Origin of the sequence: Sphingomonas sp. NPDC092440, from assembly GCF_044754985.1 — a bacterium.
GTDB lineage: Bacteria > Pseudomonadota > Alphaproteobacteria > Sphingomonadales > Sphingomonadaceae > Sphingomonas.
Map to the genome: position 1 here is coordinate 1 of NZ_JBIVQA010000007.1, position 57671 is coordinate 57671.

Consider the following 57671-nt stretch of genomic DNA (forward strand, 5'->3'; position numbering starts at 1 on the left):
GGATCGACAAGGCTCCCTCGTTATGGAGCCTGCTTGAATCGACCAGATTCATGATTCGTTCCCCGCCACCTGCACCAAAAGTGCGGGAGAACCCACATCTGCGGAAAGTTCGGGGCCCTTTGACACCAAGTACGAGGATGATATGCTTTCGCGCGATTTTGCCCCTGCGCCGGCTACACTTGAGGACAGTCAAACGAGAAAAGATGAGGGGACGCGCGGTAGCGGAAGCTCGCCAGCCGCACCTCGTGCCATACCGGCGCCACAGCTCCAACAGCGTCATTGGTAGCCTCCCCTTTCAGAATCGCGCAAGCTTTCTTTCATCGAGCTCGGATCATTCAGTTGAATTTCAGATACTTGGCAAGATGCCGTTCTGCCTGTGGCTCATACAAAAAAATTCATGTTGTTTGCTCAGTTTCAATGACTGTCGGCCGAATTTTGCCGGAAGATTTTGCAAGACGGCCTAGAAATCGTCATTTTGCGTCGAACATATTTGCGCACGAAGGCCGCGTTTCGCACGCTCCGCGGATAGTTAGCAGATTTTTAACAGAATAGCGTTAGAGCGGTGTGCTATTTTCAACGGCAAGGGCTAACTGATGAGCGACGTCATGGTCGCTAGTGTGATGGCGATGCGTGCCGCCGTTCTTGACCGGAACGCGACACTTCGAAATGTCGTACTTGGAAGCCAAAGCGCCACTCCCGCAGCAAGCGGCGTCATCGGGACGCCCACTCCCAGTTTCGCCTCGACGCTGGAGACAGCGGTCCAGAAGGTCAATGCCAACCTCGAGCAGGAAGATTTGGCCACCGAAGCATACGAACGCGGCGAGACGACCGACATCGCGACTGTCGCGCTGATACAGGCGCGTGCTTCAGTCAATTTCGAGGCAACCCTTCAGTTCCGTAACAAGCTGCTTTCGGCTTACAAAGATATTATGAGCATGCAGGTATAGACCTGACCTGACAAAGCGAAGGAAATGTACAAGTAGTATCTCGAAGGAGGCCGTGGCATACAGTCACCCCACTAGCCCGTCGAACGTTGACCGACAACGGACTAGCTTCAAAGCCGGTCCGTCCAGCACTTAGAACCTGCGTATTGACCATCCGGCCAATCGTTTCCGGATCGGGCGGGCGCTTTCCTTGACAGATATGTTTTCCTCCACGCCGAACTGAGAGCGACGTTCCTTTGGCGGATACATCGAGGCCCATATACATTTCCATGGTTGTTCTCCTTTAGATTCCGGCGCCAAGTTGTGCACTGATTGACACGTCGGGCGCCCACACTCGCATCTTACGGGGGGAACTGCCGCCCCCCATGTTTCGCTGACCCGAGTCGACTCGCTTCCCGCAATTCCCTCATGCGGATGTCCCGCTTGACGGGCATCACATGGTGCCTGGCCGGCGTGGCATGGCGTTGTAGAAGGAGCACATCACCGACGTTCGCATTCTGGCGATCGGCCTTGCAAAGCGCGAATACCAAGTCCGCGCGACCGCGGTCTCAAATGTGCCAGACAGGATATCTCGCTTCGCGGTGTCAACTGTCGCGCGCCGACAGGCTGCGGATTCCGAGGCCAACCGCCTCAGTCCGGCGTTCTATCGCTACGCCTCTGATCAGGTCCGCTAACTCCTAACTCTGTGCCTTGCAACAGCGTCACCAGATAGAAAGGCCGTCGGTGTTCAGCTTGCACCGTAAAGCCTGGCGACCAGGCAAAGGCGTCGTGGATGCGGCGCGATCGGCGGGAGTCCCCGTCAAAACGGAAAAAGTAGTGATTGACCAGCATGCAAATGCCGCCGGGTGTCAAAAGCGTTGCGAGGTACATGGCGGTAGATTTCAACGTTTCATTGTCCGTCGGCGACAAATAGTAGAGGACATCGGCGACAACTATGAGATCGAAGCTACCAGCATATGATGGCGGCAGGGTGAGAAGATCACACGTCTCAAACCGGATATTCGGCTGGTCAGCGTGCAGTAAACGCGCTCGCCTCACGGCGGACGGAGCAACATCTATGCCTAACACCGTTTCTGCACAGCCAGCGAGTCGGCGCGACATCAGACCGAGGCCACAGCCGAGGTCAAGGGCGCGCCGGAAGCGTCCGGGCGGCAACAAAGAACCCAGCTCGTCGTATTTGCGGCTCTGGTAGCGGTAGCGTGACGAGGCTGCCGCCCAAGGATCCGGATTTGCAGCGTAGACGGCTTCCAAGGCTGCGGCTGCCCCAACACGGGGCTGCAAGCGCTTGATCCTCGCGTCGGTGCGTGCGCTGCGCAGGAACAAATCGACATCCCGTAGCTTCATGAAGACTGGCATAGTTTGAAATCTCGGCTGAACGACGGCTCGCAAGTTTGTGAAGGCACGCTGGTTACGGCTCGCGCCCGTTTTAGCGAGATTGAGTCGTGACCAACGCACGCTTTTCCTCGAGCAGCCCTAAGAAGTGAAAGCGGCGGCTTTAGTGCTTTGAACCCCCGCGATACCAGTCGGGGTGATCGAAGGTATGCCAATTGGGATGGCCCCGGTACCATGATTGAGGTCGGTTGTACTTCCTCCAGTCGGAGGGATAAGTATATTGCTGCCTCCGATTCCCGTCCCGATAATAACCCGTCCGATATGGAACTCTTGAGTTGTTTGGTCCGGGATAATAACGCTGCTGCGACTCCCGGCGCTGATCGCGCCCGTGCCCTGGATCGGCATTCGCAACGCTCCAAATGCCAAAAAATAGTCCCGGGACTGTCGCGAAATACACAATCATGCTGCGTTTTCTCATGATAGCCTCCTATATATCCTCAGACCGATCACTTTGCTTCCCATGTGCCCGGGTCACAAAACTTCCGGCGGCGCGAGCCCCGCGCAGCCAGGCGCGGCGTTCGTGGAGCCTACAAACCTAATACGTGGCTCGACCCAAAATCCCTCACGCATAACATTCGACGTCCGCTGAGCGAGTCCAGATTAACCCTGCTGCATTATGCCAGCCACAACCGCCTCAGGCCCCAATTGCGCGGATTCTGAGATGATCGCGCAGTTCGATGTGGGAGGCGCCTGATCGTTCGGCGATTTTCCGGTCGGATAGCGATTGTCAGGAAATACCCCCACGAAGATGATATGGCCATTATGTCGGCGTCAAAGCGTCGCATCCTTGTGATGAATGCCCGAAAAGCTATAACCTTTCTTGATTACGTCAAACGGAATCAGCATGTCTCGTGATATTTGGTGGCCGCTTCCCGCCCCGAGTCCTATTCGGCCGTGATCAAAGCAAACAAGCGGAGGGGGTGCCATGTTGAGGCTTAGTTCAAGCGCTGCGGTGGGAGTAATTGCGATCGCTCTATACGCGCAGCCCGCTCGATCACAGGTTGCGGATTCAGCTCCACCAGGTTCGACTTCAGCCACACCTGGCCAAGGCGAGATTGTCGTTACTGGCACTCGCCGCGCCGACTTGACCGCGGCCGATGCGCCCCTGCCGATCGACATCATTTCCGGCGACCGGCTCACCCAGCAGGGCAGCGCCGATCTTAACGATGTCCTCCGCGCCGAAATACCTTCGCTCAACATTCAGCGGTTCGTCAGCAACGATGGCGCGGTGTTCACGCGCCCCTTCTCGCTACGCGGACTTCCGCCCGACCAGACGCTGGTTCTGATCAACGGCAAGCGCTTCCACAGGGGCGCGACCGTCCAGTTCACCAACATACCCTACATCCGCGGTTCGCAAGGACCGGACCTTAGTGCCATTCCGTCGATCGCAATTGGCCAGCTCGAAGTGCTGCGCGATGGAGCCTCGGCGCTCTATGGCTCCGACGCAATCGCGGGCGTACTCAATTTCCGGCTGCGCACCAATCGAGAGGGCGGCACCCTGATCGCGCGCTATGGTCAATATTATAAGGGCGATGGACGCGACATCCTCCTGCAAGGCAATGTCGGCCTCCCGTTCACCGAACGCGGGTTCGTCAATATCAGCGCCGAATATTCGAACAGCAATCCGACCTCACGCGGCATCCAACGTCCTGACGCGCAGGCGCTGATCGATGCAGGCGTACCGGGTGTGCCCGTGCCCGCCCAACGTTGGGGCAATCCGGCTGCGGAAGCGGCGCGCCTTTTCGTGAACGCGGGCATCGATCTCACCGATACCATGAAGTTCTACGCGTTCGGCAACTATAGTTGGAGCAGCGGCACGACTGCCTTCTTCTATCGCAACCCGAATACGAGTTTCATCGCGACGAGTATTCCACTGACGAACACGCGCGGCGGACCGCGTTTCAGCTTCCGTCAACTTTATCCCGGCGGATTTACGCCCGATTTCGGCGCGACGATCACCGACTCGTCCCTGGTCGGCGGGCTGAAGGGAGAGGTCGGTTCCGGGCTCACCTATGACGTGAGCGCGTCTTACGGGCGCAACTCGGCCAATTACCGCATTACCAATACCGTGAACCCGTCCCTCGGCCTGAGTTCGCCCACAAGCTTCAAGCCGGGCAAGCTCGAGCAGCGCGAGCTCAACTTCAATCTCGATCTGACCTATCCCATTGCGCTCGGCCTCGCGGCCCCCCTGACGCTCGCCGGCGGCGCTGAGTATCGACGCGAAACCTACGAGATTACCGCAGGCGATATCCCGTCCTGGCAGGTTGGCCCATACGCATCCGTGATCGATCCCGACACGGGCGCGCGAACCGGACTGCCGGTCGGATCGAATGGCTTCCCCGGCTTCAGCCCGGCGCAAGCCGGTGTCTTCTCGCGCAGCAATTGGGCGGTATACTCATCGCTTGAAGGCAATCTGACGAAGTGGTTTCAAGCCGGTCTGGCCGGGCGGTACGAGGATTTCACCGATTTCGGCGGTCGCTTTACGTGGAAGGCGAGCGCGCGCGCCGATTTTTCGAGCATGTTCGCCGTCCGCGGTTCGGTCAACACCGGCTTCCGCGCGCCGACCCCCGGGCAGTCCAATGCGTCACAGGTCCAGACCAACATCGACTCGGTCACCGGGGCGCCACTCACCGCCGGTATCGTTGCGCCGGCCAATCCTGTGGCCCAGTTTTTTGGCGCCACGCCACTCAAGCCGGAGCGCTCATTCAACGTTGCGGGCGGTGTCGTGATCAAGCCCGCCCGGAACGTCACGCTGACAATCGACTATTTCAACATCAAAGTGAAGGACCGTATCGCGGTTTCGGGCAACTTCAACCTGACGCAGGCGCAGCGTGACCAGCTCGCCGCGCTCGGCATTCCTGGAGGAGGTTCGTTTCAGCAGGTCAGTTTCTTCACCAACTCGTTCGACAGTCGCACGCAAGGCGTTGATGCGGTGCTCACCGTCGGCATGAATATGCTCGGTGGCCGCGGGACGTTCGGCGTAAACGCCAACTACACCGACACGAAGGTGACCCGAGCATCACCGGTCGTTGCGGCCGATCGGCAACGCCTGCTTGATCTCGAAGGCTTTGTTCCGAAGTGGAAGGGCAATGCCTCTTTCGTCTACGAGGGCGATCGCATTGGCGTCACCGCGCGCGCGAACTATTATGGCAAATGGACTGACTATGGCTCGACGCCCGCGGCCGACCAGACCGGCGGCGCGGAGGTGCTCGTCGATCTCGAACTCTCGTACAAGCTCACATCGACGTTCCGGCTCGCTGTCGGAGCGGAGAATCTGTTCAACAATTACCCCGACCGGGAGATCCGTCAGTCGCAAATCGCGAACGGCATCCAATATCTCCGGTTTGCGCCGACCGGCTTCAACGGCGGCTTCTGGTATGTGCGCGGCACCGCGAAATTCTAGCCGAGATCCAAGCGACCCGTAGCTAGGAATGCCGCCCGATGCTCCTCAAGGACCGCGATAAACGCCTGAGCGACTTGAGACATCGGCCGCAGCTTTGGCGTGAAGAGCATATAGTCGAACAAAATTTCGGGCTTGAACGGCCGAACGACCAGGCCGCGGTCGACATAGTCGGCCGCGGTGATGGGATTGAGAATGGAGCAACCCAGCCCTTGCAGTACCAACGCACAAATCGTCATCGCATATTGGGTCTCGATGATCATGTCGCGATCGACGCCGGCATCCTCGAAAACCCGGTCGATACGGTGACGCGTCTGGTCTTCCAGCGCCAGCGAGATGAACCGCTCGCCATCAAGATCGGCGGGTTCGATATGTTGCTTTTCAGCGAGCCTGTGACCCGGCGGCAGGACGCACGCTCCCGGGCAGCGCAGGAACCTTTCCATCGCGATGCCCGGCAACTCCCGCGCTGGAGTCGCAAGACCGATGTCGAATTGCTGGTTGGCGATCCATTGCCTGACAGTCGACGAGCTGCGGGTTTGCAATTGGATCGAGACGCCGGCATGCCGACGCCGGAACGTCGTGATAACCGACGGCAGGAAACTGACCGCCAACGCCGGAAGCGCTGCGATCCGCAGCGTCCCGGTCGAGGCGTTGCGGATGTCGGCCGCCGCGCGCTTCAGAACCGCGATTCCGGCAAAGCTGCGCTCGACCTCGTGGAAGAAGACGTCGGCTTCCGGTGTTACCGTCAGCGCTACGCCTTTCGAACGGACGAACAGCGGAAACCCGAGGTGGTATTCAAGATCCGCCAAAAGCTTGCTGACGGCCGGCTGCGAGATGTGGAGCGCGGCTGCCGCCTGGGTGACCGAACCGGACAGCATGACAGCCCGGAACGCTTCAAGCTGGCGCAGATTCATTGGGCTTACTCCTCGGTCATCGCCTCCGCTTATAACCCCAGCCTCATACCTGGAGACAAGATATGACTTTGCCGCGGATCGGCCATGCCCTGCGGCACGCCCTGCGCAGCGTCTCGGGAGCCTCTCCGGCGGCGTCGGCTCTCTGCCTGCACGCCCAGTCTCGGGTCAGATTATGTTTGGCGTGTGAACTCGATTTCCAGCCGCTTCCAGCGTCGATTTACAAAGGCGAACAGTGATGACCGGTTCGCCATTGGACGCGCGAGCTCAAGACGAGCTGTCCTGTTCGTTTGCGGAGTCGACAACGCTCATCCATTCGACTTCGCGATCGGCGCAGCAGGCGGGCCTCCTTAACCCACCGGTGCACCGTGCCTCGACGATCGTCTACGACCGGGTCGAGGATTATATCGACCGGCACCGCAACCTGTATGATGGCGTCATTTACGGCCTGTACGGCACCGAGACGAGCCACGCGCTTGGGAGCGCGATCGCGCAGCTGGAGGGTGGCTTCCGGACCGTCCTCACCTCGTCTGGGACGGCTGCGATTTCGCTCAGCCTCTCCGCATTTCTGGGGGCAGGTGACCATCTACTCGTGGTCGATACCGTCTACCGCTCGACCCGTCGGTTTTGCGACGAGGTCCTGACCAAGCATGGCGTCGAGGTTTGCTATTTTCCGCCTGGTGTTGGTGATGATATCGCTTCATTCATCCGGCCGAACACCAGGATGGTGTTTCTCGAAACGCCCGGATCGCTAACATTCGAGCTCGTCGACGTCGGGGCGATCACCGCAGCCGCGCGCGCAGGCGGTATCATCACCGCCCTCGACAACACCTGGGCAACCCCGTTGCTCTTTCGCCCGATCGAACACGGCGTCGACATATCAATCGCGGCCGCCACCAAATATCTGTCCGGTCATTCCGATGTGATGCTCGGCGCCATGACGGCCGCAACGGAGGACGTCTACAAGCGACTGAAGGACACTGCCGCGCGGTGGGGCAGTTCGGCGAGCCCCGATGATTGTTATTTGGTGCACCGCGGTCTTCGTACGCTCGATGTCAGGCTGGAACGCCACCAGCGCACAGCTCTTGAACTGGCCGCCTGGTTCATGAATCAGCCTGAAGTCCGCAAGGTGTTGTATCCCGCGCTTCCCGCCGATCCGGGATATTCGATCTGGAAGCGCGACTTCGCGGGGGCTTCGGGTCTCTTCGGTGTGCTGCTCGACCCTATGTCCGAGACCGAGCGGACCGCTCTGTTCAACGGGCTGGAGTTATTCAAATTGGGTTCGAGCTGGGGCGGGTTCGAAAGTCTGATGGTGCCGGCGTGGCCGGCGCCGACGCGAAGCTGCTCCGCCCCAGACGACGGAGCTCTCATCCGCGTGCATGCCGGACTTGAACGTGGTGCGGATTTGATTTGCGACCTTGAAAAGGCCTTCGCCCGCCTTCGGTCGACCCGACCAAAAGTCTGAGCAGCGCAGCCCGCCTCGGCTTGACCAAAACAAGAAAGCATCCGACGTTATGAACAAGACACAAGAAATGCCGGTCTCAACTGCGCAACAGGGCTATGCGCTGAACACCCAGCTCGCCCGCTTTTCATGCATTCGCTGCGGGACGCAGCTACCGCTCGCCGACTATTTCGAGGGCTGCCCCGCCTGCCTCACCGAAGGTCAGCCCGCGGCCATACGGTCCGAGTTTCATCAGTTTCCAATGAAGCTTGGTGCATTGGATGTACAAGGTATGGCGCGCTACGCCGCGTGGATGCCCTATTCGTCGTGGGTCTCACTCGGAGAGGGCGGCACCCCCTGCACCCCCTTCAATCGCCTGGCGGACGCGTTGGGCGTTGCCGCCATTCATCTCAAAAACGAGGGGATGAATCCGAGCGGTTCGCATAAGGATCGGGTAAGCTGCCTCACCGTCACGCGAGCGCTCGACATCGGCGCGACCAAGATCGTCGCGGCGTCCAGCGGAAACGGCGGCGCCTCCCTGGCCCTCTATGCCGCCGCCGCTGACCTCAAATGCTGCATCGTCTCAACCCCTGCGCTCTCGCCGATCCACCGCCGCGCGATCACCCTGACGGGCGCAGAGCTCGTTATCGCAGACGACTCGCTCGAACGATGGCGGCTCGTCACCGAAATGGTCAAGCAACAAGGCTGGTTTTCCGCCACCAACTATCTCAACCCGCCCGTCGGCAGCAACCACTTCGGCGTCGATGGACTGAGAACCATCGCTTTTGAGTTGGTCGAGGATCTAGGCCCCGACAACATCGATGCGGTGCTCGTTCCGACGTCCCGGGGTGATCTCCTGTGGGGATTGTACGAGGGTTTTCGGCAACTAAAAGCTATGGAGCGCATCAAAGCGCTTCCGAGGCTGTTCGCGGTCGAGCCATTTCCCAGGATCGACCGGGTTCTGAATGGGGCGGCGCAGACCGGCACCTTCCCCGGCTCGACGGCGCTCTTCTCGATCGGCGGATCTACCGTAACTTATCAGGCCGCGGAGGCGATCCGCCAGACCGGCGGGAACGCCGTCGTCGTTGACGACACCGCCGTCGTCCGCGACCAGAGCCGCCTGGCACGCCACGGATGTTATGCGGAGCTGTCCTCTGCGGCAACGCTCACGGCGCTAGAGATCCTGCTGCAAAAAGGAGAGATCGCGCGTAATGACGCAGTCGTTCTGATAGCCACCTCCAACGGCTATAAGGATCTGCCGGACGCGGCGAGCGTGGCATGAGCCGGCCATCGGCGCCCGACTCGCTCCTGCGCCGCGAGATCGGCCGGGTCGGCGTGGCCACGATCGCGATGAACGGCGTGATCGGGTCAGGCATCTTCGCGCTACCTGCGGTGGCAATCGCGCAGGCTGGATATTTTAGCCCCTGGCTGTTTCTGCTCTGCGGCGTACTCATCTTGTCCGTAGCGCTCACCCTCGCGCGGACCGCGAGCTTCTTCGAGACGACCGGGGGCCCAATCGTCTATACATCGCATGCCTTTGGGCGCTTTATCGGGTTCCAGACCGGGCTGCTCATCTATATCAGCCGGGTCGCCGCGATCGCCGCAAGCGCCAATCTGATCGTCAGTTACGCGGCACCGATCTGGAGCCCTCTATCGTCCGGGCTGCCGCGAATGATCGCGATCGCGGGCTACATTACGCTTGCGACGATCTTGAACGCGATTGGTGTCCGCGCGGGAATGGCTGCGCTCTATTTGATCAGTATCCTCAAGCTCGCGCCGCTCCTGCTGCTGATTCTGGTCGGCTTTCCAGCCGTCGAATGGGGCTTAGTGACGAGCGCGAATGTTTTGCCGCCGGAAGCCATCGGACGGACGATGCTCGTCCTGTTATACGCTTTCATCGGATTCGAATTCAGCCTGATCAATGCCGGTGAAACCCGAGACGCGCGCTCCGCCATCCCGCGAACGCTCGTCACCACTGTTCTTGCCATCGCCGTCTGCTACGCCCTTATCCAGCTTGTCGCGGTTTCGGTGGGTCCAGACCTTGGCGGCAGCAACGCGCCTCTCATCGAACTTGCCCGCCGCCTTATGGGCCCTACCGGCGCGCTCGCGCTCGGCTTGGGAGTCGTGTTCTCGATCGGCGGCGGCAGTCTGACGTCCTTGCTCACCGCGCCCCGACTGACCTACGCACTGTCGCGTGACGGCACGCTGCCTGGCTGGTTTGGCACGGTGAACGTGCGGACGCGCGTGCCGGTGAATTCCATTCTGTTCTGCGGCGTTCTAAGCATTGCAATGGCGGTGGGACAGCAATTCGTGTGGCTCGCGACGCTCAGCACCTTTGTTCGCCTGCTGACCTATGCGCTATGCATCGTCTCGTTGCCAATCATCCAACGGACGCTTCCGGCGGAACCAGGACAGTTCAAACTACCAGGACGTCTTGCGATCCCTGCCGTCGCGTTGCTCCTCATCCTCTGGCTGCTGAGCCAATCTACGATGGAGAATTTTGCGATCGCCGGCTGCGTCGTCGTTGCGGGAAGCGTCGGTTATTGGTTGTGTACGCGAAAACGAGGTGTCGCGGCCACTTCCTTCGAGTCCACCGAGATTCCCAGACGAGGCGAGCGGACAATTGATAAGGGCCGCTGACAAAGGCCGCCGGTGACGCTTGCCCATCCGCATGAGCGGCGGGCGCGCTTCCAGGTTCGATGAGAAAATCGGGTGAAAGGTCGAACGCCGTGCCGCATCACATGCTCGGAACCAAGCATTTTGTCGATTTCGGCTGCGTCGCGGTTTTAGCGTCTCTGTAAAACCACTTGCAGGTTCTTGTACCCGTACTGTTCGACACGGCGAACGGCAACGCGAATTTCACGGCGGATCCTTCCCAGGCGCCTGTACCGAACCATTATTGGTTGGTGCCGTGGCATTATCGACAGGGTGGTCATGTGTCTCGATGCCAACATAGTGATTGAGCTGGTCATCGGAAATATCCGAATACGGTTCGGGCCTGTTGCAGCCCGCCAGACTTATGACGACAAGGGGGATCAAAATCGCCCCCACTCGTTTCGAGGTCATCTTCCTTCTCCTTCCTCGCCAACCAAGCCTCGATTCTCCAACCAAATGCTCGCTCATAGGGTCCTCTAAAGAAGCTACGTATCCCCGGGGGCCGGCCCTCAGCTTTTCGTATCGGAAGCCAGCATCGACGGACGACGATATGGTCACGGCGTAAACCTTTGCGCGATCTGTCTTCAGACGGCAATTGATGCAAGAATGGGCAACCTGCCCATGCAGAGACAGCTGGCCAAACGGGCGAAGGGCGTGACGCGCTGAGGGGCCATCCGTATCCGGTTCGCATAACCCGCAATCGGGGGCGGCACTGGCTAAAATTTGAGCGCGACCGTTTTTTTTGAGGGATAGAAGCGCTGGCCGCGTATCCACTAGCAGGGGACCACGACGAACGAGGTCGACCGTGACACGCTGCGACTCGGATTATTACGAACGGAGGGCTGAGCAGGAACTCGAGCTTGCCGAGCATGCAACCAAGCCGAAAGTCGTCGCCGCGCACGACCGATTGGCCGAACTCTACCTTGAGCGGCTATCGCCCCAATCCAAAGCTGCGCAGGATGACCATCAACGGGTTAGTCACGGTTCTGCTGCCGTAACCAACTTTCCCGTTCCCCAGACGCCCGAGAGCTCCGCGGAGCTGATCGGACGCAAAAGTCGCTGACAATCCCTTGTCCGAGCCTTCCGCCCACGGCACCCACGCTGAGGATCGCTTGAGCAGAGCACGCCAGCGTCGAGGACGCAAATCGGGAGGCTCGAGTGACATCGCGTAATCGCCTTGAAAAGAGCGCGCGACAGCGTGCGGACTTCACGCCTGCTTTGGGCCGCGCACCAAGCACATTATATGATCTTGCGATCCGACTCTTCACCCGCGAAAAATGTTGGCGGCGCATCGTGCTTCGCACCCTCGCCCCGCAACCAGGTGAACGAATTTTGGACGTCGGTTGCGGGACCGGCACGCTTGCGATTGCCATCAAAAGCATCGAGCCAATGGCCAAGATTACCGGGATCGATCCCGACCCTGAAACGCTGGTGCGGGCGATCGCCAAGGAACCGCGAAGCGCAGCCCCTATCTTTTGGACCAAAGGTTTCGCTCGGGACGCTGCAGCTGGTCGTCGCGGTGCCTTCGACGCGGTGACCTGTACGCTTGTCCTTCATCAAGTGCCGCTTGAGGAAAAGCGTGCTGGTCTTGGTGCAATGTTCGATGCGCTCGCGCCTGGCGGCCGCCTGATCTTGGCCGACTACGGCGAGCAGCGAAGTAGTTTTATGCGAATGCTGTTTCGACAAACGGTGCAGCGCCTCGACGGAACGACCGACACTCAGCCGAACGCCGACGGCGTTCTTCCGAGGCTCCTCCAGGAGGCTGGCTTCGAAGAAGTGACCGAGGCTGCTGTCGTACCGACACTTACCGGGCTGATCGCGGTCTTCAAAGCGCGAAAACCAATGACTTTAATCAGTCCGAGCATCGTCTGGCCTTAACTCGCTCTGCCGCGCGCCGTGGCGTCGATCATCGCCGCGGAATGTCAGCGCCGCCCGAACGCTGAGCCGCCGGCGTAACGGGACTTCCACCCGTTGCGCGACAAACCACGATCCGGCGCACAGCCCGACCAGCACCATGATACCGATCCATGGCGCGCTCGCTCGAAGCAGGCCAGGAGACACCCGCGCTGCCCCCAGTACGACGGCCGAAAAGACCGGGATCTGTAGCACGTAGATTGGATAAGACACGTCGCCGAGCAGCCTGTCGATGGCCCGACTGGGTCGCGGCGCATGCGCTGTCGCAGCAATAAGAATCAGCGGAAAAATCGCGAGCACGATCACTGCATCGGTCGCCCCGCGGATTGAAGCGGAAACTGGCCACGCAAGCGCCAGCGTCGCGACACCGACCGGGACGATAGCCGGGACACGGATCACCGGGAGTCGTCCCGCCACTCGAGCACGAAAAACGAGCACGCCCAAAAAGAAGGAAAAGAACACGCGAAGAACCGCAAGATGCGCGTCAGGCCAATAAGCACCACCGTTGAGGTCACCACGAGCGATGGCGATGGCGGCCAGCGCAGCCCCGCTTATGCCAATGCCGACCGCCAGCTTTTGCGATGAGAGCCGAGAAACCGTTGCAGCATAGATAATGTTGGCCAGGAGCTCGAACGACAGGGTCCACGCGACAAAATTGGCCGGAAAGAGAGGGTTGTCGGGAAATCCGATGGGGGGGCACCGGAAGCATGAAAACATTGAACGCGCTCGAAATCACGACCGCCGTTCCCAGCCCATCATGGCGATAAAAATAGGCGAGTTCGATGGTGCTGAGCAGCAGCGCGAACAGGTAGAACGGAAACAATCGAATGAGACGCGCCCGCAGAAAGGCGCCAGCCTTCATCCCACCGGCGAGCCTGGCGTCATAGGCATTGGCGAGAACAAATCCGCTCATCGCAAAAAAAAGATCGACGGCGAGATATGCGCCGGGCGCGGCGATCGGCGCGAATGCGTGAGGAAAGTGAAGCACGACGACACTCATCGCGGCAATACCGCGCAGAATATCGAGGACGTGGTAGGACCGGGATCGCTGGGCGGCACTTTCTTCGGCGCCGGTGCTCGTTTCAGCCATCTGACACCCCCGTTGATTGAATCTGCCGTCACGATCTGGCATCGAGCCGGGAGACCTAATCCTAACTACGCGGCTACGCCCGGGACCCCTCGCCAGGGCGAGCATTCATCGTGGTTGTTCGTCGCCGGCAGCCGTTTTTGTTCTGTTTCGACACGGCAATCCGGACCACTGTCGCGCCCCATAATCGCGCCCTTGTCGCGCCGACGCGCGAATTTCGACTTCGCGGCCGCCCCTTCACGCTGCAAGCCCGATCCGGCGATCGGCGATCAGCGACCCATTGCGGCGATGATCCCGAAGATTTCACCCGTGAACTTGATCAGAAGCTCGGCAATCGCGGCACCGAATGCGGAGAGGCAAAGGAGCAAAACGATCAGTTTCGGTACAAGACTGAGGCTTTGTTCGCTGATCGAAGTCGCTGCCTGAATGATGCTGACGACCAACGAAACGATCATCATCGGCGTGAGGAGAACCACCATGATCAGGCCAATCACAACGAGCATCCGACCAGCCTCGTCCAGGAGGAGAGACTGGCCCACTGCGTTCACATCCCCGATGCCGGCGGCGCGAGCGTGCCCAGCCACGCAACCAGCGCAAGGATGACGACGATGCAGGCAGTCTCAACGCCCAGGCTCAGCCGCAGCGAAACCAATGCGCCGCGATGATCGTCACGCGCGATCGACTGTTCGAACGCCGGCGTCAGTCGGTACCGGTTGAGAGAGGCGAGCGCCAGCATGCCCACGAAAAGCGCAAGCTTCGCGAGGAGCAGGCGGCCGTAAAGGCTCGCGCCGAGCCCCCTGACCTGGTCCGGCCCAACAAGAAGCCAGCTGTTGACCAGACCCGTGACGACGACGACTGCGACGACAACCGTTCCGATACCGCCAAATCCGTGGAGCGCCCGGTGAGTCAGCCTGAGATGAGCGACATCGACGCGCTCGACCGGGCGCGCGAGTAACAGCAGTAAGCCGAAAAGTGCGCCGACCCAGGCCCCGGCTGCAACCAGATGGAGGATATCGGCGACCAGATGAATCCAGCCGGCAGCCCCCTCGTCCATGGCGCCGTGACCGGTCCATGCCAGCGTCGCGAGCGAAACGGCCGCCGCCGTCATGATCAGGCTTAGCGACCATGCTCTGTCGGCAACGGCCAGTGCCAAACCACCGGCGATCGCCAGTGCAGCCATGCGTACCACCCACGCCGTGCCGATTGCGCCGCCACCCAGGAGCGCGCCCACGGCGGTTCTATCGACGGGCCAGAACGGCGTCCCGGCCATGACCGACACCATCAGCAGCAGCGCGAAAGCTGACAACAGGAGACCGAAGACGGCGAAGCCCGTCAGCCATGGCCGCAGCGCGATCGCATCCTCGCGCTCGTCCGCGCGCAGCCCGTAAAGACTGAACGCCGAAAGGCCGAACAACGCCGCAAGCACAAGGTACAACGCAAAGCGAACGACGATGGTCGGCCCGTCGAACATTGGCTTACTTCACCGCAAATGCGAGATGCCCACTGACCTTGTGCGTGTCCGCCGACACCACGTTCCAGTCGATGGTGTAGCGGCCGCGCGGGAGCGGCGAACTCGGCGTGATGACGAGCGTCTTGCCATCGGGCGCGACAGTCGAACTGCTGGCCATCTTCATCGCCGCCATGCCAGGCATTGCGGCCATGCTGACATCAGCTTTCGAGAAGGCCGGCATCAACTTCTCACTGAATTCGAGCGTAATATTCTTAGGCGACGCCACCACGGCATCGGCCGGCGGGTTCGCCAATACGAGCTTGGGGTGCGCGTAGGCGGTTCCGCCGAGGAGGGCCATGGCGAGGGTAGCAGCGGTAACAATGAAACGGCGCATTGAGCGATTCTCCATTTTGTGAGGCTCATCTGATGTTACGCGGCGCGCGAGCTCATCCCTCACATCCTTTTTCGACACGGCAAGAGAGGCATCGCGCCGTGAGGGATGAAGCCGCCGAAGGCGTATCATTGTTTATCCGCACCGGAAGATCGCTGCAGGCGTCTTACTAACCGCCTTCGAGGGTCGGGTGCCGTCTTGGTCACGGAGCAACCCTGAATGTCTGTACAATCAACCGACCGCCGCTGGGACGGCCATCCGCAAAAAATGCTCGATTGCGCCGTGATCGGAGGCGGTCCAGCTGGGCTGACCGCCGCAATCTATCTATCGCGCTTCCTACGCAGCTGTGTGGTGATCGACGCGGGAGCGGGACGCGCTGCGTCCATCCCACGATCGCATAATCTTCCCGGCTTCCCGGACGGCTTGTCAGGCATCGAGTTGCTCGCCCGCTTGGAAACGCAACTTCGCGAATACGGCAGCGCCGTCCGAAAAGCGGAGGTCGATGAAATCACTTCATCGGGGCCGGGGTTCCTTATCAGCTGCGCCGGCGATGTCCTTCGATCGCGATCGGTCATTCTTGCGACAGGCGTCGTCAATCATAAGCCAGATATTTCGGAAACCATGCACGCGCTCGGCGTCTCGCAGGGCTTGATCCGCTATTGTCCGATCTGCGACGGCTACGAAGCGCGTCTGACGCCGATTGCGGTCCTGGGCGCGGATCGCCACGGCGCGGCGGAAGCCTTGTTCCTGCGCCAATATGGCGCTGCGGTCACCTTGCTTGCGCAACGCTCGCTCGATCTGGCGACCAGCGACCTTGAACGTCTGGAGAAGGCAGGCATCGAAGTCGTTGCGGAGCCGATCGCCGGTTTGCGACTGGCTGACGGCACGATCGAAGCTTCGTGGCATGGATTACCGGGGCGATCGTTCGGCACACTCTATCCAGCTCTCGGGTCAACGGCTCGGACCCACTTGGCTGCGGCGCTTGGCGCCAATATGAGCGATCAAGGATGCCTTCTGACCGATGGACACCAACAAACGTCGATATCTGGGCTTTACGCGATTGGTGACGTCGTCGAAGGGTTGGACCAGATTTGCGTAGCCACCGGCCATGCTGCAATCGCGGCGACGGCGATCCACAACGATCTGCTCGAGCGCGACTATCAAACATCTGCGGACGCGCCCACAGAACGCGAACGTTAGCGGCGGCATTGGGAGCGAGATCGACGGCAGCCTCGCGCCACGAGGAGACTTCCGGAGCAGTGCGTTTTCCGAATGTCGTCTGTGGATGGCTCCCGCGTTGCAAGCGTAAAGTGATGTTTTGACTGTTTGTCGGTTGCAGTCGTCTGTCCGGCCTACTTGTGCAGTCGGTGTAGACTGCTGGCCCTGATGGTGTCCGCGAACAAGGTCCGATCGGCTTTGCAGGCTATGACGCCTATGACATTCCTTGGGTTGTCCTTGCTCCCGGTCCGACCGGTTTTGCCATCACATCCTTTGCTCTCACAACCTCTTGAAGCTGATCTCCTCAGCCAAGCTCTCGATCTATGCTGCGGCCAGCATCGGTGCATGCCCTCGTTCGAAGGTGCCGCCCCGAGCCATGACCGCCCATGCGATCCGCGCCATTTTGTTGGCGATGGCGACCGAAGCGACGCGAGCAGGTTTTCGGGCGAGCAGTGCAACGAAGCGCGGATCGACCGTGCCGGGCTTCTCCTTGGCGTATCGAACCAGTGCGGTTGCGCCGACCACCAGAAGCTGCCGCAGGTATCTGTCGCCCATCTTCGTGATGCGCCCCAGGCGTTCCTTGCCCCCACTCGAACTCTGTCGCGGGGTCAGCCCCAGCCAGGCGGCGAACTGGCGCCCTGACGAGAACTGGCTTGGATCAGTCACCGACGCGGCGAGCGCGGTCGCGCCGATCGGCCCGATACCAGGGATCGTCGCCAGGCGGCGGGCCCTGTCGTCGCTCCGCTGCAGAGCGGCTAGACGCAGGTCAAGCTTGCGCAACTGGGCGTGAAGCTGGAGCAGTTGCGCAGCCAGCATGGCGACGACGTTCACCGCCTCGGTTGGCAGATCGAGCCCGGACTCGCCGTCGATGATCTCCCGTGCCATCTGCAGCGCCTTCACGATCCCGATCGGGATAGCGATGCCCATCTCGGCGAGCACGCTGCGCATCATGTTGACCAACTGCGTGCGCTGCTTGATCAACAGACTGCGCACGCGATGAAGCGACAACGCCGCCTGCTGCTCGCGCGACTTGATGGGCACGAACCGCATGGTCTGGCGTGTTACCGCCTCGCAAATAGCCTCGGCGTCGGCCGCGTCATTCTTGCCGCGCTTCACGTAGGCCTTCACATACATCGCGGGCATTAGCCGCACTTCGTGGCCCAGCTTGGCCAACTCGCGCGCCCAATGATGCGACGTCCCGCAAGCCTCGGCCCCAACCAGGCACGGCGGCAGCTTCTCGAAGAAGGGAAGCATCTGCGATCGCCGCAGCGTCTTGCGGACCACGACCTCGCCGGTCGCGCTGATGCCGTGAACCTGAAAAACGTTCTTGGCCAAATCGAGGCCGATCGTGCTAATCTCCATGGCGGATGGCTCCTTTGCTCGGGTTTGCCTGACAGCAACCCATCTTGGCACTCAGATGCCGTGAGCGGGAGCCATCCACCTCATCCGCTTGTGAGGGGTAAAGGTTGCCGCCGCGTAATCTGTTATAAGAGCGTTGGAGTGACGGAAATGGATGATCTTGACGCGCTGCTTCGGCAGCTTGCGCGGGTACCGGCGCCTCCCGGGCTCGCATCGATGGAAGACAGGGTATTCGCCCGGCTTAACGCCAGGACTGCCGCGCGCGCTGGGCTGGGCCTCAGCATCGGTACTGTCGCTGCAGCGCTGATCATGGGGGTCGCGGGAAGCGTTCCCGCATCGGCCAGCTTTGCGTCACCATTGGCGCCCCTGGGTCCGAGCTCGCCGCTTGCGCCGTCAACACTGCTCATGGGTGCGCCGTGAACCCCTCTTGGCGGACCACGGTCACGGTCGTGACCGCTTTTGGCGCGGCGCTGGGCGGTGTTTTCATCGGCCGCGAACTCTTACCCGCGGCGCCGAAACCAGGCGCCGAGCTCCACGAGGTTTTGCACCACCGACTGGCGCTAGACGGCAATCAGCAAGCGCGTCTCGAGGCGCTCGAACGGCGCTATGCGGTACAGCGCCGCGCGCTGGAGCTTGAGTTGCGGGCCGACAATGCCCGGCTTGCAGCGGCGATCGAGGCCGAGCATGGGAACGGCCCGCGTGTCGCAGCGGCCGTCGATCAGAGCCATGCCGCCATGGGCGAGCTGCAGAAAGCAACACTTTCGCATATTTTCGCAATGCGCCAGTTGCTGAAGCCCAATCAGACGACGCAATTCGACCAGGCGGTGGTGAAGGCGCTTACCGAAGATGCGCGGTGAGCCTCGACTGGACGGCGCTGTCTGACGGTGAGCTCGCCGTGCTCAGCCACGCCGGCCGCCAGCTTGCCTTCGCCGAAATCGTTCGCCGCTACGAGGAAGTCGTATTTCGTCTGGCGCGGGGCTGCTTGGGCAATGCCGACGATGCGCTTGATCTCACCCAGGAGACATTCATCTCGGCCCACCAGGCCTTGTCGCGCTACGACGAGGCGCGCTCGATGCGGATCTGGCTTTCCGCAATCGCGCTCAACAAGTGTCGTGATCTGGCGCGCAAGCAGAAGGTTCGCCGCTTTCTTTCCTTTGCCAGCCCGTTGACGGAAGAAGCCGAGGCGATCGCGGATGACCAGGTCGCAGTCGATGATGCCACCGCTGATCGCCAGGAACTCGACTGCGTGACACGCCTGATCGCGACGCTGCCGACGACGTTGAAGGAACCTCTCGTGCTGCGAACGATCGAGGGTCTGAGCCAGGCTGAAACCGCCGATGTCCTTGGTATCACCCAAAAGGCCGTCGAGACGCGCATTTATCGTGCGCGCGCGCGGCTAATGCGGCTAATGGAGAAGCTAGGCCGACCAGTTCAATAGGTCGGCGTGCTCGAGGTGAAAGCAGCGGCTTCCAGGTATTGACGAATGGACGACCGTCGATTCCGGGGTATTGAGCCGGGATGCAGCTTATATATGAATCGCTTGCACGCAATATCTTAGTTTTGTTTGATGCGATATTGGCAATTCGTGGCAAATCGAAGATCCTATATGCAAGCAAGATTAGATATAGAAGCGGCCGTTCGTGGCGCCGAGCTGTTCACGCCAACCCGGCGATATTTCTGACAATTGAAATAGTGCCGGGCGCACAATGCAAAGATTACTTCCATTGCAGCGTCATGGACAGCCCGAAACGGTGCCCCGATCACAAAGACGATCTTCATTCGCATTGTCGATCTTTGAAGCCGTGCGAGCGACCTCGCGAGCCTTCCGCAAACCAACGCGATCGCGCTGCACGTCAATGCCAGATTGTCGGTTTTCGCAATGTCGTCCCAAGCGCTCAGCGTCATTGCGCCTCTCAGGAGACCTGATCACAGGACGCGAAGAAATGAAGTTAAAACTACGTTGCGATGACTGGCCCAAGGCCCCATGATCGCTTTCGCAAACCGCGAAATCGCGACCGCCCTCTCCGCCTGCATCCATATTGCGCAATGTACCGAGCTCGGCGTCTGACGTTCGCTGATCCTTTTCAGCCGGCGTGCGTTTCCGCACACGCATATCTGTACTGATCATTGGACGATAGACACATAAGGGTGGTTGCCGCCGAAGCGCGCCGCGAGGGCGAATTGACAGTCGCTGCTCGACTTTTCCGGCAACAATCTGTTCGACCAAGAAACTTTTGATGAGGGAAGCGCGCGCGGGCCGCGTATCCTTATGAGAACGCCAAACGCTCGTCAGGCCAGAGAGACCATGCAGCATCCATACAGTCGACGTCAGTTCATGCGCGGCAGCGCCGTTGTCGGCGGCAGCCTTGCGCTGTCGAGCTATTTCCCCGCCTGGGCCCAACCGGTGTCGGCGGGTATAACCGCCCCGCTTCCGACCGTCTCGGGCAACGACATCACATTACGCATCGCCCGGCAGACAATGATGGTCGACGGGCGGTCGTCACCAGCGATCGGCATCAACGGCACGGTCCCGGCACCGCTCATCCGACTGCGCGAAGGGCAAAACGTCAAGCTCAACGTCATCAATGACCTTGCGGAGGACAGCTCGATCCACTGGCATGGACTGCTGGTCCCTCCCCAGTTCGATGGGGTGCCCGGCGTCTCGTTTCCGGGAATCAGGGGTCGTTCAAGTTATCTGTACGAGTTCCCGGTTCGGCAGAATGGCACCTACTGGTACCATAGCCATTCCGGTCTGCAGGAGCAGCTTGGCCACTATGGCCCGATCGTGATCGATCCGGCCGGCGAGGATCCGGTTAAATATGATCGCGAGCATGTGATCGTACTTTCCGACCATAGCCAGATTTCGCCTGAGGGTATTTTCAGGCGCATGAAGGTCGATCCGGGCCACTTCAATTTCCAGCGGCAGACATTGGCGGGCCTGCTCGCCGGGCGCGACCAGACGCTCAAGGATCGCGTCGACTGGGGCAAGATGCGTATGGACCCGACAGACGTTTCGGATGCGACCGGACCCGCTTACACCTATCTGGTCAACGGCCATGGCCCGTTCGACAACTGGACGGCGCTGTTCACGCCCGGCCAGCGAGTGCGGCTACGCGTTGTCAACGCCTCGGCGATGACAACCTTCAACGTCCGCATTCCCGGACTCAGGCTGACGATCGTCCAGGCCGATGGCCAGAACGTCATGCCGGTCGAGGTCGAGGAATTCCAGATTGGCGTCGCCGAAACCTATGACGCGATCGTCACCCCGACCGAGGACAAGGCATTCACCCTTGTCGGGGAGGCCGTCGACCGCTCGGGCATGGCGCGGGCGACGCTCGCGCCGCGTGCGGGCATGGCTGCAGAAGTTCCGCCGCTCAGGAAGCGGCCGCTTGCGACCATGAAGGACATGGGCATGGGCGACATGTCGATGGGCGGCATGCAGGGCATGGATATGTCAGGTGGCGGCATGGCGGGCATGGATATGTCCGGTGGTGCGATGCGCGGGGTCGATTCGACTGCCGAGAAGAATCCGTCGGCGAAACTCGCGACCACCGCGATCGCCGCGGGCGCCGCCGCCATGACCGGAATGGATCATGGCGCGATGCCGATGGACCATTCGGGCATGACTGCTGACGGAGGCGCCATGGCCGGGATGGATCACGGCGCGATGCCGGCGCAGTCGGGCAGCATGCCCGGGATGGACCATGGCTCGATGGATATGGGCTCCATGGATATGGGCTCGATGAAGATGCGCGACTTCTCCAAGGCGCCGCAGGTCAAAAAGGGCCCTGGCGTTCAGACCATCTCGCCGATGCCGATGGACCGGACCGGCGAGCCCGGCCAGGGGCTGGAGGACGTCGGCCACAAGGTTCTGACCTACCGCGACCTGATCTCCCTCGAACGCAACCCCGACGTGCGTGCACCGTCGCGCAGCATCGACATCCACCTGACCGGCAACATGGAACGCTTCATGTGGTCGTTCGATGGCGAGAAAATGTCCGACCACCATGAGCCGATCCCGTTCATCGAGGGCGAACGGGTGCGCGTGAACCTCATCAACGATAGCATGATGGGTCATCCGATCCACATTCATGGTCACTTTTTCGAGCTCGTGACCGGACATGGCGATCACGCGCCGCGCAAGCATACCGTGATCGTGCAGCCGGGCGGGAAAGTGACGTGGGACCTCACCGCCGATGCGGTCGGCGACTGGGCATTCCATTGTCACCTGCTCTACCACATGCACGCCGGGATGATGCGCGTCGTCAGCGTTCGGCCGAAGGGAGCGGCGGCATGATCCGGCTCGTCACCGCGCTCGCGGCCACATCTGCGCTCGCCGTTACAGTTACCGCACCCGCGCAGGGCCAGTCGATGCAGGGTATGCCCGGCATGTCGATGCCTGCGAAGAAACCGGCGCCCAAGAAGCCGGCGGCGACAAAGAAGCCCGCAGCGAAAAAAGCGGTTCCGATGAAACGAACCTCCGTGCGCAAACCAGCAACGGCTGCTCGTCAGCCGGCCGCAAAGACCAATGATCAGTCGATGAGCGACATGCCCGGAATGACCGGCATGGATTACGGCGCGATGAAAATGCCCGCCGCACCGGCGCAGTCGGGCACGATGGAAGGGATGGACCATGGCGCCATGCCCGGCATGCAATCGCAACCGGGAGCATCAACGATGCCCGGAATGAACATGCCGGCCGCCCAGGCTGGCCATGACATGTCGGCGATGCCCGGCTTGGCTCAAACGGGGACGAACCTGCCCGCAGGGACTGCCGCTGCGCCGCGGCCACCGATGGACCATTATGCGGAGAAGCTCTTTCCCGCTCCCGAAATGGCGGCGGCCCGCCGCGACATGATGCGGGAACAGGGCGGCCAGACCAATTATCAGGTCATGTTCAATCTTGCCGAATATCAGGCGCGGAAGGGACGCGATGGTTACCGTTGGGACGGCGAGGCCTGGATCGGCGGCGACATCAATCGCCTGTGGCTGAAATCTGAAGGTGAAGGCGCGTTCCGTCAAGGGGTCGAGGCGGCGGAGGTCCAAGCGCTCTACAGCCGGGCGATCGGACCCTATTTCAACCTGCAGGGCGGCATCCGCCACGACTTCAAGCCGGGCCGGCCGACGACCTACGCGACCATCGGCTTCGAGGGTCTGGCGCCCTATTGGTTCGAGGTCGAGGGTGCGCTGTTCCTCTCGGACAAGGGTGATCTGCTCGGCCGGCTGGAAGGCTATTATGATCAGCGCATCACACAGCGCGTGGTTCTGCAGCCGCGGGTCGAGCTCAATCTGGCCGCGCAGGATGTGCCCGAGACGCGCACGGGCGCGGGCCTGTCGAGCGCCGAATTGGGACTTAGGCTGCGCTACGAGATCACGCGGCAGTTCGCGCCCTATATCGGCATCTCCTACGCGGCGAAAACCGGGCAGACCGCCCGCTACGCGCGCGCTGACGGTGAGGATCCTACCGTTACGAGCTTGGTCGCCGGCGTTCGGCTCTGGTTCTAATATTCGTAGAAAGGGAGGAAATGATGGACCGCGCAAGAATGAGGCACCATTTTCCGAGCGTGGCCTTCGTCGTGATCGCGGCGATCGCGCTGATCATCGCGGCTGCGGGTTTCATATATTTCGGCGTTTATAATATTGCAGCCGACGATCCGCATACGCGACCCGTCTATTCCATGCTTGAGAGCCTGCGCGATCGATCGATCGCGGTGCATTCGCAGAACATCGCGGCGCCCGCAAACCTCTCCGATCCGAAGCGCATATCGTCCGGTGCCGCGCTCTACACGGAAATGTGCTCGGGCTGCCATCTGGGGCCGGGCGTCGAACGCAGCGAGATGAGCCAGGGTCTCTATCCTCAAGCGCCCGAGCTTGCCAAAACCACCGATCTGTCGCCTGCGGAGCAATTCTGGATCATCAAGCATGGCGTCAAGCTGAGCGCGATGCCGGCATGGGGCAAGACCCATCCCGATCCGTTGATCTGGAACATGGTGGCGTTCGTTCGCAAGCTGCCGGGCATGACCCCCGAGCAATACAAGACCCTGATCGCGAGCGCACCGGCCGAGCACGATGAGATGATGAAGGACATGGGCGGGATGAAGGGGATGGCAATGCCCGCAGCGCCGAATGGACATGACTGAGATCCGCGCGACACGCTCAGGCACCACTCTATGAGGAGCCCGCGCGCGAGGCTGCATCTGCTTGCCAGCCGCGCGCACAAATGGTTGGCCATCGTCGTCGGCGCGCAGCTTCTGCTCTGGTTCGCGAGCGGCGCGCTGATGAGCTTTTTGCCTATCGGCCGCGTCCACGGCGACCACCTCGTCGACCGCACCACGGGCATGCCGCTGAACCCGGGGATCGGGCTCGCCGCACCATCGGAATATTTGCGGTCTCTCGGAGAGCCGGTCCAGAGCATCACCATCCGGATGCTTGGAAGCAAACCAGTTGCGGAAGTGATGACGGCGAAAGGCGTCACGCTCGTCGACGCGGTCACCGCCTCACGTCTCCCGCCGCTCGATGCGCAAATTGCCGAGACGATTGCGCGCGACGCCTGGCGCGGACCGGACAGGCCCATAGCGAGCGTCACCCTCGTTTCCGACCCCGGCGCCGAGTACAGAGGTCCGCTCCCGGCGTGGCGGGTCGCTTTTGCGGATGCCGACGCGACACGGATTTTTATCCCGGCTTCGACCGGTCGCATCGCGGCGGTCCGCACCGGGACCTGGCGGCTCTACGATTTCTTCTGGGGGCTCCACATCATGGACTGGAAGAATCACGAGAATTTCAACACGCCTTGGCTCCTCAGTTTCGCGCTTGGCGGGATTGTCCTTTGGCTGGGCGGGGCCGTGCTTCTCTACATGCGCTGGCCTGTCCGGCGCCGCCGAGCGGTCTCGCGACCGACATAGCAACGTGCGGGGGCACAGGAGAAAGCAATGGAACAGATGGGAAAAAAGCAGGGCGTGATGAGCCCATATGCGAGCCTGGCCGTGCAGACGCTGGTCAGCGGCGTGATCATGTATCTCGTCATGTTCGTCATGATCGATGGGCTCGACAGCTTCTACAACAATCTCAACATGGTCTACATGACGCTGATGATGGTCGCACCGATGGTGGTGCTGATGATCCTCGCCATGAAGCATATGTTTCCCAATAAGGGCGCGAATGTCGCGATCCTGGCGATCTCTGCGATTGGGTTTCTTGGCTCGTTCGCCCTGATCAGAACCCAGACGACGATCGGTGATCGCGCCTTTCTGCGCTCGATGATCCCGCACCACTCGGGCGCCATTCTGATGTGCCAGCAGGCGTCGATCCGCGATCCCGAGATCAAGCAGCTGTGCGGCAATATCATCAGCTCGCAACGCCAGGAGATCGACCAGATGAAGGTGATCCTGCAGCGGATGTAGACAGCCGAACCGCAAGGCCGGTGGGGACCGCTGCCACCTCTCGGCGTTCGCGACTCGAACGTCTGACCGCGCGCGCCAGAAGGAACTCTTCGGTGCTGTCACCGGCTGCTCGGAACGCCGCCGATCTCATTTCGCTCCCGCACCATCGAGGGGCGCGAGGGCCTGACCAAATTTCGCGTGTTTCAGGCCCATTGCGAGGGTTCGGGCGTTCTGGCGCGTATCACCAAACAAGGAGGCCGACATGTCGAGAACGAGACTAGGGCTGATCGCGGGTGTGCTGGCCATGACCGCTGCCCCTGCGCTGGCCCAAACACCAGCCATGCAGCACGGCCAAGCCGGCATGCAGGGCATGGACCATTCCAAGATGATGATGAACGATCCGGGCAATCCCTATGGACCGGCTGAAATGGACATGCATCGCAAGATGATGTCGGCCAAGGGTTCGGATGCGGCGGAGACGTGGACGCGCAAGATGATCGAGCATCACCGCGGCGCGATCGCCATGTCGCGGATCGCTCAGCGTGACGCGAAGGATGCCGACACGCGCCAGATGGCGGCGATGACGGTCACCAAGCAGGAAAAGGACATTGCGGAGCTCCAGGATTGGCTTCGCAAGCACGGCAAGCGCCCGCAGTAGCGGTCGCCCGCCCCGCCCTGGTTTTCCCTGAGCACCCCTGTCAGGGCGGGGCAAATTTTCGGAGCACATCATATGAAGCAAACTGTCCATGCCTGCCTCGCCCTCGTCCTTTTTGCGTCGCCGGTCGCGGCATCGGCGGCGTCCGCGATCGCGATGCATCGCGATCCTGGATGCGGCTGCTGCGAAAAGTGGGCCGCGCAGATCCGTCGAGAACTCGGTCGGCCTGTGCGCACATTGGACGACCCCAACCGATCTGCCTTTCAGGCGAAGCTGGGAGTTCCTGCTGATCTGGCTTCCTGTCACACGGCGGTGATCGACGGCGTGGTTGTCGAAGGGCACGTGCCGGCCGCCGATATCAAACGCGTTCTCGCGGAGAAGCCGCGCGGGATTCGTGGACTGGCGGTCGGTGGGATGCCGCTCGGGTCGCCGGGGATGGAAATGCCTGGCATGAGGGCGCAACGCTACGACGTGATCGCATTCGGCGCGGGCGGACGTCGGGCGTATGCCCGCCATGGCTAAGACTGCACGATTTCCGCAAACATGGATCGCTTCAACGGCGCGCGACAAGGATTTGCGCCGTGCGTCGTGGTTCCGATATACTTGGCTCGAACGCAAGGGTGGCTTCAAAAGGCAATAAATGCTAGAAGATTCGGTGCACATTGACCCCCATCCTGCCACCATCCTCGGGGTGGGGGACCAGAATTGCGTGTCGCACAACTTCGGCATTCGCGCACCTACGAGGGCCGGTGCCACAGAAGGGAGGCGGTTGCAGGTGATGCGCTTGCATTGACTCACGACTTCAATCGTCCGACATTGATCAGGTGCTGAAAAGCCGTCTCGCCTTTATGCTCCTCGTGGGCGCGTTGTGCGGTCTCTTCGGACTGCAGGCGGCCTACGCGATTGGCCCGATCGCGTCGCCGACGGTGATGGCCGCCGCTCATGCAACCCCTATGGGGGCCGACTGCGTCGACATGGCCATGCAGCAGCAGGGGCAAAAACAACCACCCTGCAAAGGGCTGACGCTCGATTGTGTAGCTCAAATGGGCTGCGTCGTGCCGATGACCGTCGAAAACGCGGCTCCCGCTGTCGATCGCGACCGCTTGCCTGGCGAACCGGAATTCTGGCCCGCCGTGATTGTCCTGGCGGGTGGCACGATCAGCCCCGAACCACACCCCCCGTCAAGCCTCATCTGATTGCCCTCGCCTGTGGGTGCGCCGCGTCATGACCGCTCGCACCGCAGCGCTGACGTCACATCACTAGAGGATATTATCATGATCACTCTGCTTGTTGCGGTCGCGCTTGCGGCCGCTCCCCAATCGTCTTCCTCCGAAGCGGCTCCCGTGTCAAAAGCCGCATCTTCCGGTCACTATGAATGGCGCCCTGGTCCCGATTTTGGATCGAAGTCGACTGGACCCGCGATGCGACGGGTCTGGGTGCCTGACCGCAAACAGCCTGCTTGTGACTGCACAATGATGAAGGTCGATCCGACAACCTGCATGCATAAGTCGTCCGTCGACCGCCCGGATGGCGGCCCACGTTGATCACCTGGAAGCAAGGCGACGCGGCAATTCGGCGCTTCGAGCAACACTGCTGAAAATGTCGGTCGCCCTGCCCGGCTTGCTACGGAAGAATTCTATGAGACATGCAGTGCTCGCGTCGCTTGTCGCGACGTGTCCGGTGGCCATTTCGGCGCAACCGCTCACCTTCAATGCGGCGCTCCAGCACGCGCGCGCAAATGCCCCGGTGCTTGTCGCGAAAGCGCGCAGAATGGACGCCGCGCGCGCCGCGCGCGGCGCCGCCGGTGCGCTGCCCGATCCAACGCTCGGGGTCGGTCTAGACAGTTTTCCCATTTCCGGGCCGCTGGCATTTCAGCCGAACCGGGACAATTTCACCTGGGTAAAGGTCGAGGCATCGCAGGCCATTCCCAATTTGGCGAAACGTCATGCCGAACAGGCGCGGGCAGATGCCGACATCAGGGCAGTCGAAGCCGACGCGGCGGCTAGCGCGCGCGACGTCGCGGTTTCCGCCGGTGTTGCCTGGGTCGATCTGGCCTACGCCGAACGCCGGGTCGCCGCGATCGATCAAGTCCTTCGTCGGCTGGAAGCGATCGTTCATACCACGCCCAGCGCCGTCGCTTCCGGAAGCGCGCGACCGGCCCAAACCGTGGCTGGCGACGAGGCAGTCGCAAAAATGCAGGACCGGCGCAGCGAGCTGGTTGCAGGTGTCGCCAAGGCGCGGGCGGCGCTGACGCGCTGGACCGGCGATCCTGAGCCCGAGATCGCAGGCGCGGTTCCGGACTTCCCGATCCGCGCAGCTGCTTTTGAAAGCGCGATCGACCGTCATCCAACGATCAAGATGGCCGCTGCCAGGGAAGGTCAGGCCGAGGCGGATGTGCGTGTGGCTGAGTCCAAACGCCGCGCTGATTTCGGTGTTAACCTCGCCTATCAGCGTCGCGATCCACGCTTTGGCGATTATGTCTCGGCCGGGGTGACGATCGGCTTGCCCATCTTCACTCGCCACCGCCAGAATGCGCAGATCGCGGCAAGACAGGCCGATGCTTCGGCAGCCCTGGCCGAACAGGCAGAGCTTCGTCGGGCGCTCGCGGCCGCACTCGCCTCCGATCTTGCGGACCACATGATGCATCACGAACAATGGATGCGCGCTCGGGACACGCTTCAGCCGCTTGCCGAGAAGCGCGTGCGCCTCGAAACGGCCAGCTTCGCGGCCGGGCGCGCGAACCTGATCGACATCGTCGATGCGCACTCGGCTCTTGCCGACGCCGTTCTGACCACCCTCGACCGCGAGGCTGCCGTCTTGCGCGACAGCGTCCGGATCAACCTCACCTACGGGGACGACAGCCAATGACACTCGATCGCACGCAGCGTGCCTGTGCCGGCGCCGCGCTTGCCGCTGTTGCCCTGATCGCCGGCGCGTCCGGCTATTATTTTGCCGGACCGCGCCAGCCCGCGCCAGCCGATTCGGCGGCGCAAGGGGGGCGCAAGGTCCTCTATTATTATGACCCGATGGTGCCGGGGGAGCATTACGACAGTCCGGAATCGCTCTCCTCGATGGGGATGAAGACCTTCAAGCCCAAATATGCCGACGAAGGTAGCGATGGCGCGCCGGGCATAACCGTCAATCCCAAAGCTGCGCAGAATTTGGGCGTGAGAACTGCCGTCGCAAAAGCCGGCACGCTGGCGGGCGCGCTCGACGTGACCGGCACGATCGGCTTCAATCAACGCGACGTCGCCATCATCCAGGCGCGCGCTGCCGGATTCGTCCAGCGCGTTTACGACCGCGCGCCGGGCGACGTGATCGGCGCGGGCGCCCCGATCGCCGATCTTCTCGTTCCGGAATGGGGCGGCGCGCAAGTCGAATATGAGGCCGTGCGCCGTACCGGCGACAAGGCTTTGATCGCGGCCGCTGGTCGGCGTCTGCGGCTGATCGGCATTCCGGGCGGGAGTTCGCGCGGCCGCGGGCTGACCACGGTGCGCAGTCCGATCGGCGGCGTCATCCAAACGCTCGACGCACGGGCCGGAGTCACGCTCGCCGCCGGGCAGACGCTCGCACAGGTCAACGGCCTCGGCACGGTGTGGCTGAACGCCGCGGTGCCGGAGGTCCGAACCAGCGATGTCAAAGTCGGGCAGTCGGCGGCCGCGGTGCTGGCGGCCTTTCCCGGCGAACGCTTCGCTGGGCGGGTCGTCGCCATCTTGCCGACCGCGCAAACCGAGAGCCGGACACTGACCGTCAGGGTCGAACTGCGCAATTCCGGAGGGCGACTCCGCCCAGGGATGTTCGCGACGGTTCATTTGGGCGGTACAGCGCAGACGGCATTGCTCGTCCCGAGCGAAGCGGTCATCCGCACCGGGAAGCGCACGCTCGTCATGCTCGCGGAACCCAAAGGACGCTATCGGCCCGCGGAAGTGCAGGTCGGGCGTGACGCGGGCGGACAGACCGAAATCCTGGCAGGGCTGCGGGAGGGGGAACGCATTGTCTCGTCCGGTCAGTTCCTGATCGATTCCGAAGCCAGCCTTACCGGCATCGATGCGCGTCCGATCGCGGGCGACGCCAAATGATCGCGCGTATCATCCAAGCGTCGGTAAAGGCCCGCTTCCTCGTCCTCCTGGCCGCCGCCCTGCTCATCGCCATCGGGATCGGTGCGGTCAGAACGACACCGGTCGATGCGTTGCCGGACCTGTCGGACGTCCAGGTCATCGTTCGCACGACCTATCCCGGGCAAGCGCCGCGCATCGTCGAGGATCAGGTCACCTATCCCATCGCGACTACCATGCTGTCCGTGCCGGGCGCGCGCGTGGTGCGCGGCTACTCCTTCGAGGGCGATAGCTTCGTCTATATTCTGTTCGAGGACGGCACCGACCTCTATTGGGCGCGCAGCCGCGTGCTCGAATATCTGAGCCAGGTGCAGAACCGCTTGCCGGAAGGGGCCAAGGCATCGCTTGGCCCCGACGCGACCGGCGTCGGCTGGGTTTATGAATATGCGCTCGTCGACAGGACGGGACGGCACGACCTCGCCGAACTGCGGAGCATTCAGGACTGGTTCCTGCGCTACGAGCTCAAGACCATTCCGGGTATCGCCGAAGTCGCGAGCATCGGCGGGATGGTCAAGCAGTATCAGGTGCTGCTCGATCCTCAGAAACTTGCCTCCTACGGGGTGACGCAGGAGCAGGTCACCGAGGCGTTGAAACGCGCCAATCAGGAGACTGGCGGCGCCGTGCTCGAAATGGCGGAAGCGGAATATATCGTTCGCGCCTCGGGCTATCTCAAGACGCTCGACGATTTCCGCAGCGTGCCTCTGAAGACCGTCGCAGGCGGCATTCCCGTCCGCCTGGGCGACGTCGCGACGATCCAGCTCGGCCCCGAGATGCGTCGCGGCGTTGCCGAGCTCAACGGCGAGGGCGAGGTTGCCGGCGGCGTCATCGTGATGCGCCAGGGCAAGAATGCCCGCGAGGTGATCGACGGCGTGCGCACCAAGCTCGCCGAGCTGAAGAAGAGCCTGCCGCCGGGTGTTGAGGTCGTCACGACCTATGATCGCTCCGGCCTGATTGACCGCGCCGTCGAAAACCTGACGAGCAAGCTGATCGAGGAGTTCATCGTCGTCGCGATCGTGTGCGCACTGTTCCTGTGGCACGTTCGATCAGCGCTGGTCGCGATCCTGACCTTGCCGCTCGGCATCCTGTTTGCGCTGATCGTCATGCGCGTGCAGGGCGTGAACGCCAACATCATGTCGCTGAGCGGCATTGCGATCGCGATCGGCGCGATGGTCGATGGTGCGATCGTCATGATCGAGAATGCGCACAAACATATCGAGCATTGGGAACGCGATCGGCCGGGCGAGGAGCTGAAAGGACCTGAGCGGTGGCGCGTCATCACCGCGGCGGCGGCCGAGGTCGGCCCGGCGCTTTTCCTCAGCCTCCTGATTATCGCGCTGTCGTTCGTGCCCGTGTTTTCGCTCCAGGGGCAGGAAGGCCGCCTGTTCGCGCCGCTGGCCTTCACCAAGACCTATGCGATGGCGGGCGCGGCGATCCTCTCGATCACGCTGATCCCCGTATTGATGGGGTTCCTCATCCGCGGCAAGATTCCGCTTGAGGAATCCAATCCGATCAACCGCTGGTTGACGCGCATCTATAGGCCGGCGCTCGACCGGGCGATGAGCCGGCCCAAACAGGTCTTGCTGATTGCGGGGCTGGTCTTCGCAACGAGCCTCTGGCCGATCAGCCAGCTCGGTGGCGAATTCATCCCGCAGATGAGCGAAGGCGATCTGCTCTACATGCCGTCGGCGCTGCCGGGTCTGTCGGCCGCCAAGGCGGCGCAGCTGCTCCAGCAGACCGATCGCCTGATCAAGACCGTCCCCGAAGTCGAGAGCGTGTTCGGCAAGGCGGGGCGCGCTGACACGGCGACCGATCCCGCGCCGCTCGAGATGTTCGAGACCACGATCCGTTTCAAGCCGAAGACCGAGTGGCGCCCTGGCATGACGCAGGACAAGCTGATCGACGAACTCGACAAGGCCGTCAAAGTCCCCGGGCTCGCCAATTTCTGGATACCGCCGATCCGCAACCGCATCGACATGCTGTCGACCGGCATCAAGAGCCCGATCGGTATCAAGGTCGCGGGGTCGAATCTGGCCGAGATTGACCAGGTCGCGCGACGGATCGAAATAGTCGCAAAGACTGTCCCCGGGGTCAGCTCCGCGCTCGCCGAACGCCTGACTGGCGGCCGTTATATCGACGTCTTGATCGATCGCGCTGCGGCATCACGCTACGGCATGAATATCGCGGACGTGCAGTCGGTCGTGTCGGGCGCGATCGGCGGCGAGACGATCGGCCAGACGGTCGAGGGCCTCGCGCGGTATCCGATCAGCATGCGCTACCCGCGAGAATTGCGCGACAGCCTCGACGATCTGCGCAATCTGCCGGTCGTAACCCCCTCGCTCCAGCAGATCACGCTTGGCACCGTCGCCGATATTCGTGTCAACGAAGGGCCGCCGATGCTGCGCAGCGAGAATGGTCGGCCGGTGACGTGGATATACGTCGATGGCCGAGGGCGGGCGCTCACGGAAATCGTCGGTGACCTGCAGCGCGCAGTGGCCGCAAAGGTCAAGCTCACGCCCGGCGTCAGTGTCACCTACACTGGCCAGTTCGAGTTCCTCCAGCGCGCGACCGAGCGGCTCAAGATCGTCGTTCCGGCGACTCTGCTTATCATCTTCCTGCTGCTCTACGCGACCTTCAGACGCCTCGATGAGGCGGCGTTGATCATGGGCACCCTCCCCTTCGCGCTCACGGGCGGACTGTGGCTGCTCTATCTGCTCGGTTACAATCAGTCGGTCGCGACCGGCGTCGGGTTCATCGCGCTGGCGGGCGTGTCGGCCGAGTTTGGCGTGGTCATGCTCATCTACCTCAAACATGCCCTTGCCGAGCGCGGACCGACACCGGACACAGAACAGATCGAGGCGGCGGTGCGCGAGGGCGCGCTCCTCAGGGTGCGACCCAAGGCGATGACGGTGGCAGTCATCCTGGCGGGCCTGTTTCCGCTCTTGATCGGTACCGGAGCTGGCTCCGAGGTGATGAGCCGCATCGCCGCGCCGATGATCGGCGGCATGCTGACCGCACCGCTGCTGTCGATGTTGGTCATTCCGGCCGCCTATCTGCTACTGCGACGCCGCCACGCGCGTCGCGCGGCTAGATCAACCGGAGACGTGGCGGAATCGTGAAAGCACCGCGCCTGTTCCTTGCGCATTGGCTGCCGCCGGCGGGGATACGCCAGCCGACCACGACCGACCCGGGAGCACACGTCGAGCGTTGTCTCTGCCAACCTCGCTTTTCGAGGGATGAATGCCTGCGGGACGTATTGGTGAATGAGGGCGGACGAGGCGCCCATCCCGCTGGAACGACGGCGATGAGGTGATCGATGCCCACTGAACATGCCACGCCGCCTTCTGTCCATCAGCCCCGGGAACTCGTGCTGGTCACCGGCGCGAGCGGCTTCATCGGTGCGGCCGTCGTCCGCCGCCTTGGTGAGCGGTACGAAGTGGTCGGCTTGGATCGAGCTGGTCCCCCCGACCCGCCAGCGCCGGCGACTGCCGTGGACATCGATCTCGCGTCCGAGCAAGGGGTGCGCGCGGCACTCGAAACGGTGCGTGAAAAGTTTGGCAGTCGCATCGCGTCGGTCGTTCACCTCGCCGCCTATTACGACGTCACCGGCGAACCGAACCCTCGTTACAACGAGATCACGGTCGAGGGCACCCTCCGGCTGATCGGCGCACTACAGGAATTCGAGGTCGGGCAATTCATCTTTGCCAGCACGATGCTCGTCCACCGAGCGACCGACAGTCCTGACGAGCGCATCACTGAAGAGTCGCCGATCGACCCGAGCTGGCCCTACCCCGAATCCAAGGTGCGTACCGAAGCGATACTTCGCGAGCGTCATGGGAACATCCCGGTCGTCTTTCTGAGGATTGCCGGTGTCTATGAGGACGAAGGCCATCAACCCTTCATTGCGCAGCAGATCGCCCGGATCTATGAGCACCGGCTGACCGCGCACCTTTATCCGGGCATGCTCTGCGCTGGTCAGTCCTTCGTCCATCTCGACGATCTGACCGACGCGATAGCGCGGCTGGTCGACCGGAGGGGTGGGCTGCCGCCCGCGTTGCCGCTCCTCATCGGCGAGCCGGAAGCGCTTGGCTATGCAGAAGTCCAGGACATCATCGGCCGTGCGCTGCACGGGGAGCGCTGGGAGACGCTTCGGATTCCACAGCCGGTCGCCAAGGCAGGCGCCTGGGTGCAGGACAAGCTTCTGGGCGAAGACAGCGAGATCAAGCCGTGGATGGTCGAGGCGAGCAACGACCATTATGTCCTCGATATCAGCCGCGCGCGACAGCTTCTCGATTGGCAGCCAGCGCATCAACTCGGCACGGCGCTCCCGAAGATGGTGGCGGCGCTTAAGCGGGATCCCGCGGCCTGGTATGCCGCCAACAAGCTCAATCCTTCGCTGGTCGCGTGGTATGGCCAGCGGCCGGGGCCTCTGGGGGGGCATGACCATCGAGCGAAACGTGGAGGCGATGCCGCCAGCGAAGATCGGAACCCGGACAAAGCGGGTAGCCCTGATCGTCACGACCACAACATGGCTGCGGCACTCGGCGATCTTTCGATGGACGGCGACCACATGGCGGCGATGGACGCGGATGGTCGCAAGACGCGCTGGGCCCATTACGCCAATATCGGGCTGGGCGCGTGGCTGGCGGCGAGTCCGCTCGTCTATGACGCCGCAACGAGCAACACGGTCGCGGCCTCGGTGCGCGCGGTGACGCTCGACCGTGGCCTGGCGCCAATCGAATGGCGAGCCGATCTGCTCATGGCGAGCGACATCGCAAGCGGGACGCTGTTGGTCCTGTTCGGCCTGCTTTCGCTGTCCAAGCGGACCGCCTGGTTCGGGCAATGGGCGGCGTGCTTTGTCGGAATATGGCTGCTTTTCGCGCCGTTGCTTTTCTGGAGCCCGAGCGCGGCGCAATATCAAAACGACCTGCTCGTCGGCACACTCGCTATCGCTTTCTCCGTCCTCGTGCCGATGATGCCGGGGATGAGCATGGCGGGGATGATGGACCCCAAATCGATCCCGCCGGGATGGACTTACGGTCCGTCCACGGGTGCGCAGCGGCTTCCGATCGCGATCCTGGGACTGATCGGACTGCTGATTTCGCGCATGCTGACCGCCTATCAGCTCGGCCATGTTGATGGCGTCTGGGAGCCCTTCTTTTCAGGTTCACTCACCGATCCCCGCAACGGCACCGAGGAAATCATTACCTCGGATGTCTCCAAGGCCTGGCCGATCCCCGATGCCGGACTTGGCGCGGTCAGCTACACGTTTGAAATTCTGATGGCGGTCATGGGAACGCGCGACCGCTGGCGCACGATGCCGTGGATGGTCGCGTTCTTCGGCATCCTCGTGATCCCGTTAGGGGTCGTTTCGATCTACTTTATTATCATTCAACCGATCGTGATCGGAACATGGAGCACGCCAGCGCTGATCGCCGGTCTCGCTATGCTGGTGATGATCCCCTTTGCGCTGGATGAGGTGATCGCCATGGGGCAGTTCCTGCAATGGGCGCGCTGCCAGGGCAAACCGCTCATCGCCACCTTCTTTCATGGCGATGCCGTCGAAAAGGGCGAGGTGGACTCCTCCGACGCACTCGCCAGTCCTGCCGCTTTCTGGAACGATGCGACCCGCGGCATCACGCTGCCGTGGCAATTGGCGGCGAGCATGGCTCTGGGCGCGTCGCTGATGCTGACGCGCCTCACCTTCGGCACGATCGGGGCGATGGCCAACAGCGATCACGTCGCTGGCGCGTTGGTCATTACGATATCGATCATTGCGACCGCGGAGGTGGCGCGCGCACTCCGCTTTCTCAACATTGTCGTCGGCGTCTGGATCGTTTCCGCGCCGCTGTTTCTGACCGGGGCAAGCTTTGCGGCGACGCTGAGCGGCATAGCGATCGGGTTCGTGATCATCGCGCTGAACCTTCAGCGCGGCAAACGCAGCAGCGAGCATTACGCCGGCTGGGACAGGTACATTGTTTGACCCGGTTCGCATCACGGTCCGGATGATTGTCGCCGCCCATGTGAGGCGGTTTTGATGAGGAACCGGCCCTCGCTGCCCGAATGGGTGTGGGCCGCGGTGAACGTCGTGTTTGTGATCATCGCCGGCCTCTTGTTCTTCTCGATCGACGACCCCGTACTGGGTACGCTCGCGTTAGCTGCTACGCTGATCGCCGGCGAATTGACCGCCCGTCTTGCATCACATTGGGTCAGGCAGCGCACTGAGGATGATCGCTGACGTGCATGGGGACAGCCGGCGTGGGTTAACGGCGAGAATAGCGGAGCCTATTCGGCCGGCGAGAAATTTGACGGGCGCACGCCCTTGCGCCGATTGCTGGCGAAACCGGCGATGATCGCGATCAGCATCAGCAGCTGCGCCGCCACCGACTGCCTGGTCGGAAAGAGGCCCAGCATGGAGAACCGAGGCACATTCGCAAGCGGCGAGATGTCGAAGATGCCTGCCTCCTGGAGTGCTGCAACGCCCTTGCCCGCGAGAATGACCGTCAGTGCTGCCATCAGCCATGCACTGTAGCGAAAGAACTGTGCGATCGGCAGCGTTCTGCTGTAGCGAAGCATGGCCCAGGCGATCACCGCGAGCAGCAGCACGGCCGACCCTGCGCCAGCGAGCAGCACGGGCCCGTTGCCCTGCGTCCAGAGTGCGGCGTAGAACAATATCGTCTCGAAAACCTCGCGATAGACAACCACGAAGGCTAGTCCGAACAGGAACCAACCGGATCCACCTGTGAGCGCCCGCGCCATCTTCTCCCGGATATAGCGTTGCCACTGATCGGCTTGCGCCTTGCCGTGCATCCATATCCCGACGGACAGCAGAACGATCGCCGCGAGCAGTGATCCGAACCCTTCCGTCAGCTCGCGGCTCGCGCCGCTGATCCCGATAGCATAGGTGGCGACCGCCCAGGTAATCCCGCCCGCGAGGAGTGCGCCGATCCACCCGCCATGAACATAGCGTAGCGCATCACCACGCTCGGCCTTGCGAAGGAAGGCGATCATGGCGACGACGATGAGCAGCGCTTCCAGCCCTTCGCGTAGCAGGATCGTAAAAGCACCCACGAAAGTGGAGGCCCTTGTTGCCGTATCGGGCGCGAGCGCGGCTTCCGCTTCGTCGAAAAGCCCGTCGAGCACCGTTACCTTTTCGGCGAGATCATCGGGCGCGGCGCCGCGATCAATCGCAGCGCGATACTCGCCCATCTTGCTTTCGATACGACCCATGACCGTCGCGTCGCGGGCGGTGAGTGTCGGTTCGATCGGCTCGAACCCGTCAAGATAGGCGGACAGTGCCAGCTTTTTCGCCGTACGCCAGTCGCCACGCCGGGCAGCGGCGACGCTTTCGCCTAGCTTGGTCCGCGCTACCGCCAGCGAGCCAGGAGCCTGTTGCATGACCTGGTCGGGCTGACGGCGCAGAAACGCGAGCACCGCATCTGCCTTGGCCTCGCCAATAGCCGCTCCAAGGGCGGCTGGGGTGATCGTGGCTAAAGTTTTAAGATCCGGAATGCGCTGGCGAAGCGCCGCGTCCGCCCTCCACAGCCGTTCCCCTTTACGCGCCTGTGCGTCGCTGAACGCAAAGCTTCCGGCGCGGAACGCGACCGCCCAACGCTCATCAGTTGGCAGATCGGCGAAGCTCTGCATCGCGGTTCCATCGATCCCCTGTGTGACCGCTTGGTAGAGCGCGAACACGCTGCGCTGGCGCGCGCGTGCCGCATCAGTAAACGCGATTGGAGGGGTTGAGAGCTTGGCCGCGTCAGGGCCATGCCCGTTGCCTGTCATCCCGTGGCAGGCCGAGCAGGTTTGTTTGAACAAGGCTGCTCCCCCGGCGATGTTCGGGATCTTGTCGGGCGCAAGCGGCACCGGATAGGCGACAAGCAGATCGGCCGCAAGACGGTGAGCGAGCGTTGTAACGCCTCCCGGCGCGCTCTTTCGGGCAATCATAGCTTGGAGGTTGGCGGCCCCTTCGATGAGCGCCTTGCGCTCTGCCATAGCCGGCAGATTGCGGAGACGACCCGAAACCGAGGCTGCGAACTCGGTCATCTCGGCATATTCGGACGCATTCTTAATGCGGCCGTGCTCGACCGCGCCGCTGTAGTCGACCGCCACATAGTCAAGCAGCCGCCATGCGGTTTGCACCTCATCGTGGTCGGCTGTATGGGCCGCGTGAAGAGCTTCAGGTATCGCGACGAGGAAGAGCAATGCGATTAGTGTCTGACGCAGGGACCGCAGTAAGAAACCGGACGTCCCGATCGCGCCGGAAGGCGCGAAATAGGCAGCCGCACCGTGTGCGCCGATAGTCAGTTCGGTCATCTCGCCTCGTACATTTGCCGCATTAACAAAAAATATTGATTGCGATCAACTCGCATTAGCGCGAATCGGCACGATTACCAGCAAGTGTTGTCGCGGAGCGCAGACCAACGCGCAGGCGGAGCGGCGATTTCGTATGCCACCGCCGAAGAAACGCCTCCTGTCTCTGGCCTCCCCGCGCCGTGGACAGCCACAGCAACCGCAACACTATCTCGTACGGCGCACTCAAAATAGGAAAGACAAAGCTGCGGCAATCAGCCCCGACGCCAACAAAAATGAACATACCAATCTATGTTCGCGACGTTTATTGGCGACATTCTGGATTCGTATGACGGTATCACCCGCGGAGCGCTCTTCGTTGTACCGTGATTTTCCGAAAATTCGGTCGGCGTCTTTTGAACTCAGCCCGAAAAACGCCATTGCGTCTGTCAGATGTGGATCCCGCAATCCATTCAAACGAAGAATAGGATCAAGATAAGCTATTTCTATGGCAGTTCCGCTCGTCAATAGCGTCTTTTGCTCCGCGAGCGTGAGGCACCACGTCGGCGGCAGCAAACGTAGCATCTCGGTCGGACGGCGATTGAGCAATTCGATCCAGCGAGCGAGTCGCTGCTGCTTGCTTAGTGTTCGCGACAGCGCTGACCAATTCCGTTTGACGCGGCGAATCGGAAATAACTGAGTCAACTGCATTACGCAGCCGCCCTGCGAACGCTTTGCCATTAGAACCCGCCACCAAAGATCGCCTTCAACATTTCGCGGTCCTGCCTTATAGCGCGATCTTCGAAACGGCAGGCGTCTTCAGGTTCAAATGCGCGCGCATAGCCGGTCCCAGGTCAGCGACGGATTGTCCCCGTACACCCCGACTGCAGGCTGACTGGATGATTAAAACGGTGTCATCAGCAGCAGCAGCCTTTTTCGGTTGGTCAAGCTATTGGATTGGAGGCTTCAGAGGCGGAATCCAGTTCCGCAGCCGAAGATCGCGGATGTTCTATCGCCGTCGGAAGGGAAACACTCATCTTTCGCCTCTCACTTCGCGGGAATGTCGAGCCTTCCACGTCGTCAAAATATTGAAGGCCTCGATGAAGATGGTGCGGGCGATTAGCGATTGGCTTCGCCGCGGGCCGGCTCTCTCGAGCGATTGGGTTGCAGCCGCGCAAGTTTGCCACGCGAGGTCTTGACGCAGGTGAACGATCCCCGCCAAGCTGCACCAATCATTGAAACTGCTCTTTTGAAGGTAAGATCATGCGCGCTACGTTCTTTCGTGCCCAGACACGCCCAGACACATCAGCGTGGTGTCGGCGTGCATTGCGGAGCGGTCTACCGCGCTTCCTCGCTATCGCGACATTACTGACCACTCCTGCCTTCGCCCAATCAGGTTCACCGGAGACCGTAGCGGTTCGGGCGGTTCTCGAACAATATAAGGAGGCGATCGAGCGCCTTGATGCTACCGGCACAGAGCAATTGTTCTCTTCCGACTCCGAGATTTTCGAAAGCGGAGGCAGCGAAGGGACTTATCCGCAGTATCTCGCGCATCACCTCGGACCAGAGCTTAAGCAATTCTCTTCGTTCCGTTTCAGCAACTACCGCGCGTCGGTCAGAATGGAGGATGGCCTTGCGTTAGCGGACGAGGCTTACGACTACACGATCACAACCAGGAATGGCGAGAAGGTTCAGCGGCGCGGCGTTGCCACCAGCGTGCTCAAGAAAGTTTCTGGAAGTTGGAGGATTATGGTCCTACATACGTCGAGCCGCAAGCCTCCGGTTGACAAGTAAACGGGAAACTCCGGGGTTCGATTGGCTGCTACGCTGACGAGACCACCTTGAGGCAGGCGCGGCTTGCGTGGGGATTTTGATGATACTTTGCTTGCGGCCGGGCCGACACAAAATTGTCGGCCCGCGCCCGCTAACACCGCATTGTCTGTTCTGCGTTTGCATATAGTATTGACGCGTATATCGCGAGCTTTCTCGCGCAGACGCGAGCGGGGCCTGGATCCATCAAAGAGTAATCGCGCAGGCCATAGGTTCCCAGGTGAGGATGGCCTGCCCGCCGCGTGAACCCAGATGGAGGGCTGCGGAGCGGCCAAATCTGGCTCCAAGCCTGGCTTGGGCGTACCATTGACCACGATAGCAGTCTTCCAGGCGGTTTGGCCGCCTCAAAACTGAAAATTGTTGTTGCTTTCGCCAACGGCGCGCCGCGACAATGCGAGGTTTCACGGGGAAATCTTCTCGGATCCTGCCTCGGCGTCGGCAGCGTTGCAGCGGCTGACGAAGCGAGAGAGCGGCGCGACGGCTCGTGGCGCCGATCGCGACAATGCCGCAACACAGCCGAAGTCAGCTTGTCCAAGGCTGTGCCTTACGGCAGCTTCGGCCGCCAATCATTCTCCTTCAGGATCGGTGCGCGATGCGGCTTGTCGAAAATGGCTCGTACAGGCATGCACAAGCCATCGTATTTGACGTAATGTGAGGGTTGTCCGCACGCCGCTACGCATGACCGCGCAGTAAACTCGGCAGCGAATTCCGCCTGATCAGATACAAACGCTCGACGATTCCAAGAGGCCATTCTAACCTGCACGTCTCCAGGGGGAATTCCGGACCTATGACGACTACCAGCTGCCAGCCCATTCAAAGTGAGACGCACGACGGCCTTGTTCGCCGGTTGGTCATGCGCTGGCGCGACGACCCTGGCGCGACCTACCGGAACTGGTTTCTGTGGGACGAACGGCTCAAGAACTTCCGCTCGATCCGGCGCGGCATCGCCCAGGTTGTCGACGAGATCGAGGTGGGTACGTTCGGCGTCGCCTATCGTGGATCTTCACTTGAAACCGTCGTCCACTCCGTCGCGGAACAGCGCCAAATCTTTAGAGGCGCCGACCATGCATTTCTCTGGAAACCGAAACTGCGCATCCCCGACATCTACGAAAGCGCCGACAACCAACGCGCGTTCGGTCGTCTGCTCGACTCTTGTTCCTGCTGCGACACGGCTGAGGAGATCATCGGCCATATTCACGCGATCGACCGCTTGAAGATCAAGGGGCTCGGGCCGGCTGTCGCCAACCTGCTCTATTTTCTTCACCCAACGCTGATGCCGCCCTTCAACACCGCTATCGTCAGGGGCTATAACGCGCTGACCGGCGCAAACGTGAAGCTCGGGAGCTGGGAGCATTTTCTGGCAATGCGGACCGGCATTCTCGATTTGAACGAACGCCACCGCGACCTCCTGTCGAACGACCTTGGCGCGATCGGCGGCTTGCTGTTCGACATCGGCTCCGATCGCTACCCTGCTCCTCCCCTCGATGGAACTGGAGCAGCGCTGACGACCTGGAGTCAGCAACTTGAGGCAGCGCGCGAGGAAGCGCGCACGCTCAGCAAGGCCGCGCAGCGTGAAGGTGAGAACGAGCGCACGCATACCGAGATACAGGCGTGGCTTCGCGATCTAGGGCTGGCGATCGGCTATGACGTGTGGATCGCCGCAAACGATCGCAGCCGGTCCTTCAACGGATCGCCCCTTGGAGCCGGTTGCCTTGAGCGCCTGCCCGACACGATCGCGACGTCGAAGGGCGCGGACTCCATCCGCCTGATCGATGTTCTGTGGCTTGAGAAGGCCGGCGATCACGTGGCCGCCGCGTTCGAGGTGGAGCATTCGACCTCGATCTATTCGGGCATCGTCAGAATGCTCGACTTGGCGCTGAGCGGCAGCGATCTTCACGCGACCGCCGGGCTGTTCCTTGTCGCGCCAGACGCGCGCGAGGCGGACGTTCGCGCGCAATTGCAGCGACCGGCATTCAGCCGCGTCGCCGACCTCGACATATCCTACTTGCCCTATGGCGAGCTGGAGAAGAATAGGGATGCCATCGCGCGGTTCGGATCGGGGTTGAAGGCCATCAAGGCCGTGTCCAGCAAGCTCGCCTGAGACGCCGGCGAATAAGGGTTTGCGTTCGGAGCCGCGTATCCTCTAGCAGAGGAGCAAAGCTGCCGTGACGATGTCTTCCCAAGTTCCCTGGCTCGATTCCGTGCTGGTCGCGTGGTTCGTGCTGACCGCACTTTCCGTCGCCTACGTCGCGTGGGATGCCTTCACTCGCAACCCCGAGCTGAAAGTGATGAAATGGGGGTGGCTGCTGGTCACGCTCTACGGCGGTCCGATCATGGCCGCGGCCTATGTCCTGTCCTGCCAGGAACCCGCGAACGAGCGGCATGAGGATTTTGTTCGGCCGCTATGGAAGCAGGCATTCGGCTCGGCCATCCATTGCATGGCGGGCGACGCGACTGGCGTCATCGCCGCGGCCGCGATCACCACGGCGCTTGGCTTGCCGATGTGGCAGGACGTGGTCGCGGAATATGCATTCGGCTTCGCGTTCGGGCTGCTGATTTTCCAGGCGCTGTTCATGCGCGACATGGCGGGCGGTTCCTATAGGGGGGCGCTGCGCATGTCGTTCATCCCCGAATGGCTTTCGATGAATGCCGTCATGGCCGGCATGATCCCGACGATGGTGGTGTTGATGAGCCGCGACATGGCCGCGATGCACGCCAGCTCGCTGCGCTTTTGGGGCGTCATGTCGCTGGCGACACTCGTTGGTTTCGCCGTCGCCTATCCGATCAACCTTTGGCTTGTCGGCGTGCGCTTGAAGCACGGCATGGGCACGGTGCGGGTGCTCGGGCATGGCGGCCACGAGGTCGCGGCGGACCGGCGATCGGTGACGGAGATGCCCGGCATGGAGCATGACGCGATGCAGGGGATGAGCGGCATGGCGTCCGGCTCGCGCGCGACTCCGCCGCAGATCGCCGCGATGGCGATGCTAACCCTTGTCATGCTTGGTGCAGGCGTCGTCGTTGCAACGCTGTTCGGGCGCTGGGCAATGTAGCGTTGCCCTGCGGAACGATATCGGCAAGGGGTGAGCGCGCACAGCGCGTAGTTATGATCGATGGAGTCCGAACGGAGATAAACCGATGCATCAGATCGACCCCAACATGAGGGCGTGCATGGACGCCTGTCACGAATGCAACGTGACCTGCCTCCATATGGCGATGAACCATTGCCTTGAGACGGGCGGTCAGCACACCCAGCCGGCGCACGTGAAGATCATGTTCGACTGCGCGCAGATTTGCGCTGCCGCGATCGACTTCATGGCGTGCAACTCCGCTCACCGTCAGCATATCTGCCGCGATTGCGCTGAGATTTGTCGGGCGTGCGCCGCGAGTTGCGAGGGGTTGGACGGAATGGAAGACTGCGCCGCCGCGTGTCGCAAATGCGCCGACGCTTGCGATCGGATGGCAGCCTGAACGGCACTGGCGCAGGCACTCGAACCGGCTACGCACGAGAACACCGCGCGCTCCGATCAACCCACCCTTGACGGCCAACGGGATTCAGCCTCGCGGAACGAACAAGCAGCAGCACAACGTCAAGGATAGAGATGGAGTTAGGCGCCAGACTGCGATCGTCCTCTTCAACATATATATTACAAAGTTCCAACATAAACAGTTATGATCATATCAAGTTAAACCTTGGCTTACTGGAATGTTCATGAGAAATTCATGGGCCTCGCATTACTTCTAGCATTGTTCTCCGTGTGAGCAGACGCGCGAAGGAGAGTAGTAATGTTACGCAAGATGTTTGCCGCCGCGGTGGCCGCCACTTCTGTTACGGCGATGATGCCGAGCGCGGCAACCGCCCAAGAGTGGGGCCATAGCGGCAGCCATGCGCCGCGCGCCTACGAGGGAGGACATAATGAGCATTGGGCGGAACGAAGCAGGCACGACAGCCATGGGTATGGTAGTCGACCTGGCCACAGCCAGCGCTGGGGACATGCGAGCGGAAATGCCCACTACGCGGGCGACGATTATTACCATTCTCGACCGACCGTCCGCTGGGGTGGCCATAACCGAGGCCATGGCAACACCTATTACGGCCATTGAATCGCGCCCTGCCCTGTCGCGAGTTAACATGAACCGAAGAACCGGGCACACCGCCCGGTTCTTTTGCATTCAGGCGCGCGCAGACGTGAGACGCCGGCCGGAAACAACTCATGAGGGGACTTTAGTACAGGATCTGCGGCAGCATGCCGTACCGAGTGTCGATGAATTCCGGCGGCGGCAACTTGGCTGTCATCGATTTCATCAGGGCGACAAGGACTTGACAGATGATTAAACAATACTCGTCTCCACCGCCGGAATTCCCCGGAATGGAGATTTGCCATGCGTCGCCTTTTCCTCCTGCTGCCCGCAGCCGCACTCATTGCCCTGCCCCAGATCGCCGCCGCCTCACCCCACCACAAGGGCGCCAAGGCGGCCCATTCGCATTCACAGGCCGCCAAACATGTTCACAAAGCACCTATGAAGATGAAGGCCGCGCACGCGAAAGCCAAGTAATCGCATTCAGCAAAGGCATAGAACACGAGTCACTCCTCCGGGAGGGACTCGTGTTGAATATCGGCATCTACTGACGATTGCCGTTCGGCGACATTTTAGAGTTGGTATTGCGTTCGCGGCAACGGCACGGCGATCTAACCTCATTCCCAAGCAATAGACTCTTGAGGCTATAGAATTTTCTGCACAGGTCGGGCGTGGACGCTCAGCCGCCAACCTACCTTGCGCTTTACCAGACGATCGGTCCGATTTTTCACGTTGCGGGCCAGCCTCACATCGGGGGCAACGCCATCGCCGTCGAAGCCGGCGCCGCCAGCATCCAAAGCGCCATCGCCATCATCATCACGTTCTCGGTGAGCGAAATGAAGCCGAGCGGCACGTTGATGTCCCCGCCCACGCAAACGCACTTCAGCTCTCGTTTGTCGATATAGACGGCCTTGAACACCGAAACGGCGCCGATCATCCCGATGATGAGCGCCACCGGCACCGACAGCCAAGTCAGCGCGCCCGCCGTCATTAGCCCCCCTGCCCCAGCTTCCGCGAATGGGTAAATGTAGGAATAGGGCACCCAGCGCTTCGCCGTAACCGAAGGGGTGAGGCCGCCTGCCGGGAGGTGAGATGAGCGGGTAAGAGACGTCCATAAGGACGTCGATATGGACGTCCTGAGCGAGAGCGAGGGGTGGCGGTGGAGGTATTGGGCCGGGAACGGCGACGTCATTGGGCGGACGCGGAGAAGCTGGAGATCCTCGCCGCGGTGGGGCTGAACGGCGAGACGTTGGCGCGCGTTGCGCGGTGCTACGATGTGTCACGAAGCCAGATTTATAATTGGCGCGGTCAGTTCAAAAAGCGAGGATTGCTGCCGGCGCCGGTTGGGCCGACCTTTGTGCCGGTCGACATCGGCGCTCCCATGCTGAACGCTGAGCCCGCGTAAGCATTCGCCGGAGACCGCAGGGTAGTTTGGATCAGGCGGCGATTGCGATCTGAGTGTTGCGCCAATTCCACGGCAGCAGTTCGTCGAGGCGGTTGGCGGGATGGTCGGCGATGCGGGCAAGGACGTCGGCGAGCCAGGCGTGTGGATCGACGTTGTTGAGGCGAGCGGTCTGGATGAGAGAATAAGCGACCGCCGCCCGCTGACCGCCGCGGTCGGAGCCACAGAACAACCACGACTTGCGCCCGAGAGGTACACAGCGCAGCGACCGCTCGGCGGCGTTGTTCGACAAGCAGATCCTGCCATCGGTGAGGAAGCGGGTGAACGCGTCCCAACGGCGCAGCATATAGTTGATGGCCTTGGCGAGATCGTGGTTGCGTGAGATCCGGGCGAGTTGTGCATTCAACCAATCGTGGAGCTCGCTCATCAGTGGCGCGCTGAGTTCATGCCGGACCGCGCTGCGCTCGGCCGGGCTCTTGCCGTTGATATCGCGTTCGATCGCGAACAGGGTGTCGAGCTTCTGCACGGCCTCGAGCGCGATCGGGTAGACGATCGGTGCCTTCTTGCCACGGCTCTTCTTGCGTGCCGCGCCCTCGACGTCAGCGAGCTCGAAAAACTTTCTGCGCGCATGAGCGAAGCATCCCGCCTCCAGGATCGGCCCCGGCTGCCGGTTGGGCACATAGAGCTCATTGTAGCCGGTATAGGCGTCGGCCTGCAGAATCCCTGACCAGCCCGCGAGGTGGTGCCGTGGATGGTCACCGCACCGATCGCGGGAATAGTAGAAGACGACCGACGGCGGGTCGTTGCCCCCGAAGGGGCGATCGTCACGCACGTAATCCCATAATCGACCGGTGACAGTCTTGCCCTTGGCCATGACCGGCACGGTGGTATCGTCGCCATGCAGGCGCTCGGCAGCGAATGTGTGCCCCTCGATCAGGTGGAAGACCGGCATGAGCGCGTGGCAGGCCGCACCGATCTGGTCGGCGAGGGTCGACACGCTGAGCGGCACACCTTCGCTGGCGAAGCGCTCGGCCTGGCGGTGGAGCGGCTGATGCTGGCCGTATTTGTCGAACAGCAGCATGGCGAGGAAGCCGGGGCCGGCCCATCCGCGCGGCGTGACGTGGAACGGCGCAGGCGGTTGGGTGATCTTCTCGCAATCGCGGCAGGCGAACTTCTCGCGCACTGTCTGGATGACCTTCCACGCGCGCGGGATCACCTCGAGCGTCTCGGTCACGTCCTCGCCGAGCTTGGACAGGTGCTCGCCGCCACAAGCCGGGCACGAGCACGGCGCGGGCACGATGACGCGTTCGCGTGGCAGATGTTCGGGGAACGGCTTTCTGACCGGCTTCCTGCGCTGGAATGCGGAAACGGTCGCCGTCTTCGCCGCGGTGGCTTCGGCGGCGGGCCTGTCGAAAATTTTGTGCGCGGAGCCATAAGATGGAAGAGAAAGGACCATCGGCATGGCGATCGAGAAGGACGTATTGGATCAGTTGCTGGCAGGGCGGGATCCGAATGAGCTGTTTGCCAAGGACGGCTTGATAGACGAACTGAAGAAGGCGCTGTCGGAGCGGATGCTGTCAGCGGAGTTGGATGATCATCTGGAAAGCGAGGAAGCCGCGGGCGCTGCCAATCGGCGTAACGGTTCGTCGAAGAAGACGGTGTTGACGGGTGCGTCGAAGATGACGCTGGACATACCGCGTGACCGGGCCGGGACGTTCGACCCGAAGCTGATCGCCAAATACCAGCGGCGCTTTCCCGATTTCGACGCGAAGATCATCTCGATGTACGCGCGGGGCATGACGGTGCGCGAGATCCGCGGGCACCTCGAGGAGCTGTACGGCATCGACGTCTCGCCGGACCTGGTTTCGACGATCACGGACGCGGTGCTGGAAACGGTCGCGGAATGGCAGGGCCGCCCGCTCGATATTTGCTATCCGCTTGTTTTCTTTGACGCGATCCGGGTGAAGATCCGCGACGAAGGGTTCGTCCGCAACAAGGCGGTCTACATCGCGCTGGGCATCTTGCCGGACGGCACGAAGGAGATCCTCGGCATCTGGATCGAGCAGACCGAGGGTGCCAAATTCTGGCTGCGCGTGATGAACGAGCTCAAGAACCGTGGCGTGGCCGATATCCTGATCGCGGTCGTCGATGGCCTGAAGGGCTTCCCGGAGGCGATCAACGCCGTATTCCCGGAAACCGTCGTTCAAACGTGCGTGGTGCACCTGATCCGCAACTCGATGAGCTTTGCTTCCTGGAAAGATCGCAAGGCCATCGCCAGTGCTCTGCGCAGCGTCTATCGCGCGGAAAATGCCGATGCCGGCCGCGCCGCGCTGGACGCCTTCGAGGAAGGCCATTGGGGCCGAAAATATCCTGCAATCGCACAAAGCTGGCGCCGCCATTGGGAGCAGGTCATCCCGTTTTTTGCATTCAGCGCGCCGATCCGCCGGATCATTTACACCACGAACGCGATCGAGGCGCTCAACTCAAAGCTACGCCGCGCTGTTCGTACCCGCGGCCACTTCCCGGGTGACGAGGCCGCGATGAAGCTGTTATACCTTGTTCTCAATCAGGCGGCCGACGAGTGGAAACGGGCCCCGCGCGAGTGGTTCGAGGCTAAAACCCAATTCGCCGTTATCTTCGGTGAACGGTTCATCGCCTGATGAACGAAACCGGCTCCGCGCACAAAATTTCCGACAGGCCCTCGGCGGCGAGTTCGTCCTCGGCCGCGTCGGCTTCCAGATCCTCAAGCTTGAGCTCCATTTGTTCGAGCAGGCGGCGGGTGCGTTCGGCGCTGGGACCATATTGCTCGCGCTTCAGCTTCGCGATCTGGAGCTTGAGGTGCGCGATCATCGCCTCGGTGGTGCTCGCGAGGGCACGGGCGTTGGCCAGTTCGGCCTCGACATCTGCGGCGCGTTGCTCGGCCTCGTCAGCTCTCAGAAGCGCCGTCGCGAGGAGCGCCTTGAGCGCATCGGCGTCGTCCGGAAAGGGCGAAACGGCAGCTTCCACAAGCGAAGTGAATCATCGCCAGCCGCCCGGTGCAACCTGAAAATGCGGTGGCCTGCGAAGGAAACCGACGCTCAGCCAGCGCTCTGCGGACGCCAGGAATACTGCGGGTTGCGCCAGTCGATCCCGTCGAGCAGGCAGGAAAGTTGCGAACTCGTCAGCGACACGACGCCGTCCTTCGCCGAGGGCCAGATGAATTTACCTCGCTCGAGCCGCCGCGTGTAGAGCGACATAGCAATCCCGTCGTGCCAGATAATCTTGATCAGCGTGCCGCTGCGGCCCCGAAAGACCCACAGATCGCCGGCGAACGGGTCCCTGGTGAAGTGCTGCTGGACCATCGCCGCCAGACTCTGCATCCCACGTCGCATATCGGTGTGGCCCATCGCGATCCACACTCGCGCGCCCGATGGAATCACCGCACCGCCCTCAGTGCGGCCGCCGCCAGCGCGGGTGGCGCCGACGCCGAAATCCGCATGCGGCGCCCATCGGCCATCTCCAGCACGATCGCCGCTTCCGGCTCGGGCGGCGGCGACGGAGCCAGGGTCGGATCGGGCGCATCGTCGACCACCGCCGGAACGAAGGCAGCCCGTGCGCGGCGCAAAGCAGCCCTCCGCCACTCATAGATCAGACTGCGAGAAATGTCGTAACGCCGGGCAACGTGCTGGACCTTCGCGCCCGGCGCGAACGCCTCCCGCAAAATCTCCAGCCGCTCCTCATCCGACCAATCCCGGCGGCGGTTCGCCCCCGTCAACACCGTTACCTGTGTCATCGCCGTCCTAACGTGCGTCCTTATGTGCGAACTTAAGGACGTCCTGAGGACACCGCCGCCCATCAACAAGCGGCTCCCGCCGGATGGCTACGAGCCCGCGCGCGGGGAGCGGATAGTTTCACCCTCCGTCGTCGAGCTGTGTCTGGCGCAAGGGCGGCGTCTTCGCTTCGATAGCGGCATCGAAGGCGCGACCCTGACCCGGCTTATCCGGTCGGTGGAAGCTGCATGATCGGAGGGAACCGGCGTAAGGGTACCCCCGGCTCCAGGCACGCCTCAACCAACGGGCCTTCCCCGCCACATAGTAATAGCGCCGGCCGTTACTCGTCACCCGCACGACCTGGAGACCACACCGGCCCATCGGCAGCATCTGCATGTGTCCACCTCATCCTTGGTGGACACTTCCTTCACACCGCATCACTCAACCGAACAGGTGCGCTGAATTTCGCGCTTACGATATGCCGACACGCAGCAGGAGACCGAACGACTTTGCATTAGCGATGAAGACGATCATCGCCAGCGCCAGATAGGCCCAGGCAAGCCCGGTCAACGTGGCGATCGCGGCGGTCTCGCCGCCGAGGAAGCGTAGCGCCAGTCCAACCTGCACCAGGAACAGGATGGCGAGGGCGAGCGCTCCCCAGAGGCTGAGCCGAAGCCTCAAGAGCAACGCGATCCCGAAAATCGATTGGGCAGCGGTAAGGAAAAATTCCTCATGTTGCCGCGCATCGAGCGGCAGTGCGGAAAAACTGCCCGCGCCGAGGCTCATCGCCAGCGGCAGCATGCCGACGAGCAACGTCCACTGATTGATCTTGTCAGAGATCATCGTCGCGAGCCCGTTGGCGGCGCGGCCCGACAGGACGAACAGGATCGCAATCGTGGCCGCGGGCGCTTCGCTCGCGAGCGGCGCGAGCCACTGGATGAGCAGGAATTCGTCGAATCCCAGCACGCGGCCCGAGCCCACCATCGCTTCGGCAAAGGGCTCCGCCGACACCAGGATCACCGCGGCTGCAACGATCGTGAGGGCACCCATGACGAGCCATTGCCGACCAGAGGACAGTGTCGCCAGCGCCGCCGCCGGGCCGGGTTCGTCGTCTTCGCCCTCTTCCGCCTTCGGAAGGCGGCTGACGCGCCAGACATAAACGCCGAAGACGGCGACAAGCACCACCGTATCGAGTAGGCCGATCTCATTGCGCAGCAGGATTGTAAACGACCAGATGGAGCCGATAAGCAGGAACGTGACTTCCGCGGCGTTGACCGGGGCAAGGTCGATTTGGCGCTCCCGCGTACGAAACCAGTGAATGAGCACGAGCGTAGGCCACGCCAAGCCCACGAGAAGACGGTTCGCACCCGTCATGTTGGCGGCCGCATAATGGACATAGTTCGAGTCCGGGTTCTGACCCGCGACATAGGCATAATAGAAATCGACTGCGTATTCGGGCAGCACCGTGATTAAAGCGATAGCCGCAACAATGAGGCCCTGGCTGATCCGCTTCTCGGCCGCCTCGGCACCCCAGGAGAGCATGAACCCGGCCGCTAAAATCGCGCCACCGAACAGCAGCGCATCAAGCAACGGGTCCGGTCGCCATCCCCCCAGCCGCAGCGCTAATGCCGGCACCGTAATCGCGACCGCTATGCCAAGATAGACAGCGAACCTTCCGAGCGAGGCTCGGGTGTGGACGGGACTTGTCATGCTAGCCTCGTCAGCCGGTGGGCAGCTGTGGGTGTTCTTCGGATGACGATGCCTCAAACAATATCTCGACGGCCTCGAGTGTTATCAACCCGATCCCCGGGATGTCCGCGAGCGAGGCTGCGAAGGCACGCAGGTGCGCCTCCTCATCGATGATCTCGATGATGAGCGGTTGGTCCTCGTCGAGCAAATGATGCCGGTGCTGGTGCGCGCTATGGCCGAATCCGAAAAGTGCCCGCACCACCGTCACGCCGGCCAGCTTTGCCTTGCGCGCGCGTTCCGCCACCACCTCGGACACTTTTTCGTCGCCGAAATGCGCTGCCTCGTCGGTATAGATCCGGAGCAACTTTATGCTTGCCATGGCTTCTCTCCAATGAAAGAACTCAAGAGTTGGATACGAGCGGAATGCCGCATTTTCTCGTGGGTTCTGATTTGCTCTGTGTCCGTCGGCGCCGGTCCGGACGAGTTTAGGGTTTCGAGGACAGACGCCCTGTCCTCGTTCTTCACGGCAGTGAGCCATTCTCCAATCCGTGACCTCACCCGATGGGCTTGATCACATTCCGGTGTTCGGCTCTCGACTTCCCATTTTCCTTGAGAGTGCGGCCCCGCGATGCGGAACCCACTAAGGCATGATCAGGACAGCCGGGAAAGATTAGACCGTCGCTCCAGCGCGTCGCGGCACTCATAGTCGCGCTGGTCGCGCAGCACCTGGTAGGCGATCGTCAATAGCTTGCGCGCGATCACGACCTTGGCGCGATTGGTACCTTTGGTCACTTTCAAGTGCTCATAATCGAACTTGAGAGCGGGCTCAGCGCGCATGGCGGGAACTGCCGCTTCCACAAAGGCCCAGCGCAGCCACTTGTTGCCGGTCTTGATGAGCCGCCCGTTCCAGCATTTACCGCCGCTGGCATAGGTCGACGGTACGAGACCGGCATAGGCGGCGAGCTTCTTCGCCGAGCGGAAGCGTGTGACATCGTCGATCTCGGCGGCAATCAGGCGCGCGAAGAACTCACCCACGCCAGGGATCGTCTTCAGGCGTTTGACGTCCGCATTGTCAGCGCTGAAGCGTCGGATCGTCTTTTCCGACGCGTGGATCCGCTGGTTGATGTCATCGATGAAGGCGATGGCACGGTCGATATGCTCGCGATCGATCGTCGACACCGAAAGCAGCTCGAGCTGGCCACGCCCGATCTTGCCGAACAGGTCGGTCATCTCCCGCAGTGCTCGGGTCTGCTCCGGATAGCGGTCGAAGATCGTCACCACCCGGTTCTTCACCATCGTGCGCAGCCGCACGAAGAAGATCCGCTCTCGCAGCGCCTGACGTAGCGCTCGGGCGGCCTCGCGCGGCACGTAGGATTCCGGGATCAGGTCCGCCCGCAGCAGATGCGCCAGGATCGTCGCGTCGATCTTGTCGGTCTTGATCTTGGCGTCGGCGATCGCCTTCACCTTCAACGGGGGCGCGAGCACGACATCGTCGCACAGCTCGTCGAGCCAGTCGTACATCACCGTCCAGTTGCGGCTCGCTTCCATCACCGCATGGCTGTTCTCCAGATAGGGCGTCAAAAACCCGGCAAGCGAGCCCGGGTCGTTCTTCACCTTGCCCGAGCGCAGGACCTGCCCGCCCCTGTCCTGGACCAACAGGTACGTGTAGGCTTTGTGGTAATCCACGCCGATGTGATAATCGTAAGACATGGGTGCATCTCCATTCTCGTTGGGGATCAGCAATCCGCTCAACGATCGTGATGCCACGAGGGGGTGCACCCTGGCCTCCACGGCGATCATCTCACCGCTCCATTCCTTCACCGAAGCAACACGCTTTCATACCGGCTCCTTCAGGCTCGGGACACGGGATTACCCGCCGACTCTGGCGCTTGACCGTCTTCGCGTCGGCCCCAGCGTTCCCCGTACCCAAGTACAACTTTGGAGATCGCCGGGAGGACGAGCAGCGTCAGTATGGTTGCCGCAACCAGTCCGCCGATCACGACAGTAGCAAGCGGCTTCTGCACCTCGGCGCCGGTGCCGTGTGCAAGCGCCATTGGCACGAAGCCGATGGCCGGCACGAAGCCGGTCATCACCACCGCTCGCATCTTCTCGGTCATGCCCTCCTTGATTGCATCGACCAGTAGCATCCCGGCTTCAATGCGCTCGCGGATCGCGGTCATCACCACCAAACCGTTAAGTACGGCGACACCGGCGAGGCAGATGAACCCGACGGCGGCCGAGACCGAGAAAGCAATTCCGGTCATGGCGAGCGTGAACACACCCCCTGCGAGCCCGAGCGGCACGGCTAGAAACACGGCCGCAGCACGTCCGAGCCCTCCAAGCGCCAAATAGAGCAGACCGAAGATGGCAAGGAAACACAACGGCACCACGATCGCGAGCCTGCGGGTCGCATCCTGGAGACTCTGGAATTGGCCACCCCATTCGAGATAGTAACCCGCTGGTAGCTTGACTTGGGCGATTTTTGATTGTGCTTCGGCGACGAATGACCCGGCATCTCGGCCCAAAAGGTTAATCTGAATAGCGAGGCGACGCTTGCCGTTCTCACGCCTGATCTCATTCAGCCCTTGGGTAACGCCAATTTGCGCAACCTGCGCGAGCGGCACCTGTTGGCGAGACTGGCCGACTTTGTCCGGAAGCAGCACCGGCAGCGCTTGGATTTCATCCAGACTTATCCGCGTGGCTTCAGGGACGCGAACCGTGATGTCGAACCGCCGATCTCCCTCGTAGAGCAGTCCGGACTCGCGACCCCCGAGTGCTGCGGAGACTGTATCGGCTACCTCCCGAACGGTGAGACCGTAGCGCGCTATGGCGGCTCGGTCGAGCTTGACGTCAAGCGTGGGCGCACCGCCAACCTGGTCAGCCTTGACGCTGCCCGCGCCTGGGATCGACTGCAGAATACGGACCATCTCGTTAGCCGTTTGGGTCATCTTGTCGAGGTCGTCACCGTAGAGCTTGATCGCCACGTCCCCGCGCACACCCGCGATGAGCTCATTGAAGCGCAGTTGGATCGGTTGGCTCATCTCATAGAGCTGACCTAGTTGACCGCCAGAAGCCTTCTCGATGCGCTCAATGACTTCCGCCTTGGTGTGGACGCCCGCGGGCCACTGATCCTGTGGCTTGAGAATGACATAACCGTCCGACATGTTCTGCGGCATCGGATCGGTCGCAACCTCCGCCGTGCCTGTCTTAGAGAACATCAGCTCCACTTCGGGCAGTTTCGTCACAGCCGCTTCCACCTGGCGTTGCATCGCGAGCGATTGTTCCAGGTTGACGGAAGGCACGCGCGTAGATGCGAGTGCGATGTTTTTCTCGTCGAGCTGGGGAATGAATTCGGAGCCAAGCAACCCGAAAGCCGGCACTGCGGCTAGGAAGAAGGCGAAGCCGCCCACGATGAACGGCCACGGTCGCGCCACCGCCTTGTCGAGCAGGGGTAGGTAGCGCGCCTTGGCCTTGGCGATCAACCACACCTCCTTCTCAGCGACGCGGCCCCGGATCAACAGCGCCACCATCGCCGGCACGAACGTCAGCGCCAGAATGAACGCCGCGACGAGCGCGAGCATGATCGTGATCGCCATCGGCGAAAACGTTTTGCCCTCGACACCGGTGAACATCAGCAGCGGCGCGAAGGCGAGCAGGATGATCGCCTGTCCGAACACGGTGGGCTTGATCATCTCCTGGGAGGCCCGCATGGTTTCCTCAAGCCGCTCGCGAAGGGTGAGAAGTCGCCCCTCATGCTCCTGTCGGTGCGCGAGCCGCGCCAGACAGTTTTCGATGATGATGACCGCCCCGTCGACGATCAGCCCGAAGTCGAGCGCCCCGAGGCTCATCAGATTGCCCGGAACCCGGAACGCGTTCATTCCTATAGCCATCATCAGGAACGAGAAGGGGATCACGAGCACCGAAATAACTGCCGCGCGCCAGTTGCCGAGCAAGAGGAAGAGGGATGCTGCGACGAGGATGGCGCCCTCGGTCAGATTGCGCTCGACCGTAGCGACCGTCGAGCTGACAAGTTTAGCGCGATTAAGCACGATCTCGACTTCGACACCCGGCGGCAATGTATTAGAGATTTGATCCAGCTTTGTGCCCACATCTTGCGCGACGATCCGACTATTTTGTCCGATCAGCATGAGAACGGTACCGATCACCGCTTCCTTGCCATTCACACTGCCCGCGCCCGTGCGGAGATCGCCGCCGCTCTCGACGTTGGCGATTTGTCCCACCGTTATCGGCACACCGCCCCGCGTAGCGGCGACCGCGTTCTTGATTTCGTCGACCGAGCGCACCCGCGCGTCGAGCCGAACCAGGTAGCCTTCGCCACCGCGGTTGTAGTAGTTGGCCCCAACCGCGAGATTGGCGTTTTCCAATGCCTCACCAAGCTCGCTGTAGGAGATGCCGTAGGTCGCCAGCTTTGTCGGATCAGGCTCCACGACAAAGGTTTTGGCATAGCCGCCAATCGAGTCGACGCCGGCGACGCCGGAAACCGCCCGCAACTGCGGGCGGACGATCCAGTCTTGTACAGTGCGGAGGAATCCGGCCTGCTCCACCTCGTTCGTCAACCGATCGCCCTCGGGCGTCAGATAGCTGCCGTCCGACTGCCATCCGGGTTGACCATTCTCGACCTTGCCACCCTTCCCACCGGGGTTGCGGTATCGCACGGTGTACATCACGACCTCACCCAGGCCAGTTGTAACCGGACCGATCTGTGGCTGGATTCCGTCAGGCAAAGTGTCGCGCGCCTGGGTCAGCCGCTCGCCGACCTGCTGACGCGCGAAATAAAGATCGGTGCCCTCGGAGAAAATCGCGGAAACCTGGCTGAACCCGTTACGCGAGATCGACCTGGTCGTCTCCAATCCAGGAATGCCGGCGAGCGCGGTCTCAATCGGATAGGTGACGAGCTTTTCCATTTCGACCGGGGAGAGGCGCCTGTCGACAGTGTTGATCTGGACTTGTTTGTTGGTGATGTCGGGAACCGCGTCGATCGGCAGCTTGGTGAGCTGCCACAGGCCGACGCCCGCGATCGCGAGGAAGATGAACAGCACCGCCCATCGTGCGCGGACGGACAGCGCCATGAGACTTGCGATCATGGCTTATTCCTCCTCGCCCGCGCCCTTGCCGAGTTCGGCCTTGAGCAGGAAAGCGTTGCGGGTGGCGATGATGTCGCCGGACTTGAGCCCGGAAACGATTTCAACTCTGCCAGCGCTGCGCTGGCCTAGCGTCACGAAGCGCGCCCGGAACCCTTGGGGCGTGCGGACGAACACGGCATCGCGGCCGTCAACGCTCTGCACGGCATTTTCGGGGACCACAATCGCATTGGTCGCTGTGCCCTGGCTCGGCATCAGGCGCACCCGCACGCCAAGACCAGGTTGAAGGACACCGCCCGGCACTTCGATGAGCGCCGTGGCCGAGCGGGTCTCGCCGCTCAGCGTTGGGGTGACGGCCCGAACACGGCCTTCGACCGTGCATCCATCGTTCAATTCGACGATCGCCCGATCTCCCGCCGCAAGACGCGCTATGTCGCTTGGGTTGATCGCGGCTTCGACCTGGATCTTGCTCGGATCGGCGACACGAAAGAGCTCGGCCTCCGGCTGGACAAAGGCACCCAGACTCACCGACGCGGAGGTGACGCGCCCGGCGATCGGGCTTGCCACGATGACACCGCGGCCGTCGCCGGTGACGTTAGCCGCACCCGCCGCGACCTGTGCGCGGCGCGCTTCGGCCGCTGTCGCGGCGGCTTCCGCTTGCGCCTGTTCGAGATCGACGCGCGCCGACACCTTCTGGTCGTAAAGATATCGCTCGCGCGCGAGCGATTTGCGCGCCAGCTCGGCGCGCGCAGCGGCGGCGGTCCGGTCGGCTGCGATCTGCGCGGCATCCCGGCTCTCGACTACCGCGAGCGCTTCACCGGCCCGGACGGGATCACCGAGCCGCTTGAAAACGCGCGTAACCGCGCCGCCCGCACGGGCCGTCACCAACGCTTGACCCGTCGGGGAGGGGGTGACGACCGCCTGCGAAACGATCTCCGACCCGAGGCCTCCTGCACGCACCGCCTCCACCGCGATGCCGGCTTCACGGATTGCCTGCGCAGTCATGACGAGGCTATCCGGCGGCCTCTCACTTTGGTCTTTCTTTTTTTCTGCCGATTGGTTGCCGGGGGCTGAATCGGCTGTGCAGCGCGCGACGCTGAAGCCGCCAATGGCAGCGAGTAACACGGCACCCGCCACGCCGCCCAGAAGGCGCTTGTCTTGGATCATAGGATATCTCCGGAATTCGGCTGGCCTGGGCCCGACGGCCCGGCAATCGACGGCG

Annotated in this window: 48 protein-coding genes and 3 pseudogenes; 30 read left to right on the forward strand and 21 right to left on the reverse strand. The window is 61.9% G+C overall.

All coding sequences use genetic code 11. The features are described 5' to 3' along the window. The first annotated feature begins 593 nt into the window (after positions 1-593). On the forward strand, positions 594-947 hold the full coding sequence (fliE, locus tag ACIQCS_RS12940; RefSeq protein WP_286772087.1) for a flagellar hook-basal body complex protein FliE: 354 nt from the start codon (positions 594-596) through the stop codon (positions 945-947). A 627-nt stretch (positions 948-1574) separates the two neighbouring features. Here fliE and ACIQCS_RS12945 read toward each other — a convergent pair. Next, positions 1575-2300, reverse strand: coding sequence for a bifunctional 2-polyprenyl-6-hydroxyphenol methylase/3-demethylubiquinol 3-O-methyltransferase UbiG (locus ACIQCS_RS12945; protein ID WP_286772088.1), 726 nt, complete (start codon positions 2298-2300; stop codon positions 1575-1577). 1120 nt (positions 2301-3420) lie between these two features. Between ACIQCS_RS12945 and ACIQCS_RS12950 the strand changes: the two genes are divergently transcribed. Next, positions 3421-5739 carry a TonB-dependent receptor plug domain-containing protein gene (locus ACIQCS_RS12950; protein ID WP_401531046.1) on the forward strand — a complete coding sequence of 773 codons (2319 nt, stop codon included), beginning with the start codon at positions 3421-3423 and terminating at the stop codon, positions 5737-5739. Here the strand turns inward: ACIQCS_RS12950 and ACIQCS_RS12955 are convergent. Beyond that, a complete protein-coding gene (locus ACIQCS_RS12955) occupies positions 5736-6650 on the reverse strand; it encodes a LysR family transcriptional regulator (RefSeq protein WP_401531049.1) in 915 nt (304 codons plus the stop codon). The two genes, ACIQCS_RS12950 and ACIQCS_RS12955, sit on opposite strands and share 4 nt — an antisense overlap. Before the next feature lie 235 nt (positions 6651-6885). Here ACIQCS_RS12955 and metC point away from each other — a divergent pair, with 235 nt between their 5' ends. The 3 genes from metC to ACIQCS_RS12970 are packed head-to-tail and all read left to right on the forward strand — an operon-like array spanning position 6886 to position 10728. Further along, the gene (gene metC / locus ACIQCS_RS12960) at positions 6886-8112 is read left to right on the forward strand and encodes a cystathionine beta-lyase (RefSeq protein WP_286772092.1); all 1227 of its coding nucleotides are present in this window, start codon (positions 6886-6888) and stop codon (positions 8110-8112) included. A 49-nt stretch (positions 8113-8161) separates the two neighbouring features. Further along, complete coding sequence (locus ACIQCS_RS12965; protein WP_286772093.1) at positions 8162-9370, forward strand: pyridoxal-phosphate dependent enzyme; 1209 nt, start codon at positions 8162-8164, stop codon at positions 9368-9370. Next, complete coding sequence (locus ACIQCS_RS12970) at positions 9367-10728, forward strand: APC family permease (protein WP_286772094.1); 1362 nt, start codon at positions 9367-9369, stop codon at positions 10726-10728. Before ACIQCS_RS12965 ends, ACIQCS_RS12970 begins: the two co-directional genes overlap by 4 nt. Before the next feature lie 219 nt (positions 10729-10947). Here ACIQCS_RS12970 and ACIQCS_RS12975 read toward each other — a convergent pair whose 3' ends face one another. Next, complete coding sequence (locus ACIQCS_RS12975) at positions 10948-11154, reverse strand: hypothetical protein (protein WP_401531054.1); 207 nt, start codon at positions 11152-11154, stop codon at positions 10948-10950. 747 nt (positions 11155-11901) lie between these two features. On the opposite strand from ACIQCS_RS12975, the gene ACIQCS_RS12980 reads away from it, so the two are divergent. Continuing rightward, a complete protein-coding gene (locus tag ACIQCS_RS12980) occupies positions 11902-12621 on the forward strand; it encodes a class I SAM-dependent methyltransferase (RefSeq protein WP_401531057.1) in 720 nt (239 codons plus the stop codon). On the opposite strand, the gene ACIQCS_RS12985 is transcribed toward ACIQCS_RS12980, so the two are convergent. The 5 genes from ACIQCS_RS12985 to copC all read right to left on the reverse strand — a co-directional run bounded on the left by ACIQCS_RS12985 (position 12592) and on the right by copC (position 15588). After that, entirely contained in the window at positions 12592-13281 is a 690-nt protein-coding gene (locus tag ACIQCS_RS12985; RefSeq protein ID WP_286772079.1) for an acyltransferase, read from the reverse strand. The two genes, ACIQCS_RS12980 and ACIQCS_RS12985, sit on opposite strands and share 30 nt — an antisense overlap. Continuing rightward, positions 13169-13747 carry an acyltransferase family protein gene (locus ACIQCS_RS12990; protein WP_401531059.1) on the reverse strand — a complete coding sequence of 193 codons (579 nt, stop codon included), beginning with the start codon at positions 13745-13747 and terminating at the stop codon, positions 13169-13171. Before ACIQCS_RS12990 ends, ACIQCS_RS12985 begins: the two co-directional genes overlap by 113 nt. A gap of 266 nt (positions 13748-14013) precedes the next feature. Further along, on the reverse strand, positions 14014-14247 hold the full coding sequence (locus ACIQCS_RS12995; RefSeq protein WP_286772070.1) for a flagellar biosynthetic protein FliQ: 234 nt from the start codon (positions 14245-14247) through the stop codon (positions 14014-14016). Between the two features lie 41 nt (positions 14248-14288). After that, positions 14289-15215: a copper homeostasis membrane protein CopD gene (copD, locus tag ACIQCS_RS13000; RefSeq protein ID WP_286772071.1), complete on the reverse strand. Its 927-nt coding sequence runs from the start codon at positions 15213-15215 to the stop codon at positions 14289-14291. A 4-nt stretch (positions 15216-15219) separates the two neighbouring features. Beyond that, positions 15220-15588 (reverse strand): copper homeostasis periplasmic binding protein CopC, encoded by a 369-nt coding sequence (gene copC, locus ACIQCS_RS13005; RefSeq protein ID WP_125619097.1) that lies wholly within the window; start codon positions 15586-15588, stop codon positions 15220-15222. 216 nt (positions 15589-15804) lie between these two features. Here copC and ACIQCS_RS13010 point away from each other — a divergent pair, with 216 nt between their 5' ends. Continuing rightward, positions 15805-16785 (forward strand): NAD(P)/FAD-dependent oxidoreductase, encoded by a 981-nt coding sequence (locus ACIQCS_RS13010; protein WP_286772072.1) that lies wholly within the window; start codon positions 15805-15807, stop codon positions 16783-16785. A 339-nt stretch (positions 16786-17124) separates the two neighbouring features. On the opposite strand, the gene ACIQCS_RS13015 is transcribed toward ACIQCS_RS13010, so the two are convergent. Further along, positions 17125-18165 (reverse strand): IS110 family transposase, encoded by a 1041-nt coding sequence (locus ACIQCS_RS13015; protein ID WP_286772073.1) that lies wholly within the window; start codon positions 18163-18165, stop codon positions 17125-17127. A 446-nt stretch (positions 18166-18611) separates the two neighbouring features. Between ACIQCS_RS13015 and ACIQCS_RS13020 the strand changes: the two genes are divergently transcribed. From ACIQCS_RS13020 to ACIQCS_RS13090, 15 genes are all read left to right on the forward strand, one after another. Continuing rightward, positions 18612-19019, forward strand: coding sequence for a periplasmic heavy metal sensor (locus tag ACIQCS_RS13020; RefSeq protein ID WP_286772074.1), 408 nt, complete (start codon positions 18612-18614; stop codon positions 19017-19019). Then, on the forward strand, positions 19016-19600 hold the full coding sequence (locus tag ACIQCS_RS13025) for an RNA polymerase sigma factor (protein WP_286772075.1): 585 nt from the start codon (positions 19016-19018) through the stop codon (positions 19598-19600). The genes ACIQCS_RS13020 and ACIQCS_RS13025 overlap by 4 nt, the downstream gene beginning before the upstream one ends. 867 nt (positions 19601-20467) lie before the next feature. Further along, positions 20468-22459, forward strand: coding sequence for a copper resistance system multicopper oxidase (locus ACIQCS_RS13030; protein WP_286772076.1), 1992 nt, complete (start codon positions 20468-20470; stop codon positions 22457-22459). After that, complete coding sequence (locus ACIQCS_RS13035; RefSeq protein ID WP_286772077.1) at positions 22456-23667, forward strand: copper resistance protein B; 1212 nt, start codon at positions 22456-22458, stop codon at positions 23665-23667. Before ACIQCS_RS13030 ends, ACIQCS_RS13035 begins: the two co-directional genes overlap by 4 nt. A gap of 23 nt (positions 23668-23690) precedes the next feature. Continuing rightward, positions 23691-24302 carry a cytochrome c gene (locus tag ACIQCS_RS13040; RefSeq protein ID WP_286772078.1) on the forward strand — a complete coding sequence of 204 codons (612 nt, stop codon included), beginning with the start codon at positions 23691-23693 and terminating at the stop codon, positions 24300-24302. A gap of 30 nt (positions 24303-24332) precedes the next feature. Then, on the forward strand, positions 24333-25064 hold the full coding sequence (locus ACIQCS_RS13045) for a hypothetical protein (RefSeq protein ID WP_401531065.1): 732 nt from the start codon (positions 24333-24335) through the stop codon (positions 25062-25064). Positions 25065-25091: 27 nt separating this feature from the next. After that, the gene (locus ACIQCS_RS13050) at positions 25092-25562 is read left to right on the forward strand and encodes a DUF305 domain-containing protein (RefSeq protein WP_401531068.1); all 471 of its coding nucleotides are present in this window, start codon (positions 25092-25094) and stop codon (positions 25560-25562) included. 241 nt (positions 25563-25803) lie between these two features. Then, positions 25804-26199 carry a DUF305 domain-containing protein gene (locus ACIQCS_RS13055; protein ID WP_294044093.1) on the forward strand — a complete coding sequence of 132 codons (396 nt, stop codon included), beginning with the start codon at positions 25804-25806 and terminating at the stop codon, positions 26197-26199. A 72-nt stretch (positions 26200-26271) separates the two neighbouring features. After that, positions 26272-26718 carry a DUF411 domain-containing protein gene (locus ACIQCS_RS13060; RefSeq protein WP_286772141.1) on the forward strand — a complete coding sequence of 149 codons (447 nt, stop codon included), beginning with the start codon at positions 26272-26274 and terminating at the stop codon, positions 26716-26718. Positions 26719-27020: 302 nt separating this feature from the next. Next, complete coding sequence (locus tag ACIQCS_RS13065; protein ID WP_286772142.1) at positions 27021-27392, forward strand: hypothetical protein; 372 nt, start codon at positions 27021-27023, stop codon at positions 27390-27392. 454 nt (positions 27393-27846) lie between these two features. Then, positions 27847-29064: a TolC family protein gene (locus tag ACIQCS_RS13070; RefSeq protein ID WP_401531072.1), complete on the forward strand. Its 1218-nt coding sequence runs from the start codon at positions 27847-27849 to the stop codon at positions 29062-29064. Next, a complete protein-coding gene (locus ACIQCS_RS13075) occupies positions 29061-30275 on the forward strand; it encodes an efflux RND transporter periplasmic adaptor subunit (RefSeq protein WP_286772144.1) in 1215 nt (404 codons plus the stop codon). Before ACIQCS_RS13070 ends, ACIQCS_RS13075 begins: the two co-directional genes overlap by 4 nt. Continuing rightward, positions 30272-33427, forward strand: a complete 3156-nt coding sequence (locus tag ACIQCS_RS13080) for an efflux RND transporter permease subunit (RefSeq protein WP_401531074.1) — start codon at positions 30272-30274, stop codon at positions 33425-33427. Before ACIQCS_RS13075 ends, ACIQCS_RS13080 begins: the two co-directional genes overlap by 4 nt. 197 nt (positions 33428-33624) lie before the next feature. Continuing rightward, on the forward strand, positions 33625-36291 hold the full coding sequence (locus ACIQCS_RS13085; protein WP_401531076.1) for an NAD-dependent epimerase/dehydratase family protein: 2667 nt from the start codon (positions 33625-33627) through the stop codon (positions 36289-36291). Positions 36292-36345: 54 nt separating this feature from the next. Then, positions 36346-36546 (forward strand): hypothetical protein, encoded by a 201-nt coding sequence (locus ACIQCS_RS13090; protein ID WP_286772147.1) that lies wholly within the window; start codon positions 36346-36348, stop codon positions 36544-36546. Positions 36547-36593: 47 nt separating this feature from the next. Here ACIQCS_RS13090 and ACIQCS_RS13095 read toward each other — a convergent pair whose 3' ends face one another. Further along, positions 36594-38624 (reverse strand): cytochrome c/FTR1 family iron permease, encoded by a 2031-nt coding sequence (locus ACIQCS_RS13095; RefSeq protein WP_401531078.1) that lies wholly within the window; start codon positions 38622-38624, stop codon positions 36594-36596. Positions 38625-38846: 222 nt separating this feature from the next. Then, a complete protein-coding gene (locus ACIQCS_RS13100; RefSeq protein WP_286772149.1) occupies positions 38847-39341 on the reverse strand; it encodes a hypothetical protein in 495 nt (164 codons plus the stop codon). A gap of 522 nt (positions 39342-39863) precedes the next feature. On the opposite strand from ACIQCS_RS13100, the gene ACIQCS_RS13105 reads away from it, so the two are divergent. The 6 genes from ACIQCS_RS13105 to ACIQCS_RS13130 all read left to right on the forward strand — a co-directional run bounded on the left by ACIQCS_RS13105 (position 39864) and on the right by ACIQCS_RS13130 (position 44984). Further along, a complete protein-coding gene (locus ACIQCS_RS13105) occupies positions 39864-40394 on the forward strand; it encodes a nuclear transport factor 2 family protein (protein ID WP_286772150.1) in 531 nt (176 codons plus the stop codon). 823 nt (positions 40395-41217) lie between these two features. Further along, positions 41218-42531 carry a type II restriction endonuclease gene (locus ACIQCS_RS13110; protein ID WP_286772151.1) on the forward strand — a complete coding sequence of 438 codons (1314 nt, stop codon included), beginning with the start codon at positions 41218-41220 and terminating at the stop codon, positions 42529-42531. A 70-nt stretch (positions 42532-42601) separates the two neighbouring features. After that, positions 42602-43480: a DUF4396 domain-containing protein gene (locus tag ACIQCS_RS13115; RefSeq protein WP_401531203.1), complete on the forward strand. Its 879-nt coding sequence runs from the start codon at positions 42602-42604 to the stop codon at positions 43478-43480. Positions 43481-43565: 85 nt separating this feature from the next. Then, a complete protein-coding gene (locus ACIQCS_RS13120; RefSeq protein WP_286772153.1) occupies positions 43566-43898 on the forward strand; it encodes a four-helix bundle copper-binding protein in 333 nt (110 codons plus the stop codon). Between the two features lie 315 nt (positions 43899-44213). Beyond that, complete coding sequence (locus tag ACIQCS_RS13125; protein WP_401531081.1) at positions 44214-44531, forward strand: hypothetical protein; 318 nt, start codon at positions 44214-44216, stop codon at positions 44529-44531. Between the two features lie 279 nt (positions 44532-44810). Next, positions 44811-44984, forward strand: a complete 174-nt coding sequence (locus tag ACIQCS_RS13130; protein WP_286772155.1) for a hypothetical protein — start codon at positions 44811-44813, stop codon at positions 44982-44984. A 268-nt stretch (positions 44985-45252) separates the two neighbouring features. Here ACIQCS_RS13130 and ACIQCS_RS13135 read toward each other — a convergent pair. Beyond that, positions 45253-45564 (reverse strand): annotated as a pseudogene (locus tag ACIQCS_RS13135) (MauE/DoxX family redox-associated membrane protein); the annotation flags it as partial. Positions 45565-45660: 96 nt separating this feature from the next. On the opposite strand from ACIQCS_RS13135, the gene ACIQCS_RS13140 reads away from it, so the two are divergent. After that, the gene (locus ACIQCS_RS13140) at positions 45661-45912 is read left to right on the forward strand and encodes a transposase (RefSeq protein WP_286772156.1); all 252 of its coding nucleotides are present in this window, start codon (positions 45661-45663) and stop codon (positions 45910-45912) included. 31 nt (positions 45913-45943) lie between these two features. Here the strand turns inward: ACIQCS_RS13140 and tnpC are convergent. Beyond that, a pseudogene (gene tnpC, locus ACIQCS_RS13145) lies at positions 45944-47320 on the reverse strand (IS66 family transposase); the annotation flags it as partial. 49 nt (positions 47321-47369) lie between these two features. On the opposite strand from tnpC, the gene ACIQCS_RS13150 reads away from it, so the two are divergent. Then, positions 47370-48569 carry an IS256 family transposase gene (locus ACIQCS_RS13150; RefSeq protein WP_286772157.1) on the forward strand — a complete coding sequence of 400 codons (1200 nt, stop codon included), beginning with the start codon at positions 47370-47372 and terminating at the stop codon, positions 48567-48569. A gap of 40 nt (positions 48570-48609) precedes the next feature. Here the strand turns inward: ACIQCS_RS13150 and ACIQCS_RS13155 are convergent. The 8 genes and pseudogenes from ACIQCS_RS13155 to ACIQCS_RS13190 all read right to left on the reverse strand — a co-directional run. Next, positions 48610-48915 (reverse strand): annotated as a pseudogene (locus ACIQCS_RS13155) (IS66 family transposase); the annotation flags it as partial. A 71-nt stretch (positions 48916-48986) separates the two neighbouring features. Further along, positions 48987-49328: an IS66 family insertion sequence element accessory protein TnpB gene (gene tnpB, locus ACIQCS_RS13160; RefSeq protein ID WP_353744683.1), complete on the reverse strand. Its 342-nt coding sequence runs from the start codon at positions 49326-49328 to the stop codon at positions 48987-48989. After that, positions 49325-49681 carry an IS66-like element accessory protein TnpA gene (gene tnpA / locus ACIQCS_RS13165; protein ID WP_401531084.1) on the reverse strand — a complete coding sequence of 119 codons (357 nt, stop codon included), beginning with the start codon at positions 49679-49681 and terminating at the stop codon, positions 49325-49327. Before tnpA ends, tnpB begins: the two co-directional genes overlap by 4 nt. 448 nt (positions 49682-50129) lie before the next feature. Beyond that, the gene (locus ACIQCS_RS13170; protein ID WP_401531086.1) at positions 50130-51368 is read right to left on the reverse strand and encodes a sodium:proton exchanger; all 1239 of its coding nucleotides are present in this window, start codon (positions 51366-51368) and stop codon (positions 50130-50132) included. Positions 51369-51378: 10 nt separating this feature from the next. Then, complete coding sequence (locus ACIQCS_RS13175) at positions 51379-51726, reverse strand: DUF190 domain-containing protein (RefSeq protein WP_286772161.1); 348 nt, start codon at positions 51724-51726, stop codon at positions 51379-51381. A 272-nt stretch (positions 51727-51998) separates the two neighbouring features. Next, positions 51999-53147 carry an IS110 family transposase gene (locus ACIQCS_RS13180; protein WP_286772162.1) on the reverse strand — a complete coding sequence of 383 codons (1149 nt, stop codon included), beginning with the start codon at positions 53145-53147 and terminating at the stop codon, positions 51999-52001. 50 nt (positions 53148-53197) lie between these two features. Then, positions 53198-56452 (reverse strand): efflux RND transporter permease subunit, encoded by a 3255-nt coding sequence (locus ACIQCS_RS13185; protein ID WP_401531089.1) that lies wholly within the window; start codon positions 56450-56452, stop codon positions 53198-53200. A 3-nt stretch (positions 56453-56455) separates the two neighbouring features. Beyond that, on the reverse strand, positions 56456-57616 hold the full coding sequence (locus ACIQCS_RS13190) for an efflux RND transporter periplasmic adaptor subunit (protein ID WP_286772164.1): 1161 nt from the start codon (positions 57614-57616) through the stop codon (positions 56456-56458). Positions 57617-57671: the final 55 nt, after the last annotated feature.

Coding starts and splice junctions, on each gene's coding strand:
- ACIQCS_RS13130 (WP_286772155.1), top strand. CDS start 44,811: ATGCGTCGCCTTTTCCTCCTGCTGCCCGCAGCCGCACTCATTGCCCTG.
- fliE (WP_286772087.1), top strand. CDS start 594: ATGAGCGACGTCATGGTCGCTAGTGTGATGGCGATGCGTGCCGCCGTT.
- ACIQCS_RS13035 (WP_286772077.1), top strand. CDS start 22,456: ATGATCCGGCTCGTCACCGCGCTCGCGGCCACATCTGCGCTCGCCGTT.
- copD (WP_286772071.1), bottom strand. CDS start 15,215: ATGTTCGACGGGCCGACCATCGTCGTTCGCTTTGCGTTGTACCTTGTG.
- ACIQCS_RS13080 (WP_401531074.1), top strand. CDS start 30,272: ATGATCGCGCGTATCATCCAAGCGTCGGTAAAGGCCCGCTTCCTCGTC.
- ACIQCS_RS13120 (WP_286772153.1), top strand. CDS start 43,566: ATGCATCAGATCGACCCCAACATGAGGGCGTGCATGGACGCCTGTCAC.
- ACIQCS_RS13100 (WP_286772149.1), bottom strand. CDS start 39,341: ATGGCAAAGCGTTCGCAGGGCGGCTGCGTAATGCAGTTGACTCAGTTA.
- ACIQCS_RS13090 (WP_286772147.1), top strand. CDS start 36,346: ATGAGGAACCGGCCCTCGCTGCCCGAATGGGTGTGGGCCGCGGTGAAC.
- ACIQCS_RS13105 (WP_286772150.1), top strand. CDS start 39,864: ATGCGCGCTACGTTCTTTCGTGCCCAGACACGCCCAGACACATCAGCG.
- ACIQCS_RS13170 (WP_401531086.1), bottom strand. CDS start 51,368: ATGACAAGTCCCGTCCACACCCGAGCCTCGCTCGGAAGGTTCGCTGTC.
- ACIQCS_RS12955 (WP_401531049.1), bottom strand. CDS start 6,650: ATGAATCTGCGCCAGCTTGAAGCGTTCCGGGCTGTCATGCTGTCCGGT.
- ACIQCS_RS13055 (WP_294044093.1), top strand. CDS start 25,804: ATGTCGAGAACGAGACTAGGGCTGATCGCGGGTGTGCTGGCCATGACC.
- metC (WP_286772092.1), top strand. CDS start 6,886: ATGACCGGTTCGCCATTGGACGCGCGAGCTCAAGACGAGCTGTCCTGT.
- ACIQCS_RS13060 (WP_286772141.1), top strand. CDS start 26,272: ATGAAGCAAACTGTCCATGCCTGCCTCGCCCTCGTCCTTTTTGCGTCG.
- ACIQCS_RS13110 (WP_286772151.1), top strand. CDS start 41,218: ATGACGACTACCAGCTGCCAGCCCATTCAAAGTGAGACGCACGACGGC.
- ACIQCS_RS13180 (WP_286772162.1), bottom strand. CDS start 53,147: ATGATCGCCGTGGAGGCCAGGGTGCACCCCCTCGTGGCATCACGATCG.
- ACIQCS_RS13050 (WP_401531068.1), top strand. CDS start 25,092: ATGGAACAGATGGGAAAAAAGCAGGGCGTGATGAGCCCATATGCGAGC.
- ACIQCS_RS13015 (WP_286772073.1), bottom strand. CDS start 18,165: ATGGAGATTAGCACGATCGGCCTCGATTTGGCCAAGAACGTTTTTCAG.
- copC (WP_125619097.1), bottom strand. CDS start 15,588: ATGCGCCGTTTCATTGTTACCGCTGCTACCCTCGCCATGGCCCTCCTC.
- ACIQCS_RS13115 (WP_401531203.1), top strand. CDS start 42,602: ATGTCTTCCCAAGTTCCCTGGCTCGATTCCGTGCTGGTCGCGTGGTTC.
- ACIQCS_RS12995 (WP_286772070.1), bottom strand. CDS start 14,247: ATGCTCGTTGTGATTGGCCTGATCATGGTGGTTCTCCTCACGCCGATG.
- ACIQCS_RS13045 (WP_401531065.1), top strand. CDS start 24,333: ATGAGGAGCCCGCGCGCGAGGCTGCATCTGCTTGCCAGCCGCGCGCAC.
- ACIQCS_RS12975 (WP_401531054.1), bottom strand. CDS start 11,154: ATGACCTCGAAACGAGTGGGGGCGATTTTGATCCCCCTTGTCGTCATA.
- ACIQCS_RS13175 (WP_286772161.1), bottom strand. CDS start 51,726: ATGGCAAGCATAAAGTTGCTCCGGATCTATACCGACGAGGCAGCGCAT.
- ACIQCS_RS12945 (WP_286772088.1), bottom strand. CDS start 2,300: ATGCCAGTCTTCATGAAGCTACGGGATGTCGATTTGTTCCTGCGCAGC.
- ACIQCS_RS13085 (WP_401531076.1), top strand. CDS start 33,625: ATGCCCACTGAACATGCCACGCCGCCTTCTGTCCATCAGCCCCGGGAA.
- tnpA (WP_401531084.1), bottom strand. CDS start 49,681: ATGACACAGGTAACGGTGTTGACGGGGGCGAACCGCCGCCGGGATTGG.
- ACIQCS_RS13185 (WP_401531089.1), bottom strand. CDS start 56,452: ATGATCGCAAGTCTCATGGCGCTGTCCGTCCGCGCACGATGGGCGGTG.
- ACIQCS_RS13095 (WP_401531078.1), bottom strand. CDS start 38,624: ATGACCGAACTGACTATCGGCGCACACGGTGCGGCTGCCTATTTCGCG.
- ACIQCS_RS13125 (WP_401531081.1), top strand. CDS start 44,214: ATGTTACGCAAGATGTTTGCCGCCGCGGTGGCCGCCACTTCTGTTACG.
- ACIQCS_RS13075 (WP_286772144.1), top strand. CDS start 29,061: ATGACACTCGATCGCACGCAGCGTGCCTGTGCCGGCGCCGCGCTTGCC.
- ACIQCS_RS13190 (WP_286772164.1), bottom strand. CDS start 57,616: ATGATCCAAGACAAGCGCCTTCTGGGCGGCGTGGCGGGTGCCGTGTTA.
- ACIQCS_RS13150 (WP_286772157.1), top strand. CDS start 47,370: ATGGCGATCGAGAAGGACGTATTGGATCAGTTGCTGGCAGGGCGGGAT.
- ACIQCS_RS13010 (WP_286772072.1), top strand. CDS start 15,805: ATGTCTGTACAATCAACCGACCGCCGCTGGGACGGCCATCCGCAAAAA.
- ACIQCS_RS13040 (WP_286772078.1), top strand. CDS start 23,691: ATGGACCGCGCAAGAATGAGGCACCATTTTCCGAGCGTGGCCTTCGTC.
- ACIQCS_RS12990 (WP_401531059.1), bottom strand. CDS start 13,747: ATGGCTGAAACGAGCACCGGCGCCGAAGAAAGTGCCGCCCAGCGATCC.
- ACIQCS_RS13030 (WP_286772076.1), top strand. CDS start 20,468: ATGCAGCATCCATACAGTCGACGTCAGTTCATGCGCGGCAGCGCCGTT.
- ACIQCS_RS12965 (WP_286772093.1), top strand. CDS start 8,162: ATGAACAAGACACAAGAAATGCCGGTCTCAACTGCGCAACAGGGCTAT.
- ACIQCS_RS12970 (WP_286772094.1), top strand. CDS start 9,367: ATGAGCCGGCCATCGGCGCCCGACTCGCTCCTGCGCCGCGAGATCGGC.